The sequence below is a fragment of the Aeromonas intestinalis genome (assembly GCF_054052485.1).
Genome location: NZ_JBSTYK010000002.1, coordinates 402,355 through 444,167 on the forward strand (window position 1 = coordinate 402,355; position 41,813 = coordinate 444,167).

Here is a 41,813-nt window from a genome sequence, read left to right on the forward strand (position 1 = left end):
GCCGTCCTCATTGCCCGAGCGAAGCCCGGGAAGTTGCTGGGTACGGCAAAAGGCGAGGAAGCGGCGCAGGGTGGCGGAGTGATATTTCTGTTTGTGCCAGACGAGGAAGAGCTGGCGCGGGAAGCGGCGGCTGGGGGTGAGGGCCACCAGGCGGCCACTCGCGAGCCTGTCCGCCACCGCCAATCGGGAGATGAAGGAGAGGCCCAGACCCTGTTCCACCGCCAGCATCACCGCCTCCAGGGTGTTGAGTTCAAGCCCCGCCTGCCAACGTGGCAATCTGGGTTGAAGCTGCTGCTCGAACTGCTCCCGGCTGCCGGATTGGGGTTCGCGCAGTACCCAGGTCTCGCCGGCGAGCTGACTGAGGGGCAGCTCGAGACGCCCGGCCAGGGGGTGATCGGGAGGGGCGATGATCAGCATCTCGTCCTCGAGCCAGGGTTCGCTTAACAGCTCGGGATGATGGTTCTCCCCTTCGATGAGGGCGAGATCCAGTTCGAAGTGGGCGAGGGCGTGACACAGCAGATGGGTATTGGCGATGTTGATCCGGGGCGGCTGCCCCAGCTCCTTGACGCTGTGCGCCAGCAGGGTGGGCAGCAGATAGTTGCCTATGGTCTGGCTGGCCCCCAGGCGCAGCTGGCTGCCGGGCTCGGCGTCGGGGCTGAACAGCTGCTCTATCTCCTGCATCCGGGTCAGCAGCTCCTCGGCGGCGGGTTGCAGCAAGAGCCCCTCGCTGTTGAGCTGCAACCTGGGGTGGACCCTGTCAAACAGCGGGGTCGAGAGCTGGCGCTCGAGTTCCTGCAACGACTGGGAGACGGCGCCCTTGCTGAGGCTAAGCTCGTTCGCCGCCGACCCCAGATTGCCGTGGCGGGCGATGGTGGCAAACACCTTGAGTTGTTGCAGGGTGAGCTTCATGTTGTTTAGTTTTCCTTAACGCTTGATTCAATTCATTTAGATATCGTAAACGATACGTCCCCTTTATCCTATGGCCATCGTCATCAAGAAGAGGATGTCCACCATGATCGCACGTACCCGTCGTTCTCTGGCTGCCGCCCCGACCCCCATGGCCGGGCTGGCTCTCGGGATCGCCAGCCTCGGCTGGTGCTGGGAAAATGCCGGTCAATTCGATGGTCGCCTGCAATTGCTGGGGGCTGCCATCGCCGCCGTGCTGCTCCTTATCCTCACCGGCAAGTTCCTGCTGCATCCGCGCCTGCTGTGGCAGGATCTCGCCCACCCCATGGTCGGCAGCGTGGTGCCCACCTATGCCATGGCCACCATGGTGGTCTCCAAGGCCGTCGGCCAGTTGGCGCCGGCCTTGGGGCAGGGGCTCTGGCTGTTCGCCGTGGTGCTGCACCTATTGTTCCTCGCCGCCTTTGTCTGGCACCGGGCCAAGGAGTTCGAGATCCATCACATGGTGCCGAGCTGGTTCGTGCCGCCGGTGGGGATCATCGTCGCCGACGTCGCCTATCCGGGCGGCCCCTTCGCCGCGCTGGCCAACGGCCTGCTCTGGTTCGGCCTGATTTGCTATGGCCTGATGCTGCCGCTGATGCTCTATCGCCTCATCTTCAGCCATGAGGTGCCGGATGCCGCCAAGCCGACCATCGCCATCCTGGCCGCGCCCGCCAGCCTGTCACTGGCCGGTTACCTGACCGTGACCGCCGAGCCCTCCCTGCTGCTGGTGGCCGTGCTGCTCGGGATCGCCGTGCTGATGACGGGGATCATCTATCTCTCCCTGTTCAAGCTGCTGCGTCTGCCGTTCTCTCCGGGCTTTGCCGCCTTCACCTTCCCCCTGGTGATCGGTGCCACCGCCCTGTACAAGGTCAGTCATCTGCTGTCGCAGTGGCCTGAGGCGGCGCACTATGTGGAGCAGCTCCATCTGCTGGCCAATCTGGAGCTCGCCGTGGCAACCCTGGTGGTCACCTATGTGGCCCTGCGCTACCTGATGGCCTGCTTGCCGCTGACACAGAGCCTGACGCAGCGCACGCCCGCTCACCGTTAAGGCGCCACGCCTCTGCACTATGCCCAACACACCCCGCCTCGCGGGGTGTGTTGTTTTGCGTCAGGGGGATGGGATATGCATGAAGCTCATGGCCGGGCAATCCGGCGGCTTTATATTTGTCAATCCGTGAGATGGCTTAAATAGTCGTTGATTCAGCCAAGATTAAGGTGGTGTTCACTGGTATTACCTGTCACGATGACCGCCAATGCTGTTCTCTATCAATTGACCTATCCATGTCCTCCCAAGATCCCGTATTTGATTGCTCGTTTCAGTCCCGTTTGCTACGCCCCCGCTACTGGCCAAGCTGGCTCGCCCTCGGCATGCTCGGCGTGTTCGCCTATGTGCCGCCCCGCTGGCGTGACAAGCTGGCCGATGCACTGGCACCTCTGGTGCTCAGGTTCTCCAAGAAGCAGATCTACATCGCCCGCACCAACCTCGCCATCTGTTTCAAGGACAAGAGCGAGGCTGAGCGGGAAGCCCTGCTGATGACCTCCATCCGGGTCGGCCTCAAGAGCCTGCTGGGGTTTGGGGAGTTCACCTGGCGCAGCCCCGCACACCTGATGAAGCGCATCCAGGTCAGCGGCTGGGAGTATATCGAAGCCGAGCAGGCGGCCGGGCGGCCGGTGATCCTGGTGGTTCCCCACAGCTGGCCCATCGATGCGGCGGGTTACTACTTCTCCCGCCAGGGCCTTAACATGTGCACCATGATGAAGAGCGCCCGCAATCCGGTGTTCGACTGGCACATCAACCGCGAGCGTGCCAAGAACGGCTGCCGTGTCTATGAGCGCAGTGCCGGCATCAAACCGGTGATCAAGGCGGTCAAGTCCGGTCTGAGCTTCTTCTATCTGCCGGATCAGGATCATGGTCGCGAGGCGAGCATCTTCGCCCCCTTCTTCAATTATCCCAAGGCGACCCTGCCGGCCCTGCCGCGTCTGGTGAAGCTGACCGGTGCCAAGGCGGTGCCCGTGCTGGCCTGTTACGATGAGGCGGCCCACGGCTACCGGCTGGAGATCGATGCCCCCTTCGCCGATTACCCGAGCAACGATCTGCTGGCCGATACCTGTGCCATGAACGATAGCGTGGAGCGCCAGCTGACCCGCCACCCGGGTCAATACATGTGGTTCCTCAAGATCTTCGATACCCGTGAAGATCAGGAAGGGGAAGATGGCCTCTATGAGGAGGGGATCAAGCGCATTCGACGGGGCCTTGCGCCCACTCCCTGAACCTTGGCTGAATAGCCTGCTGAAGATGGCCCCATGTGGGCCATTTTTTGTTTCTAACTAGTCGGATCAGTGACTTGGAGAGGGACTCTGGCGGGCTCAGGGTAGAAAAAACTGTCAGGATCACTAAAATAACGGTCTGTTTTGACGATTCGATGGCGACCATGTCCGCACAAGATCCGGTGTTCGACACCTCATTTCATCCCCGTCTGCTGCATCCCAAATGGTGGGGCAGCTGGTTGGCCCTCGGTCTGCTCTCCGGGCTCGCCTGGACACCGGCAAGGCTGCGCGACAGGCTGGCCGACGGCATGGCGCCCCTGCTGCTGCGCTACTCCAGGAAACAGGCCTATATCGCCGAGACCAACATCAAGATCTGCTTCCCCGAGCTCGACGAGGCCGGGCGCGAGGCGCTGCTGCTCAAGTCCATTCGTACCGGTCTCAAGACCTTCATGGGCTTTGGCGAGATGACCTGGCGCAGCAAGGCGTACCTGAAAGGGCGCATGAAGGTGCGTGGCTGGGAACACATCGAAGCCGAACGTGCCGCCGGTCGTCCGATGATCTTCGTGGTGCCCCACACCTGGGCGGTGGACACCATAGGCCGCTTCATCACGGACGAGGGGGTTCCCCTGTGCACCATGATGAAGAGCCCCAAGGATGCGGTGTTCGACTGGTACATCAACCGCGAACGCAGCAAGGGAGGGCGCGTCTATGAGCGTAGCGTCGGCATCAAGCCGGCCATCAAGGCCCTGCGCTCGGGAGACAGCTTCTTCTACCTGCCGGATCAGGATCACGGCCGGGATGCCAGCCTCTTCGTGCCCTTCTTCAACCACCCCAAGGCGACACTGCCGGCCCTGCCCAAGCTGGTGAAGCTGACCGGCGCCAGGGCCGTGCCGGTGCTGGCCTGCTATGACGAGGACGAGCACTGCTACCGGATGGAGATAGAGGCACCGTTCGACCCTTATCCTACCGAGGATCTGATGGCCGACGTCAATGCCATGAACCGCATGGTGGAGCGGCAACTCACCCGCTTCCCGGAGCAGTACATGTGGTTTCTCAAGATCTTCGAGACACAGGAGGATAACGAGGGCAAGGACGGCCTCTACGAAGAGGGGATCAGGCGCATCCGCCAGGGGCTGCCCCCCGACGCCTGACTCATCTTCACGGCCCCTCGCGGGCCGTTTTGCATGATGTGGCCCGGGATTTGCCTCACGTCTAATGGGGGACGCGCCGGGGCCAGGCCCCTGTGGTGTTCACGAAATGAGGTGCGACAAGGTCTGGATGTCAGGCTCTTGATGGGGGATGGCGAGCGGGGTCGGCTCGCGTTATCTTGCCAGAGGAGAATGAGATGCAAACAGGGTGCAAACAAGGTGCAAATAAGGTAAAAGGGCGGTCATGAAAATTCCAAATCGAATCCAACCTCTGGTTGATGACGGCCTGGTCGACGATGTCATCAGCCGGCTGATGAGCGGCAAAGAGGCCGACGTCTATGTGGTGCGCTGCGGCGACGAGATCCGCTGCGCCAAAGTCTATAAAGAGGCGGCCAAGCGCAGCTTCAAGCAGGCTGTGGTCTATCAGGAAGGGCGCAAGGTGCGGGGCAGTCGTGACGCCCGCGCCATGGAGAAGGGCTCAAAATACGGCCGCAAGCAGCACGAAGAGGTGTGGCAGAACACCGAAGTGGACGCCCTGTTCAAGCTGGCAGCCGCCAATGTGCGGGTACCCAGACCCTATGTCTGCCTGGATGGCGTCCTGCTGATGGAACTCATCACCGATGAGGATGGCAATGTGGCGCCGCGGCTCAACGATGTGGCCCTCTCCCCGGAGCAGGCCCTCGTCGATCACGGCAAGGTGATCCGCTACGTGGTGCGCATGCTCTGTGCCGGCCTCATTCACGGGGATCTCTCCGAGTTCAACGTGCTGGTGGATGCAGAGGGGCCCGTCATCATCGACCTGCCCCAGGTGGTGAATGCCGCCGCCAACAATCAGGCCAAGGCCATGCTGGAGCGCGACGTCAACAACATGCGCGCCTATTACGGCATGTATGCGCCCGAGCTGCTCAAAACCCGCTACGCCCGGGAGATGTGGGCGCTGTTCGAAGATGGCAGGCTCGGCCCGGAAACCGAGCTGACCGGCCTGTTCGAGGAGAGCACCGAAGCCATCGATCTCGACGCCGTGCTGCACGAGATCGAGAGCGCCCAGGAAGAGGCCATGGCGCGTCGTGCCCGCCTGCAGGCAGAGCAGGAAGAGGGGTTCTGATCCCGCTGCCACGCTGCTAATCACGCAAAAAACAAAGAGCGCCGAGGGCGCTCTTTTCGTTGGTGTCTGCCATGGCGGCAGTCTCAGATCCCGGTCAGGGGCGGGGCGCTGAGACGGGGGCCAGCGTAGCCCACCACCTCCCCGAAGCGGGGGTGGCCGCTCTCCCAGTCGGCGGCGGCGGTGCGAATGGCCTCCCTGTCAAAGCTCACGAAGTTCCACCAGATCTGCAGCGCCTGGGCCAGGGGCTCGCCTCCTATCACCAGCACCCTGGCCCCCGGGGCCAGGGTCAGCTCGACCCGGGGCGTCCCGGGGGGCAGATAGAGCAGCTCTTCGTGGGCGAAGGACTGGCCCGAGGCGGCGACCTCACCCTGCAGGGGCAGCAGACCATGCTCAAACTGGGGATCCAGGGGGAGGGAGAGGGTTGACTCACTCTGCCCGTCGTTGTGCAGATCCAGCCCGATCAGGGGAGAGAAGTGCAGGGTGGGGGCCTGATGTCCGCCATGCTCGCCGATCAGCAGGGTCAGGGCTATCCCGTCCTCCTGCCAGCGAGGCAGGTCCGGGTAGTGATCGAAGCGGGGCTGGGCATCCTGATGGGCTTCGGGCAGTGCTATCCAGAGCTGGGCGGCGTGCAGGTCGGGGTGGCCCGCCACCGTCTCCTCGGTGTGGGCGATGCCGCGTCCGGCGGTCATCAGATTGACCTGCCCTGGCCGTATGATCTGCTCACTGCCGAGGCTGTCACGGTGCAATATCTCGCCAGCCAGCATCCAGGTGAAGGTTTGCAGGGCAATGTGCGGGTGGGGGCCGACATTCATCCCCCTGGCGCCCGGGGCGAACCGGGTCGGCCCTATGTGGTCGAGAAAACACCAGGGCCCGATGGTGCGCCTCTCCTTGACCGGGATGGCGCGGGCGACCGGGATGCCCCCCACGTCCGTGATGCGGGAGGGGATGCGTTGCCACTGTTGTGTCATGGGGTGCTCCTTGCACTGGGGTGACGTGAAACGTGAAGTGTGGGTGGGTTATCGGCGGCGGATCCCCGGAAAGCTGCGCATGGGAGGCGCCATCCGGTGAGGCATGGCGGGGCGGGCGAGGGGGGGCGCCAGGTTGCTCGGCAGATGGGGTCTGAGTTCACTCTCGGGACGCGTTTGCGCGGGGGCCAGCAAGCCGCCTTCTGTCTGGGGCCGGGTGGTGGGGAGCAGGGCGCCGTGCTCGCCTCCTGCACTGCGATCCAGTCCGGCGCGGGCGGCCCTCTCATCCAGCGGAGAGCGGGGGGCGCGCTCGGGGTTGCTGACGCTCGGGCGCAGCTTGCTGTGTTCGCGCAGCGCCTCTTTTTGCTCCGGGGACATGGCATGCCAGCGGGTGGCGAAATCGCCCCGCAGGGCCGCGAGATCGGCACCCCCGTGGTTGTCCTGCCAGTCGTGGAATTTGTCTTTGATCTCCTGCTGGCGATCCCCATCCAGCCCGCTCCACCACTTCTTGATGAGCTCGTCGAAATCCCCCTGATTGTCGCAGCACCAGGGGTAGTAGTGATCCCAGTAGTAGAAGTAGTCGTCATACCACCAGGGATAGGCGCCGTAGGCGCTGCCGTAATAGCCGGTGCCGACCCCCACGCCGACCGACGAGCTAGAAGAGCTGCAACCGGCGAGACCGGCGGCCAGCAGGGGGATGAGCAGGGAAATACGCATGGGGGCTCCGGCGATGGCTGATGATAACGTTAATATGCACCAATCCGCGGCCAGATGGCAGACGCGGGAGGAAAAGGGGAGCCTGCGCCCCTTGCACGGCATTTGCGGCAAGGTACTGTATGAACGTACAATAGGTCCATCCCAGACCCTGTTCCCTATGCCGTCATGAGTGTGACCCCAGCCCCCAGCCCCCTTCTTGCACCGGACCTGCCTCCCCAGGACGGTTTCATCCTGACCCGTCACGGGCGGGATGTGCGTGGGCGCAACGGGGCGGGCTCGCATACCGAGATCGTGATGTGGCTCTGGAGCGCCCAGGGGCCGGTACGGCTGGTGGTGCCGGGACAGGAGCCGGTGTTCTTCCTGCCCGAGCGCCACATGCAGGAGGCGGCCGAGCTGTTCAAGGGATCCGGCGTGAGCGGCCGGTTTCGCCGGCTGCCCATGCATACCTTCGATGGCCGGGCCGTGGTGGGCTGCTATTTCTCCACCCTGAGCGCCTTTCATCGGGCCATCGAACTGCTGCTCATCCGTGGTCTCGAGCATTTTGAATCGGATATCCGGCTGCCGGAGCGCTACCTGATGGAGCGTTTCATCACCGCCGGCGTGCGCTTCGATGGCCGGGTGCTGAAGAAGGGGGGCAAGCAGGGCTATTGGGAGGTCAACGAGGCACGCTGTGCGCCTCAGGGGGCGACCCCGGTGCTCTCCTGGGTGTCGCTGGACGTGGAGTGTGCCATGGACGGGGCGCTCTTCTCTGTGGGGCTCTATGGCGAGCAGGATGCGCGAGTCATCATGATCGGTGTGCCTGAGGCGGACTCCGATAGCTGGGAGACCCCCATCGAGTGGGTGGCGGATGAGAATGCCCTGCTCGGCGCGCTGGAGGCCTGGTTCACCCGTCACGATCCGGATCTGGTGATCGGCTGGAACGTGGTCAACTTCGACTTTCGCCTGCTGCTGCGCCGGGCCGAGCTCGGCGGGCGGCGACTGCGCCTTGGGCGAGGGCGTGAGCTCTGTTTCTGGCGCTCGTCGCGTAACGATCCCCAGAGCGGCAACGTCATCATCCCGGGTCGCATGGTGCTCGATGGCATCGACACCCTGAAAAGTGCGACCTGGCAGTTTGCGAGCTACAGCCTGGATTCGGTGGCGAGCGAGCTGCTGGGCCGTGGCAAGGACATCGAGGATGTGGCCAATCGGGGGGAGAAGATCACCGAGTTGTTCCACTCGGATAAAGAAGCGCTCGCCCGCTACAACCTGGAAGATTGCAAGCTGGTGTGGGAGATCTTCGATTTTTGCCACCTCATCCCCTTTGCCATCGAGCGGGCCTCCCTCACAGGCCTCGAACTCGACCGGGTAGGGGGCTCGGTGGCCGCCTTCACCAACCTCTATCTGCCGCGCTTGCACCGGGGCGGCTACGTGGCCCCGAATCTGCCTACCGACGGCGGCCTCGCGAGCCCCGGCGGCTATGTGATGGACTCCAAGCCCGGCCTCTACCGCCACGTGCTGGTGCTGGATTTCAAGAGCCTCTATCCCAGCATCATCCGCACCTTCTGCATCGATCCCATGGGGCTGATAGAGGGCCTGCAGCAACCCGATACCGCCGTGCCCGGTTTTCGCGGCGCCCTCTTCTCCCGCACCCGCCATTTTCTGCCCGACCTCATCGCCACCCTGTGGTCGGCGCGGGACAGGGCCAAGGCGGCGAAGAACAAGGCGCTCTCCCAGGCCATCAAGATCATCATGAACTCCTTCTACGGGGTGTTGGGTTCCGGCGGGTGCCGCTTCTACGATCCGCGCCTCGCGTCCTCCATCACCTTGCGCGGTCACGGCATCATGCAGCAGACCCGGGAGTGGATAGAGGGCGAGGGCTTCGAGGTGATCTACGGGGATACCGACTCCACCTTCGTCCATCTGGGGCGGGCAGTCAGTGCCGAGGAGGCGGACGAGATCGGCAAGCGGTTGGCCGCCATGATCAACGCCAACTGGACGACGCTGATCAAGCGTGAGTTCGACCTGCCCTGTTACCTCGAGATCGAATACGAGACTCACTACCGCCGCTTCCTCATGCCCACCATCCGCGGGCTGGATAAGGGCAGCAAGAAGCGTTATGCCGGCCTGGTGGGCGAGGGCGGGGAGGAGCTGCTGGTGTTCAAGGGGCTCGAATCCGTGCGCACCGACTGGACAACCCTGGCCAAGCAGTTCCAGACCCGGCTCTATGAACTGGTATTTCACGATGCGGATCCCAGCGGCTATGTACGCACCATGGTGGACGAAACCCGGGCCGGCCTGCACGACGATCTGCTGGTCTATCGCAAGCGGCTGCGGCAAAAGCTGGAGGAGTACCAGAAGAATGTGCCCCCCCACGTGCGCGCAGCCAGACTCGCGGACGAGGAGAACCTGCGTCGGGGTCGGCCCCAGCGCTACCAGCACAGGGGTACCATCGCCTACCTGGTGACCATGAACGGGCCAGAGCCGCTGGAATATCGGCGCAGTGCCATCGACTACGAACACTACATCGACAAGCAGCTCAAACCCATCGCCGATGCCATCCTGCCCTTCATCGGCGAGTCGTTCGAGCGGATCTGCGGCCAGCAGCTGGATCTCTTCTAGCCCCAAGAGGCAGTAGGAGTAAAAGCTGCTGCTGTGCAAAGAAAAAGAATAAACAGGAAGATGTGGGGAGCGCAGTGGTGATAACGACGTCGGGGGAGGCGAGGTCATGCCGGTACAAACCCGTTTTCCTCTCCAGAGAATTGCCGAAAGCTGAAATGCAAAGAGCCCGCTGTGAAGCGGGCTTTTTAAATCTGGTGCGTCCTAGTGGATTCGAACCACCGACCCCCACCATGTCAAGGTGGTGCTCTAACCAGCTGAGCTAAGGACGCAGGGTGCGCTGTGCGACTTTGATTGCAGGGAAGTGGTGGGTTTAATTGGATTCGAACCAACGACCCCTACCATGTCAAGGTAGTGCTCTAACCAACTGAGCTATAAACCCACATCGTTCCGTGCTGTTATCCCCGTGATGGAGCAGATGTGCTCACTCACGGCAATATGGTGCGTCCTAGTGGATTCGAACCACCGACCCCCACCATGTCAAGGTGGTGCTCTAACCAGCTGAGCTAAGGACGCAAATTCTGTGTTGTATCGTGATGGTGCGTCCTAGTGGATTCGAACCACCGACCCCCACCATGTCAAGGTGGTGCTCTAACCAGCTGAGCTAAGGACGCATCACGAACAAATAAGTGGTGGGTTTAATTGGATTCGAACCAACGACCCCTACCATGTCAAGGTAGTGCTCTAACCAACTGAGCTATAAACCCACTTCAACAACGCCAGCATTGCTGGCGTGGTCGGCATACTACCCATGGCCCCCAAGGCTGTCAACAAGGGACATGCACAAAGGAGACTGTTTGCCCAGTTCTTGCGCAGCCTGTTGATTTTGCAGGCGAGCCGCCTGGAAAGCGCGGCTCGCGATGCTGCTCATCGGCCTCGATCACTGGGCCCGGGAGAGGGCGGTGCAGGCCTCGGGGCTGGCGAAGCGGCCATAGATGATGCGCAGGCGAGCCCCCAGCATCAGGGCGGCGCCGGTCAGGCCGACGATGAAGCCGACCCAGAAGCCTTGCGGGCCCATGCGCGGCACCACCCAGTCGGTCAGTCCCAGGATCATGCCGGTGGGCAGCCCCATGCCCCAGTAGGCGACGATGGTGATGTAGAAGATGGCCTGGGTGTCCTTGTAACCGCGCAGGGCCGCGGCGGCCACCACCTGTACCGAGTCGGAGATCTGGTAGATGGCGGCGAAGAACAACAGGATCGCCGCCAGGGCTATCACCTGCTGGTCATCGGTGTAGATCCCCGCGATATGTTCGCGCAGCAGTACAGTGATGGCGGCGGTGCCGGCGGCGACTGCCATCCCCAGCATCAGGCCGGTGCGGGCGGCGACCCGGGCATGATCCGGCCGGCCTTCGCCGATGTTGTGGCCGACCCGGATGGTGACCCCCACCCCGATGGACAGGGGCAGCATGAACACCAGGCTCGAGAAGTTCAGCGCTATCTGGTGGCTCGCCACCGTCTCTGCGCCAAACGGCGCCAGCATCAGGGCCACCACGGTAAACAGGGTCACCTCACAGAAGATGGCCATGGCGATGGGGAAGCCCAAGCGGAACAGACGCCAGAGCCGGCTGCCGTTGGGGCGGGCGAGCTGGGAGAACAGGTTGATCTTCTTGAAATGGGAGGAGAATTTCACATAGACGATCATCGCCAGCAGCATGGCCCAGAGCACGATGGCGGTGGCCACGCCGCAACCCACGCCACCGAGCTTGGGCATGCCGAAGTGGCCATGGATGAAGATGTAGTTCGCCGGAATATTGACCGCGAGCCCCACGAAGCCGATCACCATGGTGGGCATGGTGTGGGAGAGCCCCTCGCTGAAGTTGCGCAGCACCTGGAACAGCACGAAGGCGGGCAGGCCCCAGAGAATGGCATGCAGATAGCCGGCGGTCTTGGCGGCCATCACGGGATCCACGTCCATGAATTGCAGCGCCAGCGGGCTGAAATAGAGGGCCACCATGGCGATGGGGGTCACCATCAGCGCCAGCCAGAAGCCCTGGTGTACGGCGGGGCGGATCTCGTCCCGTTTACGGGCGCCGTTGAGCTGGGAGACGATGGGGGTGAGGGCCATGATGATGCCTTGTACCAGCAAGATGATCGGCAGCCAGAAACTGGAGGCCACCGACACCGCGGCGAGATCCACGGCGCTGACCTGTCCCGCCATCACGGTATCGACAAAGTTCATGGCGATCTGGGCCACCTGGGCGACCAGAATGGGGCTGGCAAGACGAACGAGCTGTTTCGCCTCGGACCAATAACGTTGCACTGACACCTCCGAGTGGATCAGATAATAGGGAAAGAACGGGTAATTGAGAGGAGCTTTTGCCTCCCCGGAGCCGGGGAGACAAAGAGCGGGGGTGTCATTCTAGCCTGAAAAACCGCCGACGGGAAAGCGCTGACGGGGGGGCCGGGATCAGGCGTCCTCGTGATCGCTGATCAGCAGGTTGGCGGCGGCGTAAGCGGCCTGCTCGCGCAGATCACTGGGCACTCGCTCGTCACCTGCCACGGCGTTGAGCGCGCGAATGGTGGCGGCGATGGCGTTCGGCACATAACCCTGCTCCCCCGAGCCAATCTGGTTATAGGCGATGCGAATGGCTTCACAGCATTGATATACCTGCATATTTACTTCCTTTGATAGCCGAGTCTGACTGCCGTCACTATAGCGATCGCCGCCCGCCTTGTCAGCCGCTGCGCTTGTCTTGCGAAATGGTGGGGGTTAACCTGCCAGCAATTTTTTGGACAAGCAGGAGACGAGACATGTTCACCGGCATAGTACAGGGCACCGCCGAACTGGTGGCCTTCACCGAGCAGCCCAATTTTCGCACCCACGTGATCCGCATGCCGAGCCCGGCCTGGGGCGAGGGGCTGGCGCTCGGCGCCTCCGTTGCCCACAACGGCTGCTGCCTGACCGTGACCCGGATCGAAGGGGAGCTGGTCAGCTTCGATCTGATGCAGGAGACCCTGCGCCTCACCAACCTGGGCGCGCTGAAGATTGGGGACAAGGTGAACGTGGAGCGGGCGGCCCGTTTCGGTGACGAGATAGGCGGCCACGCCATGTCCGGCCACATCATGGGCACGGCGGACGTCATCTCGGTCATCGACACCCCGAACAATCGCCAGGTGTGGTATCGCCTGGCCCCTGAGCTCATGAAATACGTGCTGACCAAGGGTTACATCGGCATCGACGGCATCAGCCTGACTGTCGGCGAGGTGCGGGAGCATGAGTTCTGCGTCAACCTCATTCCCGAGACCCTGGCCCGTACCAACCTGGGCTGGGTCAAGGCGGGCTGGCGCACCAACATCGAGATCGATCCCCAGACCCAGGCCATCGTCGACACGGTGGAGCGGGTGCTGGCGGCCCGCAGTTAATCCGACATCTCGTGATGGATGCCAAAAGGCCAGCAGATTGCTGGCCTTTTTTACATTTTATAGATCGTTTATATCGTCAAATCTAAGTCAGGCAGTTCACGTCACTGCCTTGTGCAGGGTAACAGCAGTGCCCGGCGCCGTTAGAACAGCTGCTCGTCGTCCGCATCCACAAACAGCTGCAGGCAGTCGCGCACCTCGTCCCGGTGCAGCCGCAGGTGGATGGGGTTGCAGCAGGCCATGCAATCCTCGTAGAACTCCTGATCCCCCTGGCTGGCGTCCAGCTCGACTCGGGTGTGGTGGCCGCAGTGGGGGCAGACGATGCGCTTGCTGGTGTACTCGATCATGGTGACCTCCCGGGGCCGACTGGCCGCCTCTTTCCCCTGATTCTAGTCGGGGAGGGCAGAGGCATCCGCGAGCAAGCGCACGTTTAGGGAAAGGGGCCGCGGCGGCGGGCTGAGGGGGCAGACAGGCTTGCGCGGGGTCTCGCAACACTGATTGTCCGTTATTGCTGACGTGGGCCAAATACGTCAGCCCAGCTTATGGGCTGGCGGGAGGAAAATAGAAAGCCCCGCGCAGGCGGGGCTTTTAACCAGGGTCAGCGTTTCAGGCTATCCAGCATTCCAGCATATTGCCATTCAGCTCGGCCAGGGAGCGGAGCTCGTGATCGGCGATGGCGAGACGGGGATCGCCCACCAGGGCGGGATGCATGGGAACGATCAGCGCCTTGCTATCCGGCTGACTCAGGCTACCCAGCGTTCCAGCATGTCGCCATTCAGCTCGGCCAGTGAGCGGAGCTCGTGATCGGCGATGGCGAGACGGGGATCGCCCACCAGGGCGGGATCCGGCACGATGAGTGCTTTCATGGAGGCGGCCTTGGCAGCCAGCAGCCCGGTGAAGCTGTCCTCGATGGCCAGACAGTGCACCGGCAGCACGCCGAGCTTCTCGGCGGCGTGGATGTAGACATCCGGGTGGGGTTTGCCAAAGCGCTCTACCTCGGCGGAGTGCACCGCGAGGAAGCGCTCCTTGATGCCGAGCTTGCCGAGCACCGCCTCCACCATGGAGAAGGGAGAGGAGGTGGCGAGGCCGATCTTGAGGCCGCGGGCCTCCATCATTGCCAGCGCCTCCAGCACGCCCTCTTTGGGCTGGCCTTCACTCAGGATGAGGGCAATCACCTGATCCAGGATGCGTTGTACCACCTCTTCCTGGCTCGGGCCGCTCCAGGGGCGAATGCGATACCAGTGCGCCACCAGCTGATCGATGCGCACGCCGATGGTGGAGTTGCAATCTTCCTCGGTGTGGAAGTGGCCAAGCTCGGAGAATACGGCCATCTGGGCTCGTTGCCAAAAGGGTTCGGAATCGATCAGGACACCGTCCATATCGAAGATCACGGCAGTTAACATCATTGACTCCTGACAAGGTTGAAGGGGGATTATAAGCCGGACGGGCAAATGCAAAAGGGGCATTGCACTGCCCCTTGCGCCCGATCATGCCCAAGGTGGCGTCTGCTTAAAGGATGATCTCGACGCTCGCAGCCACCGCCTTGGCCCGCGCGATGGCCTCCTCGCAGTGCAGACCACGGGCGAGCGCGACCCCGAGGCGACGGCGACCGGCGATCTCCGGCTTGCCAAAGAGCCGCAGCTGGGCGCCTGGCACCAGGGCCAGCGCCTCGCCAATGCCCTGATAGCGGATATCCTGGCTGTAACCGTCCCGCAGTACCACGGCGGAGGCGCTCGGCCCGTACTGGTTGATGGCGCCGATGGGCAGCCCCAGGATGGCGCGCACGTGCAGGGCAAACTCGGAGAGATCCTGGGAGATGAGCGTCACCATGCCGGTGTCGTGGGGACGGGGGGAAACTTCGCTGAACCAGACGTTTTCCCCCTGCACGAACAGCTCGACCCCGAACAGACCGTAGCCGCCGAGGGCCTCGACCACCTTGGCGGCGACCTCCTTGGCGCGGGCCAGGGCCAGCTCGCTCATGGCCTGGGGCTGCCAGGATTCGCGATAGTCGCCATCCTCCTGGCGGTGGCCGATGGGATCGCAGAAGTGGATGCCATCCACCGCCCGCACCGTGAGCAGGGTGATCTCGTAGTCAAAGGGTACGAAGCCCTCGACGATCACCTTGCCACGACCGGCCCGGCCCCCCTCCTGGGCATAGGTCCAGGCGTCGTCCAGCTTGGCAAGATCGCGCAGCAGGCTCTGGCCCTTGCCGGAGGAGCTCATCACCGGTTTGACCACGCAGGGCAGGCCGATGGCCGCCACGGCGGCGTCAAACTCTGCCTTGTTCTGGGCAAAACGATAGGTCGAGGTAGGCAGGTCCAGCTCCTCGGCGGCGAGGCGGCGGATCCCCTCCCGGTTCATGGTGAGCTGGGTGGCACGGGCATTCGGCACCACGTTCACCCCTTCCTGTTCGAGGGCTGCCAGGGTGTCGGTGGCGATGGCTTCAATCTCGGGGATGATGAGGTCGGGTTTGACCTGATTGACCAGGGCGCGCAGGGCGGCGCCATCGAGCATGTCCAGCACATGGGCTTGGTGCGCCACCTGCATGGCGGGGGCGCCTGCGTAGCGATCGGCGGCAATGACCTCGATGCCAAGACGTTGCAGTTCGATGGCGACTTCCTTGCCGAGCTCCCCCGAGCCCAGCAGCAGGGCGCGGGTGGCAGAGGGGCGGGTGGCGGTTCCAAACATTCGATCTCTCCTCAGGTCGATGGCCATAGTACGGCCACCAGTGTGGCCAACGGGCGGACAAAAAAAGAGGCACGCATGGCGTACCTCAGGAAACGGACTTGTGGGCGCGCTGCTCCAGATGGGTCAGCAGCGTGATGGCGCCAATGATGATGGCGGCACCGAGCCACAATCGGCCAGGGGGGGCCCAGCCAAATACCAGCCAGCCGGCCAGCACGTTCATGGGCAGCTTGGCAAAATCGAACGGTTGAACGAAAGAGGCCTCGGCCACGCTGTAGGCGCGAGCGATGGACATCTGGGCCAGCGCCGACAGCACCCCGGAAGCCGCCACCAGCAGCCACTGGGTCTGGGTGGGCCACTGCCATTCCGGCAGGGCCAGCATGGCGTTGAACGGGGTGCTGAAGATGAGCAGGTAGACGACGATGGTGTGGGACGACTCGCTCGCCGCCTGATAGCGCACCAGCAGGGAGTAACCGGCCCAGAACAGGGCGGCCGCCACCGGCAGCAAGGAGGCCCAGCTGAAATCGTCGGTCCAGGGCGCCAGGATCAGCATGGCCCCCACAAAGCCCGCCAGGGTGGCGAGGATGCGGGCCCGGCTCACCTGCTCCTTGAGCAGCAGGGCAGACCCCAGGGTGGCGAACAGCGGCGAGGTCATCAACAAGGCAATCCCCTGCCAGATGGGCACAGGCACCGCCAGCGCCCAGAGCCAGAACTGGATGCCGATGACGGCAAGGGCCACCCGCAGCAGGTGCAGACGCAGCTGATTGGTCATCAGGGATTGGCGCAGGCCGTGGCGGATGAGCCAGGGCAGCAGGCAGACCAGGGCGATCAGGTACTGGTGGAAGGCGACCTGGGTGGAGGCGAGGCCGAGCTTGAAGCTGACATACTGGCTCAGGCTGTTGACGGCGGCGAAACAGAGACCTGCCACCATCATCCAGACTGCACCGGCAAAGGGGGAGTGCCTGCGAGGGAGTGCCATGGGATCCGGAATCATGCAAAAAAGTGCGGCGGATCATAACGGCAATCGTTTGTTCTGCCAAGGGCGGGGGGCTTGGCGCAAGCCTGGGTGGCGAGGAAGTATCCAAACATCAAAAATTTTGAACAAGTTGAGCATCTATTTTCGCTTTCAGGGATGAAAGCCAATCTTTATAGTGGTCTCCATCGACAGTGTGACTGTCTAACTGATAACCAAATGGAGTCTTACCATGGCCAACATCCTCGTACTCAAGTCCAGCATCCTGGGTCAATACTCCCAGTCCAACGCCCTGATCGACGGCTTCCTGGCCGACCACCAGGATGACAACGTCACTGTGCGTGACCTGGCTGCCCTGAACCTGCCGGTGCTGGATGGCGAGCTGGCCTTCGGTCTGCGCGGTGGCGAGAACCTGAGCGAGCGTCAACTGGCCGTGCTGGCACAATCCGACGAACTGGTTGCCGAGCTGAAAGCGAGCGATCTGGTAGTGATTGCGGCTCCCATGTACAACTTCAACATCCCGACCCAGCTGAAAAACTGGATTGATCTGGTGGCTCGTGCTGGCGTGACCTTCCGCTACACCGAAACCGGCCCGGTTGGCCTGGTGGAAAATACCCGCGCCCTGGTGGTCAGCCCCCGCGGTGGCCTGCACGTGGGCAATGCCACCGACCTGGTCACCCCTTACATGCGTACCGTGCTCGGCTTCATCGGCATCCATGATGTGGACTTCATCTACGCCGAAGGCATGGGCATGGGCCCGGAAGCGCAAGCCAAGGGTATCGAGCAGGCAAAAGAGCAGCTGGAAGCCCTGGCTATCTAAATCCGCGTTCTTACGCCAGACGAAACGACAACGCAGCCCTCGGGCTGCGTTGTGTTTTTAAGGATCCGGCCAGGCCGGATGGGGTCAGTCTCGCAGGAAGTGGCGACAACCGCTGCCGACCAGCAGGCAGACGACGACCAGGGATCCCAGCAGCAGGCTGCTGAGCCACTGCTCGGTGCTGTCGGGTAACTGGGGGAAGAAGAGGCTGATCGTGAAGAGGGCGCTGATGATGATCAGGCTGGTCTGTCGGGTCAGGTGCATGGCGTCGTCCTTGGCTAGTGGTGCACGGATACGTTATCCGCTCTGTGTGACAGCCTGATGTATCCATACCTCAGGCAACAGGTCATCCCACCTTAGCAGCTTTTGCCGTCAGAGCCAGCCCGGCTGGGCACTCTGTGATCCGGATCCCTATCTGAACTGCTTTTGCGCCGCCTGATAGTGGAAATCACCGCTGGCGAGACGGGCTTCCAGGGCGGCCTTGTCCAGCTCCTGCGCGCGGCAGAGATCGTCGAGATCATCGTAGTGATCACGCAACTGCATGTTGATTGTGCTCAGCAGGATGTTGATGTCCATGGTGGCGAAGTTCTTGAGATTCATGGTTGCTTCTCCTGATCCAGCAGGTGTAGCTGCTCGATGGCGTCGCTCACGCTCTGCAGATGCAGACGGATGCTCTCCCGCGCCTCGGCGGGCAGATAATCGGTGAGGGTGTGTTGCCAACTGCCGGCCTCGGTTTTGAGCTGCTGGAACAGCACCAGCCCGGCATGGGTGAAGGAGACCAGGCTGATGCGCTTGTCCTGGGGGCTGCTCTCGGTGAACAGGATCCCTTTCTCCACCAGGCGATGGATCTCGCGGGAGATCCGCACCTTGTCCATGCCGCTCGCCTCCACCAGCTCCTTCTGGCTGATGGGATAGTTGGGGCCGAGCACCATCATCAGGCGCCACTGGGGTACCGTCAGCTGATAGCGCTGCTGGTAAAACTGTTCAAAGGTATCGCGCACCATCTCAGCGGCGTGTACCAGCTGATAGGGAGGGTAGTGGGCGAGCAGCTCAATGATTTTTGACATAAGGCATCCTGCTGTAACGGCTGCATCGGGTGCAGTTTCTCTTGATACTTTGACCTTGATGATACGGAACACAAGGGCATTTGTCTGAGAATGCAAAAGAAAAATGTGCGGTGGCGCACGTGTCAGGCCGTGAAAAAAGTTTTAAAGGCGTCAATTGGCCTTTTGGGCCGTACGCTTTCTCAACCAGATCAAGGCATTGTGCCCAAGCCAGGCCTCTTTGCTCTGCAACGCATAGAGTGCCGCTTCGTCGCGGCTGCCCGCTTGCCATGCCTGGGGATCCTGTTTTGGCAGCTTGCGCTGACCCAGCAGACAGGCGGGGACATGGGGATTGATGGCCATGGCCGCCGCCAGATAGGGGGCCGCTGCGGCGTCACCCTCCCGGACAAAGATCATCAGCGCCTGGTTGTAGCGCAGCCAGCAGGAAGCTTCATCAAAGCGCATCAGCAGGGCTTGAAGGGCATCCCACTCTCCCGACCGGGCATAGAGGCTGGATAAGGGGTGACGGCTGTCCGGCTCATCGCTCACGCAGAGCGCGAGCAGGGCCAGATACTCGGCCCGGGCCCCGTCGAGCTCTCCTTGCCGCAACAGGCAGTCGGCCCGCCCGGCCCTGGCCGCCAGCAAGGGGCGCGCCGCCTCGGCGCCCCAACCATGCCCGGCGGTGGCTTGCCAGAAGGCGTCATCGAATTGCGGCTCTGCATCGTGGATTATCTTCTCAAACCAGCCGAGGCGCGCCCCGGGATCGCGACAGGCAGCCGCCTGTTCAAACCATGCTTGCCATTGCCGGCTCTGCTCCGTCTCGGGTGCCTGCTGATCGTCAGAGACAGAGAGCTGCTGATCCAGGATGAGCAACTGGTTGAGGGCCGTTTTCATCTGCTGACGCTGGCGCTTGCAGAAATCGAGGAAGGAGAGCTCGCTGCCTGCGGCCTGGTGCAGCATCCGGGCCATGGGCTCGTCCCGGAACAGACAGAGCTCGGCGGCCAGGCTGTAACGCAGACGGGTGAGGGGGGCATTGAGATCGGTGGGGGCGGGCCAGCAGGCGAGGCCCAGGCTGAACCCATAGCTCCACTGGCCGAGGGGGTGAGTCTTCGCGAAGACCTGCTCAGGGGTCTCGGTGGAGAGACGGCACTGGCTCGGCAAAGCGAGCTGACTCTCATCGGCCAGGGTTTCCAGCTCGGCGATGAGGTGGGAGAGGGCTGCGCCGCTCTGTGCATCCGGCTCGCATGCGTCTTCAAACAATCCACTCAGGGGGACCTGCCAGTCCGGCAGTGCTGGCCCCGTCAGGCGGGCGCAGAGGAAGCCATGCAGGGCCGGGTAGCTCAGCGCCTGCTGGCTATGTTGCTGAATCCATTGATTGAGAAGGCGGGTGCGAGTGGCTGGGTTCATCGAAGCGTCCTGTGGCGTAAACGGCGGCGCAGTCTACCCAAAAATGGGGTTATATGCAGCCAATGGGCGGCTGAATGCTGTTATTATCGCCAGGCGGACGTGCCACGGGCCGGAAAATAGTGGCCCTGAAAGAGCAAGGGGCTAGGTCCCGACACGGCTCTGGGGTAACATGCGCGCCTGCATCGGCAATCGGGCCGGGCCTGCCCATCCTGGGGATGATGGCAGGCAATGCGCCTCCATCAGGGCCGGAAAAGCCGGCTCATCCGGATATTGAAAGAAGAGATCACCATGTTACAGATTGGCAAAATGAACACCCTCACCGTCGTCGAACTCGAAGAGCGGGGCGCCTGGCTGGCGGCCGGCGAAGAGTATGGCGAGCTGCTGCTGCCCAAGCGTCAGTTGCCGGAAGGTGTGGTCGAGGGCGGCGAAGTGTCCGTCTTCCTCTATCTGGATGCTGACTGTGAACCGGTGATCACCACCGACAAACCCTATGCCATGGTGGGGGAGATCGTGGGTCTCAAGGTGGTCAATGCCAACAAGATCGGCGCCTTCCTCGACTGGGGCATGAAAAAGGATCTGTTCGTGCCAAGTCGCGAGCAGAACAAGCCCATGCAGGTGGGTCACGTCTATCTGGTACACCTGATGCTGGACAACGAGGGACGCATGGTGGGCACCAGCCGTCTCGAGCGTTTCCTGCGCATCGACCGCATTCCCCTCAAGGCCGGTGACGAGGTGACGGCCCTGCCGGGCGAGCATACCCCCCTCGGCATCAAGGCCGTGGTCAACGGCCAATACTCCGGCATGCTGTTCAAGAACGAGGTATTCGGCCGGGTGATGACGGGTCGGCCGCTGACCGCCTGGGTCAAGCAGGTGCGCGACGATGGCAAGCTGGACTTGACCCTGCAAAAGCCGGGAGTGACGGCGCGGATGGACGACGCCGGCGAGCGCATTCTGGTGCGGTTGCAGAAGCAGGGCGGCAGCCTGGCGGTGGGGGACAAGAGCGATCCCGACCTCATCTACAAGATGTTCAGCATGAGCAAGGGCACCTTCAAGAAGGCCATCGGCGGCCTCTACAAGCAGGGCAAGATCGTCATCGAAGACAACTGCATCACCCTGGTCGATGCGCCCAAGGCCGATGCTGACGACGTGAGCGGCGAGTAAGTGCCGAGCCCCTGCATCGGTCACTGCAAGGCCAAGGATGGACTCTGCCTTGGCTGCGGTCGTACCCTGACCGAGATTGGCCAGTGGTCAGCCATGGACAGCGAAGCCCAGCTCGCGCGCATGGCGGAGCTGGACGGCACGCGTAGCACCCATGTCTGCCCGGGTTGTGGCGAACCGGCGTTTTGCGCCGTGTCGGCGGGAAGTGCCATTACTGAGTGCTGGTGCAGCCAGTTGCCGGCCCTGCCCATGAGCGAGGCGAGTGCCTGCTGGTGCCGCCGTTGTCTGGCCAAGGCGGTTGCCGCCCGGCCCTGAGCAAACTTACTGGATTGCAGAGACAAGAAAGGCGCCATGGGCGCCTTTCTCATGCCTGCTGCTGGCGGTGCCAGCGAATGTGCACATCGTGCTCGCTGCGATGGCGGGGCAGCAGGAAGGTGGCGTAGATCACCTCGAATTCGTCCTGATGATCCAGCAGCCCGACCCACACCTCGACCCAGCGCTCCATGTCGACGGGCACACCGAGTTCGGTCGACCAGTCCGCATTGGGCAGGGTTGCCTCGACGGCGCCTCGCTGTTCGAATTCGAGGGTAATGTCGACGATTTGTTCGGGGGCCAGCATGTCGGCGGCCTGCTCAAGAAACTGATCATAGGCCCACTCGACCAGTTGATCCGGGCTACGTTGTTCCATGCACTCACTCCAGGTACATCCAGGTGCGCCACTGTATCAATTATTGAAGTTGGGGGCCAGATCGGGGCGCAATGGCCCTGTCCATGGGATGATTCAGGAGATAAGGTTGATAGAGCTGTGCGGGGACAGAGGCAGGATGAGGGCAGCATGAAACGACGACAGTTCAGGCGGCAGATCAAACGGCGGCGAGAGACCTGGTGGTGGCACTACCTGCCCCTGCACAGGGAGACGATCGGCGGTCATCTGGGGCCGGCAGTACAAACTGCCGGCAAAGATTAATCGGCGCCGTGCACCCTGTTCAGCGTCACCTGACCGAGTTGCCCCATCTGGCGGCGGATCCAGGCAGATCGCTGCTGTACATAGGGAGAGGGGGGGCTGACCCGATAGCGCCAGGGGTTGGGCAGGGCCGCGGCGAGCAGGGAAGCCTCGTAGCGGGTGAGGCGGGCCGCCGGCTTGCCGAAGTAATGGCGCGACGCCGCCTCGGCACCATAGATGCCGGGACCGAACTCCACGATATTCAGATAGACCTCAAGGATGCGGGACTTGTCCCAGCCCAGCTCCATCAACAGGGTGAACCAGGCCTCAATTCCCTTGCGCAGGAAGCTGCGATCGCTCCACATGAAGAGATTCTTCGCCGTCTGCTGGCTCAGGGTGCTGGCTCCGCGCACCCGCCGGCTTTGCTGGTTGTGCTTGAGGGCCGAGCTGATGGCATCCATGTCAAAGCCGTTGTGCTCGGGGAAGCGTTGATCCTCGGCGGCGATCACCGCCAGTTGCAGCTCTTTTGAGATCTGCTCGAGCGGCACCCAGTCATGTTTGACCTCGGCCACCTTGGCGGGAGGAAACAGGGCTCGCTCCAGGCGCCAGGTCCACATGGGGGGATCGATGAAGCGCAGCAACGCCACCGAGACGATGGTGCTGAGCACGGCCGCCAGCAGCAACTTGACGAACCCGCCCAGCAGGCGGCGCATCAGCGGCGGCCGCACGGGGGCGGGCTCCCAGTCGTAGTGGCCAGGATCATCGGGATCCGGAATTACTGGGGTAGCCATTCGATGTGGCAGAACTTCTCGTCGACACGACGGGAGAGCAGCATGCGGGCGAACAGGTGCTCATACTCTTCTTCGGCGTTGCCAAGGCCGACCCAGATCTCGGCATACTCCTCGTCGCTCACGGCAAAACCCACGTCCGCTTCCCAATCATCGGCGGGATCGCTCTCGGCCAGCAGGCCGCGGCTGTTGAACTCCTGGTTGAACAGGGCGATCTCCTGCTCCGGCAGGTTGTCGGAGGCCAGCTCCATGAAGAGTGCGAGGGCGGTGTCGAGCAGTTCCTCGACGCTGTGCATTTCGTCATTCAAAGACATAAGCAAGTCGGTTCCAGATAGGGGGAAGAAGCCTGAGCGGCTTGGCCGCACGGCGGCGGGCGATATTCTAGCTGGCCCCCGGGCCCTTGGCGAGATGCGCTGTTACCCGATGCGCATGTCGGGGTAATAAAAAACCGGATCCTGGCAACGGATCCGGTCTTCATTGGGGGAAGGGGTCACGCATGGGGCGTCAGCTCATCCCTTCTTGTCATCGGCGAAGGTGATGTTGAGCTCAAGGACTGACAGCTCATCACTCTTCTGATCCAGCTGGACGGTGATCTTGTCCGGATCGATCTGCACATATTTACGGATCACGTCGAGGATATCCTGCTTGAGCTGGGGCAGGTAATCCGGCCCCCCTCTGGATGAGCGCTCGTGAGCGACGATGATCTGCAACCGCTCTTTGGCCAGTTGTGCGGTGCTTTGTTTCTTGTTGGAACGAAAATAATCCAATAATGACATGCTTAACTCCCGAACAGTCGGCTAAAGAAGCCCTTCTTCTCTTCTTCCAGAAAACGAAAATCCTTGGTGTCGCCGAGCAGACGCGCCACGGCGTCTTCATAGGCTTGACCGGCGTCTGACTCCTTGTCCAGAATGACCGGCTCCCCCGAGTTGGAGGCGCGCAGCACCGCCTGGGACTCCGGGATCACCCCGAGCAGTTTGATGGCCAGGATCTCCTGCACATCCTGCACGCTCAGCATGTCGCCGCGGTTGACGCGGGTCGGGCAGTAGCGGGTGAGCAGCAGGTGCTCCTTGATGGGGTCTTCGCCACGCTCGGCGCGACGGGACTTGGAGGCCAGGATGCCGAGGATGCGATCGGAATCGCGCACGGACGAAACTTCCGGGTTGGTGGTGACGATGGCCTCATCGGCGAAGTAGAGCGCCATTAGAGCACCGGACTCGATCCCCGCGGGGGAATCGCAGACGATGTAGTCGAACTGCATCTCCGCCAGCTGATCCAGGATTTTTTCCACCCCTTCACGGGTCAGGGCATCCTTGTCACGGGTCTGGGAGGCGGGCAGGATGAACAGTTTTTCGCAGCGTTTGTCCTTGATCAGCGCCTGATTGAGGTTGGCCTCACCGTTGATCACGTTGACGAAGTCGTACACCACGCGCCGCTCGCAGCCCATGATGAGATCCAGATTTCTCAGGCCAATGTCAAAATCGATGACCACCGTCTTGTGGCCACGCTGGGCCAGGCCGGTGCTTAAAGCCGCGCTGGTCGTGGTTTTGCCAACGCCGCCTTTGCCCGATGTAACGACTATGATTCGCGCCATTCTCGCTTCCTTGTAACTCTATTTGATACGGTCTATACGGAGTTGTTCGTTGTCCAGCCGGATATGGACTGGCTCTTGGATAAGGCCTGCCGGCAGCGCATCGCTCAGCTGGAATGTGCCAGCGACGGAGAGCAGCTCGGCCTGTAATTGCTGACAATAGATGCGGGCCCGGGCATTGCCCTTGGCCCCGGCGATGGCTCGGCCACGCAGGGCGCCATAAATATGAATGCTGTCATCGGCGATGACCTCGGCCCCCGGGCTCACCGAACCCAGCACCACCAGCGAGGTGCCGGCGGCGTAGATCTGCTGGCCCGAGCGTACCGGCCCCACATGCACCTTGCTCGCCTGCAGCGGCGCGGGTTCAGGTACTGGCGGGGCGGCGACGACGGGGTCGGCCGGTTTGGGCTGGGGGGCCGCTTCGGGGACCGGCTCGGCCTTGCGGCTCTTGCCGGAGACCATGACCGCCAGCCCTGCCGCCTTGGCCGCCGTCTTCATCGCCTCGTCTCTTGCCCCCGTGATCCCGACCAGCACGAAATCTTCCGACTCGACCAGCTCCCTGAGCTGTTCAAAATCCGGAATGGCCGCGAGCCGTTCCACGTTGATGACGAGGGGGGCACAATTAAAAAACTGGGGGGCAAGGGCAACCTTGGCCGCCAACAATTGACGGATCCGCGTGGGATTGCCATCGCTGAGATGCAACACAGAAATAGTGAAGGTAGTCCCTTTCAATTCGTTATCGCGCTCAACCATGAATCTTCCCCGAACCGAGACGGTAATCCGTTATTGTTATTCATTTTCCGATGTTATAGTTTGCCACCATCAGAGGCAATAAACCGATTGGATTATATCAATTTCCATGTTGTGTGCAGTCTATAAAAGTCGCAAAAAAGCCGAGACCTATCTTTTTATTGAAAGAAGAGAGGACTTTTCCCGGGTGCCCGAGGCACTGATGAGTACCTTCGGTCGTCCCGAACTGGTCCTGATGACCAAGCTGGACCCGGCCAAGCCCCTGGGGCTGGCCTCCACCGAACGGGTGATGGAGGCGCTCAAGGCGCAGGGATTCTACCTGCAGGTGCCGCCACCTCCTGAGAATTTGCTGGAGCAGCACAAAGCGCAATTAAAGGTCTCATCCTGATGCGGGGTCGGCTGGCGCTGTTATTGCTAAGCGGTGTATTGAGCATGCCGCTGCAGGCCAGACCCGACTTCGATGCCTATGTCACCACCCTCAAACAGGACGCCGTGGCCGCCGGTATTTCGGCTGCCACGGTGCAGGCCGCCTTTGCCGATATCCGGCTTATCGAGGTGGCCATCAAGCACGACAAAAACCAGCCGGAATTCAAACTGACGCTGGATAGCTATATTCCCCGCGCCGTACCCCAATGGAAAGTCAATCAGGCCAGAGCCTTATATCGCCAGCATTTGCCGTTGCTCACGAAAATAGGGCGGGAATATGGGGTGCAACCCCGTTTTATTGTCGCGCTTTGGGGCATCGAAACCAATTTCGGTAAATTGACCGGTCATTTTCCCCTGATATCTTCCCTGACCACCCTGGCCTGGGAGGGGCGCCGCGAAGCCTTCTTCAAGGAGCAACTGTTCGATGCCCTGCGGATCATCGAGCAGGGCCACGTGACCCCGGAGGCCTTCAAGGGCTCCTGGGCCGGCGCCATGGGGCAGGTGCAGTTCATGCCCTCTTCCTTCTTGCGCTATGCGGTGGATCAGGACGGAGATGGCAGGAAGGATCTGTGGGGAAACCTTGCGGATGTATTTGGTTCTGCTGCCAATTATCTGCAGCAGAATGGCTGGCGCGAGGATGAGACCTGGGGGCGTCGGGTACGGGTGCCGGACGCCCTCGACCCGAGTCTGTTCGGGCTTGAAGTCCGCAAGCCGCTGTCGGCCTGGCAGGCCCTCGGGGTGCGACAACAGGATGGCGCTTCCTTGCCGAAGGCCGGGATGCAGGCCTCCCTCATCCGGCCCGATGACGTTCATGGCCGCAGCTATCTCGCTTATGACAATTACCGGGTATTGCGCCACTGGAATCGCTCCCCCTATTTCGTGGTGGCGGTGGGCACCCTGGCCGATCGCATCGTGAAATAGTGAACGTGGCCCGGCATCCATGGCTTGCATGGCATGAGCAGAAGGCGGCGCCTTGCCATCATCCAATAACGGCGATGAATACCGTTCTGCCCATGGCGATATGCGCGTGCAGGGAAGGAGGGGGGATCGCCATATTCGGTGATAGCCGGCGACATGGGCGGGAAATAACAGGCAATAAAAAAGGCGGGTATTTCCCGCCTTTTTCTATGTGGTGCGTGTTTACGCAGCAGACTCAGTCACAGGCAACCTGCATCACCTTGATGGCCAGGCCACCGCGGGAGGTCTCGCGGTACTTGGAGTCCATGTCCTTGCCGGTGATGTACATGGTCTCGATGACCTTGTCCAGCGACACCCGGGGCTTGGAGGTGCGACGCAGGGCCATGCGGGATGCGTTGACCGCTTTCATGGCGGCGATGGCGTTGCGCTCGATGCAGGGGACCTGCACCTGGCCCGCAACCGGATCACAGGTCAGACCCAGGTTGTGCTCCATGCCGATCTCGGCGGCTTCACAGACGTGCTCCGGGCTGCCACCCATCAGTTCGGTCAGGCCGGCGGCGGCCATGGAGCAGGAGACGCCCACTTCCCCCTGGCAACCCACTTCGGCGCCGGAGATGGAGGCGTTCATCTTGTAGAGCATGCCGACGGCAGCGGCGGCCAGGTAGAAGCGGGTGTACTCGTCGCGACCTACCGGCTGGATGAACTTGTCGTAGTAGGCGAGCACGGCAGGGATGATGCCGGCGGCGCCGTTGGTCGGGGCGGTGACCACGCGGCCACCGGCGGCGTTCTCCTCACTCACCGCCAGGGCGAACATGTTGACCCAGTCGACGATGTTCATGGGATCGTTGGAGAGGTTCTCGTTGGTGGTGAGCTGACGGTAGAGCGGCGCGGCACGGCGCGGCACCCGCAGCGGACCGGACAGGACACCCTCGGTGCGGCAACCGCGTTCGATCCCCTCACGCATGGTGGTCCAGATCTTGCCGAGCTTCTTGTAGATCTCTTCCGGGGTGTTGAAGCACTTCTCGTTTTCCAGCATCAGGGCAGAAATGGACAGGCCGGTCTGACCGCAGTGAGCCAGCAACTCGGCGGCGCTCTTGAAGGGGTAGCGCACGGCCATGGCGCCGCTGTCGGCCTTGCCGAAGCTCTCTTCGTCGACGATGAAGCCACCGCCGATGGAGTAGTAGGTCTTGCTGTAGGCGATGGCGTCTTCGATGAAGGCGGTCAGCTTCATGCCGTTTTCGTGCAGCGGCAGGGCCTCGTCATGGAACACCATGGCATCGCGGGGGAAGCTGACGGTATGGCAGTGCAGGCCGATGGGCAGACGACCGGTCTGCTCCACGCGGGAGATGAATTCGGGGATGCCGTCGATATCGACATTTTCCGGCAGGTTGCCAGCCAGACCCATGATGATGGCGGTGTCGGTATGGTGGCCTTTGCCGGTCCAGGAGAGAGAGCCGTAGACGTCGACCTGGATCCGGGTGATGTCACGGATCTTGCCGCCAGCACGCAGTTCATCCACGAACTGTTTGGCCGCCTTCATGGGGCCGACAGTGTGGGAAGAGGAGGGGCCAACACCGATTTTGAAGATATCAAAAACGCTGATCATGTAACAATTACCTCAGGGTAGAAGGGGGCGCCATGCCCGCTCGCAGAAATTGGGGTGATCCATGGGACGGGTCTGTCGTCACAAAAGGCCAATGAACCAGCTGGCGGTAGTCTAACGGCTCATTGCCTAAAAAAAGTTGAAACAGATCTATTTTTGTTGAATTGACGGCGCGAGTATAAAATTAATTTTGATGGTTATCCAATTTGTTAAGCATCTTGCAAACGTTTTGCAAAAAAATACCCGGACGAGCCGGGTATCTTAGCGCCAAACGTAGCCCTGTTACCTTGTCTTAACATTCGGTGATGTTGACGGCGAGGCCGCCACGGGCGGTCTCCTTGTACTTGGTCTTCATGTCGTTGCCGGTTTCCCACATGGTCTTGATCACCTTGTCCAGCGACACCTTGTGCTCGCCGGTGCCGCGCAGGGCGAGGCGGGCGGCGTTGATCGCCTTGACCGCCCCCATGGCGTTGCGCTCGATGCAGGGCACCTGCACCAGGCCACCGATGGGATCGCAGGTCAATCCCAGGTTGTGTTCCATCCCGATCTCGGCCGCATTCTCGACGATGGCCGCACTGCCCCCCAGCAACTCGGCCAGGGCGCCGGCCGCCATGGAGCAGGCCACCCCGACCTCCCCCTGGCAGCCCACCTCGGCCCCTGACAGGGAGGCGTTCTTCTTGTAGAGAATGCCGATGGCGGCGGCGGTGAGGAAGTAGTGCATCAAGAGCTCGTCATCCACCTTTCTCACGAAGCGATCGTAATAGTGCAGCACGGCGGGGATGATGCCGGCGGCGCCATTGGTCGGCGCCGTCACCACCCGGCCTCCGGCGGCGTTCTCCTCGTTGACGGCCAGGGCAAAGAGATCCACCCACTCCATCACCATCAGGGGATCCTTGTTGAAGTTGGTCTCCCCGTTGAGCTGACGATAGAGGATGGGGGCGCGCCGCTTCACCTTGAGGCCGCCGGGCAGCACCCCCTCACTGCGGCAGCCGCGCTCCACGCAGCCCTGCATCGCCTGCCAGATCTTGCGAAGACCGGCTTTGATGTCGCTTTCGCTGCGAAACATCCGCTCGTTGGCCAGCATCACCCCGGAGATGGAGAGACCGCTCTCCTGGCAGTGGGCCAGCAACTGGGCGCCGCTCTCGAAGGGGTAGGGAACCGGGTGCGCCGCATCGAAGCGGGCGGCCTCTTCTTTCGCGTTGGCGAAGTGGCTCTCCTCGATGATGAAGCCGCCGCCGATGGAGTAATAGGTCTGCTCAAACAGCAGGGTGTCCCCCTCGAAGGCACGCAGGGTCATGCCGTTGGAGTGGGCGGGCAGGGTCTTGCGCCGGTTGAAGATAATGGCGCCGACCCGGGGGAACTGGCTGGGCTGCTCGCCGCCAAGGCGCAGGCTCTGGCTATGCTCCACCTGGCTTAGAAAATCCGGAATGGCTTCGATGTCGACGGACTCGGGATCGAAGCCCGCGAGCCCCAGGATGATGGCCTTGCCGGTACCGTGGCCCTTGCCGGTCTGACCCAAAGAGCCGTAGCACTCGGTGACGACCCGTTCGGTGCGGGAGAGGAGGCTGGCCTGCCGGAGTGCGTTGATGAAGGCACAGGCGGCGCGCATGGGCCCCACCGTGTGGGATGAGGAGGGGCCAATCCCGATGGAAAACAGGTCGAAGACACTGATCATGACGTACTCCGATTATGGATTTTGTCTAAACATTGTAAATTTTTTGTAGTCGATGGAAAGAGGGGAAATGATGGCTTGTGATGAGGATGCACAAATGGATGAACAAGGGGAGGGGAGAAGAGAAGAACCATGAGGGCCGGGGGGCTCCTCATGGCAGGCGTCTGGCGGGTCTGGTCGCGGCTTAGTCGAGGAACTCGCACAGATAGGCGGTGGGGGTTTTCACCTCCAGCTTGAAGGAGGAGTGGCCGGGCACGTCGAAGGACTGACCCTGCTGATAGGTGGTCCAGCCATCTTCATCGGCCAGCTGGATGGTGAGGGCGCCCTTGACCACCGTCATCCGCTCGGGGGCGGCGGTGTTGAACAGGTAGTCACCTGTTGCCATCACACCGACCGTGGCTTTCTCGCTTTTTTGCTCGAAACCGATAGATTTAACATTTCCATCGAAATACTCGTTAACTTTCAGCATCTTTTCTTCCCTGTATGCATGATTGACATGCCAACGTAGCACACCTTTTTGCCCATTGTCATGATGAAATAGGGAAAAATCAGGATGAACCTTATGAGTCTGCATTTTATCAATAAGATATTAAATGCACGGCGTTCAGGAAACGGGATGTAAAACGGATGAAAAATATGAGATAACACGCGGCCTCAGGGTAATGGCGAGCTTTTCACCGCCCTGGGCAGTCAATTGCACTGGGATAGTGTCAATAGTCGCTCAATAAAGGAACATTCTGTGTTAACAAAAGGATTAATCAAAAACATCGGCTTCCAGGTAGTGGTCGCCATGATACTGGGGGCCTTGGCCGGTGCGCTCATGGGTGAGCAAGCCACCGTCTTTGCGCCGCTCGGGACGCTTTTCATCCAGCTCATCAAGATGCTGGTGATCCCACTGGTGGCGGTGGCCATCCTGTCCGGGGCCGCCAACCTGGGGGCCAGCCCGGCAGCGGGCAAGATAGGGGCGAGCACGCTGGCCTTCTTCCTCGTTACCTCCGCCCTGGCCGTGCTGCTGGCGCTGGTGATGGGGCAGGTCTTCCAACCCGGGGTCGGGGTCGATTTCGGCTCAACGGCGGCCATGTTCTCCGGTGACTACGCCGACAAGGGCGCGCTGCCGGATGCGGTCTCCACCCTGCTCGGCATGATCCCCACGAATGTGTTCAGCTCCCTGAACGAGGCGAACATCCTGCAGATCCTGGTGTTCTGCATGTTCCTCGGCATCGCCCTGGCCAAGCAGCCCCGTGAACGCTCCAAGCCGCTCATCGATGGCCTCAACACCCTGGTGGATGCCTTCGTCTGGATGATCAACAAGGTGATGCTGATTGCTCCTCTGGGGGTCTTCGGTCTGATGGCTGACGCCATCGGCACCTATGGCTTCGATGTGCTGACCCTGGTGCTCAAGCTGTTCGTGGTCTATGTCGCCGCCATCCTGATCTTCGGCTTCGTGGTCTATCCGCTCCTGGTATCACTGCTCTCCAACACCCCGGTGCGCAAATACTTCTCGGCGATGAAGAAGCCGCAGATCGTCGCCTTCTCCACCGCCTCTTCCATGGCGACCCTGCCGGTCAACATGGAGACCTGTGAGAAAGAGCTGAAGGTGACCAACGCCACCGCTTCCTTCGTGCTGCCCCTTGGCGCCACCATCAACATGAGCGGCAACGCCATCTATTACGGTCTGGTGGCCATCTTCTTCGCCCAGGTCTACAACATCGACCTCTCCGCCGGTGCCTGGGCGGCCATCATCCTCACCTCGACCCTGGGTGCCATCGGTCAGGCCGGTGTGCCGGGTCCGAGCTTCCTGGTTGTGGCCGTGCTGCTGGCGGCGGGGATCCCCATCGAGGGCCTGCCGTTGCTGTTCGCCCTGGATCGCCTGTTCGACATGATCCGTACCGCGCTGAACATCAGCGGGGATGCGGCCTGCGCCGTCATCGTCGACCGTTACAGCCCGGATTACGATCCCAACCGCTGGAGCAAGGACGCCTGACCCGTGGCTTGATACCATCGTGAATGAAAAAGAGGGAAGCATGGGCTTCCCTTTTTTTTATGGGCGCCGTTCGCGATGGAAGGCGCGAGCGCTGAAGACTAGAGCTGGGCCAGGGCCTGCTGGCAGCGCTGCTCGGCGGCGTCCAGCTCCAGCAGCACCATCTTGATGTCTTCCAGCTGTTGTTGCAGGGTTTCCCGCTTGTCGGCCACCAACCCCAGCATGGTCTGCAACTGGGTGCGGCTGCTCTTGTCCGCATCGTAGAGATCGAACAGATCGCGAATGTCCGCGAGGCTGAAACCCAGACGCTTGCCGCGCAGGGTCAGTTTGAGGCGCACCCTGTCCTGGCGGCTGTAGATCCGGGTCTGGCCCTGGCGGGCGGGGTTCAGCAGCCCCTGATCCTCGTAGAAGCGGATACTGCGGGTGGTTACATCAAATTCACGGGCCAGCTCGCTGATACTGAAGGTCCGCACGTCATCCCTGGATTGAGTCATGGCATCGTCATCTGGTTGTCAAGGCTGGCTGGCACCTTACCCAAACGTCAACTTCCCCGCAAGTCTTGTTCCGATTCCCCCGGCAGCATATGTTATCTCCATGTAACAAAAGGAGAAGCAGACGCATGGACATAGTGATAGTGGCGGCCAAACGCACCCCCATGGGCGCCTTTCAGGGGGCATTGAGCGGCCAGAGCGCTCCCGAACTTGGCGCCTGCGCCATCGCGGCAGCCATGGCATCGGCCGGCCTGCAAGGGGAGCAGATCGACGAGGTCTACATGGGCAATGTGCTGAGTGCAGGGGTGGGGCAGGCCCCCGCCCGTCAGGCGGCCCTCAAGGCGGGTCTGCCGAACAGCGTGCCCTGCACCACCCTCAACAAGGTGTGCGGTTCGGGCATGAAGGCGGTGATGCTAGCGGCAGACAGCCTGCGCCTCGGCGATACCCGGGTGGTGGTCGCCGGCGGCATGGAGAGCATGAGCCGGGCCCCTTACTTGCTGGACAAGGCGCGCACAGGCTATCGCATGGGCCACCAAAGCGTACTGGATCACATGTTCCTCGATGGCCTGCAGGATGCCTATGAGGGGCAGTTGATGGGGCATTATGCCCAGGCCAGTGCCGACAAGGCGGGGCTGGCCCGCGCCGACATGGATGCCTTTGCCATCAGCTCGCTCCAGCGGGCCCTGGCGGCCCAGCAGAGCGGCGCCTTCGAGGCTGAACTGACCCCAGTGCTGGCAGGGGAGCAGATGCTGCTGGCCGACGACGAGCAGCCAGGCAAGGCCAGGCCCGACAAGATCCCCGCTCTCAAGCCCGCCTTCAGCAAGACGGGGACCATCACGGCGGCCAACTCCAGCTCCATCTCGGATGGGGCCGCGGCGCTCATCTTGATGCGCGCCGACACGGCGGCCGAGTGGGAGCTGCCCGTATTGGCGCGGATTGTCGGCTACCAGAGCCACGCCGCCTTGCCGGCGGAGTTCACCAGCGCCCCCGTCGGCGCCATCCAGATATTGCTGACCCGAGTGGGTTGGTCGGTGGAGGAGGTGGATCTGTTCGAGGTGAACGAGGCCTTCGCCATGGTGAGCATGCTGGCCATGGCGGGCTGCCAGATCCCCCATCAGAAGCTGAACGTGAACGGCGGCGCTTGCGCCTTGGGTCACCCTCTCGGGGCCAGCGGTGCCCGCATCCTGGTGACCCTGATCCACGCCTTGCGGGCCCGTGACCTCAAGCGGGGAGTGGCGAGCCTGTGCATCGGAGGCGGCGAGGCGACCGCCATGGCCATCGAGCTCCCCTGATAGAGACGCCGTGGCGAGATGATTGACTGCTAATGTGCATATTTATGATGTTTTCATCTAGCTGAATGGGGTTTCGTGAGGCAACTGGTTTCAATATGGCATGCTGGCAGCGCGCTATATCGACGCCGCATTGTCCCGCCAGTCCGCTGACCATGGCGCAATAAAAAACCCTCCTGTGGAGGGTTTTTTTACAACGACCCGGTTCAGCCGGCTGGGCTTAGAACAGGGTGGTGGAGAGATCGTACAGCTCCTGATTGAACGGGCGCTTGAGGTTCTCGATGCAGTCGATGATGTCGTGATGCACCATCTCGTTGCCCTGGATCCCGACGCAGCGACCACCCTGGCCGGCCAGCAGCTGCTCGACGGCGAAGGCGCCCATGCGGCTGGACATGATGCGATCGCGGGCAGTGGGGGAGCCACCGCGCTGGATGTGGCCCAGGATGGTGGCGCGGGTTTCGCGGCCCGTCATGGACTCGATGTCTTTGGCCAGGGCGTTCACATCGGTGACGTGTTCACAGATGGTGATGATGGCGTGGCGCTTGCCCTTGGCTTCCCCTTCCTTGATCTGTTGCAGCAGCTTCTCTTTGTCAAAAGCCACTTCCGGCACGATCACGTACTCGGCGCCACCGGCGACCGCGGCAGACATGGCCAGATCACCGCAGTGACGACCCATGATCTCGACCACGGAGATGCGGTGGTGGGAGCTGCAGGTGTCGCGCAGGCGGTCGATGGCATCCACCACCACGTTCAGGGCGGTGTCGAAACCGATGGTGAAGTCGGTGCCGGCGATGTCGTTGTCGATGGTGCCCGGCAGGCCGATGCAGGGGAAACCCTCTTCGGTCAGCTTCTTGGCGCCCATGTAGGAGCCGTCACCGCCGATCACCACCAGGGCGTCGATACCGTGTTTTTTCAGGTTCTCGATGGCTTCCGCACGGACTTTCGGATCTTTGAACGCGGGGAAACGAGCGGAGCCCAGGAAGGTACCGCCACGGTTGACCACGTCGGAGACGCTGTGGCGCTCGAGTTTGACGATCCTGTCCTGGTGCAGGCCGAGGTAGCCATCATAGATGCCGTAGACTTCCAGGCCATGGTGCAGACTGGCGCGCACCACGGCGCGGATGGCTGCGTTCATACCCGGTGCGTCACCACCACTGGTCAAAACACCAATACGTTTGATTTGTTTGGTCATGAGTGCCTCTGGATCCAAGTTGACGAAAATCAGTATCTGAAAATGCAGTCAGCCATCTGCTTACTATATCGGCTTTCCTATGAAAATGAGGGACTCGGTTTCATAGGAAAGGGGATAAGACGAAGAGGGGACGGGCCCCTCTTCGTGCGAGCCTTACTTGGCGGCGCCAGCGATGATCTGGGAGAAGTCGTCCACTTTCAGGGACGCACCACCCACCAGGCCACCGTCGATGTCCGGCTGACCGAACAGGTCGGCTGCGGTCGCGCCAGTGACGGAACCACCGTACAGGATCTGCACCTTGGCGGCGACGGCTGCGTCGAAACCGGCCAGGTACTGACGGATATGGGCGTGCACGGCCTGGGCGATTTCCGGGGTGGCGGTCTTGCCGGTACCGATGGCCCATACCGGCTCGTAGGCGACGACGGCGTTGGCGAAGGAGGCGATGCCACAACGGTCGATCACGGCTTTGAGCTGGGTTTCAACCACGGTGTTGGTGGTGCCGGCTTCAAACTGAGCCAGGGTCTCGCCGATGCACAGTACGGGGATCAGGCCACCTTTCTGGATGGCTTCGTACTTGGCGGCAACCACGTCGTCGGTCTCTGCGTGCAGGGTACGACGCTCGCTGTGACCGACCAGGGAGTAGGTGCAACCGAAGGCCTTGAGCATGGAGGGGGCGTTCTCGCCGGTGAAGGCGCCAGACTCGTGAACGTCGGCGTTCTGGGCACCATAAGCAATCTTGCTGCCAGCGGTCAGTTGCTCAACCAGACCCAAAAAGATAACCGGCGGGCAGACGGCGACTTGTACCGAAGGATGAGCGGCCGCAGCCGGGGTCAGTCCTTTGATCAGGGCTTCGACAGAAGCCTTGGTGCCGTTCAGTTTCCAGTTACCCATTACCAGGTGCTGTCTCATCTTCTATATCTCCTAGGCATTTGATTGCGCGACATTATATGAATTGAACCGAGCCCAAGATAGCTGACCCGGCGGCAAATGACGTAATTTTTTTTCGCTTTCCTGATCCAAATCAGGAATGGAATCGTCAAACGCTCATTCGTTGACCTGGCCCCGCAGACGGGCCCACCATACCCCAATCCACTCGTGAATGGCAGCCTCGGAATACATCAGATAACGCCCCTTCGGCAGGTAGGTGTACAGAGGTTGTGGCTGCTGACTCTGCTTGGCGGTGTAATCCGTAGGGGCTGGCACCGCATCGAGTCCCTGGGCGCGATAGAGCGCCATGGCTCTGGGCAGATGGGTGGCCGAGCTCACCAGCGCCACCCGCTTGCCCTTGAGGTGGCGGGCGATGCTGACCGCTTCATCATGGGTGTCTTTGTTGTTTTCAAACAACGTCATGCGTTCGCGCGGGATGCCGAGGCTCGTCGCCATGCGGGCGTTGACCTCGGCGTTCGACAAAGGATCCCCCGCCACGGCGCCTGAGAAGATGAGCTCCGCCTTCGGATAGGCCTCGGCGAGGCGTACCCCCTCCAGGGTGCGGGCCAGTGCGATGTTGTTCTGCCAGGCGCGCTCTGGGATGGCCGGATCGCTCACATGGCCGTTGCCGAGCACCACGATGGCCTCGATATCCGGATGCTGGCTGGTCTCGAAGGGGGGATATGTCTGCTCCAGATTGCGAGCCAGCTCGTAGCTGACCGGTCGCATTCCCATCAGAGCGATGAGCATGAGAGCGCAACTTGCCAGCAGCTTGCCGCTCTTCTGGAAGCGGGTGAACCAGAGCAGCAGCAAGGCCAGCAGCAGCAAGGAAAGGGAGAAGGGGAGTGGCATCAGCAACTGGCCAAGCCATTTCTTGAGTTCGAACAAACAAGGCTCCAGGGGTTCTCAATCACACATCATCGTGTCGTTTTTGCGGGTGGCCGCGACCTCACACCGCAGCGGCGTACTTCGCCAAAGAGGTGCCATGTCGGCGTTTCGCCAATCGAGCATCACTGTACCTTATCCACTTCTGTTTATCTTGCAACCCAAGGGGGGCGATGAGGGAGCATCCCCTGTTGTTGGACACTGGGTGGTGAGGGGATGATGAAAAAGCCCTGCCAGATCTGGCAGGGCTTTGGGTTTCGCGTCAAGCGATGGCGTGTGATTGTTTTTGTGTGACGATGCGCCAGGCTGGTGGCGTCTAACGTGGGTTATTCATGGCTCGCATGCGATGTGAGGTAGCCGACATCATTGGTTATCGCCCTTATCGCCAGCTTGATTGACCGCCAAGGGCGTAACGGCCTGCCCCCATAAAGGCCACCGCCAGTGCCCCGACAAAGAAATAGACCAGGCTCTCGATACCCCAGGCTCCAACCGCCGTCAGTTGCCAGGTTTCACCGATCCCCACCATCAACCAGGCGACGACCATGGTGAAGGCAAGCCCGAGGGCGGAGAGGCGGGTGAGGATGCCGAGGATGATCAGCAGCGGTGCGACCACTTCCCCCAGCAAGACCCCGTAGGCGATAAAGCCGGGCAATCCCTTGGCGACCAGCATGGCATAAATGCCGTCCACGCCGTCGATCAGCTTGTGCAGACCGTGAAACAACATCAAGCCCCCGACCGCCAGTCGCAGCAGCAATTTGCCAAGATCTTCGTGATGCAGCAGGCGATTGACGTTGTTCAATAATGTCTCAACCATTTGAAAGTATTCCCTTTACGATCATTTTAATGCCAGCTTCCACTGGGTTTTCTGGTGAGCAGCCATATGGAAGATGGTTTCTCACCAGACTTGATACCTTACTCTGCCAATGACGCCGTAAAGTTGAGTGGAATCAATAAATGGAATCGAAATAACAAGCATTTGCATTTTATGCCTGTATGAAGACATGACAGCAGGTATGTTCTGATTGCAGAAAATGTTCTGACCTTTAGTTATTGCTGAATATGTCAGCAAGATATCTACCAATCCTCTGGTTTTCGAGACAAACGTATTTCATGCCTGATGACGAGACCGAGCTCACAGGAAGGGTGACAAAAGGTGTCGCATCCGAGCTTGCATCTGTATGATTTGCTCCATTCAGGTCTTCCACGTTTCTGAAGCAACCACTTCGAGTTGTTGAGCGCGGCAAGGTAATACAAAAACAACCAGAAGAATGACTACAACATGGGTTGCTACATCTCACGCATTTGCACGGGCGCAGTTGCGTTGTTTTTATTATTCGCTCAGGGCGTCGATGCTGCTGGGCCTTTGTCGTCTCCGTTGGACCAGAATGATGTTGAACGGCGCCAACGGGCACAGCTCGAGGATGCGGCTCGGCAGCGTGATGAGGTGGCGCGTCAGTTGCCCTTACCGGCCCCGGCAACGCCGGGTGAGGCCGAGGCGAGTGGCCCTTGCTTCCAGGTGATCGAGATCCGCCTAGAGGGGAACACGGTGCTGGATGCCAAGGCCCGCGCCAGTCTCACCGACTCTTATTTGAATACCTGCATGGGCCTCCCCCATATCAACGGTCTGATCCGTGCCGTCAGTCAGTGGTATCTGGCCAAGGGCTACATCACCAGTCGGGCTTTTTTGCCGGAACAGGATCTTGCCGCTGGCGTTCTGACGCTGGGGGTATTGGAGGGGCGCATCGAGGCCATAGTGGTGGATGGCCAACCCGACCCCATGACCCGAACCCTGTTCCCCGGTTTGGTAGGCGAGATCCTCAATCTGAGGGATCTCGAGCAGGGGGTGGATCAGCTCTCCCGATTACGTTCACTCTCCTATCGCCTCGATATTCAACCCGGTCACCAGGCTGGGCTCTCCATCGTCAACCTCAAAGGAGGGCGATCTTTCCCCGTGCAGGGGAGCCTGGATCTGGATAACAGTGGTCAGCAGAGTACGGGAGAAGAGCAGGGGCGCCTGTCGTTGAGCGCCGATGATCTGCTGTCATTGGCCGATCAATGGACTCTGGGGGCTTCCAGCAGCACGGATGGGCGTGATGCCCATGATGCGGCGACCTGGCAAGCTGGCGTGACTCTTCCCTATGGCTATTGGTTGCTGGATGCGGGTTATCAGTACAGCGAATACCGCAACGACGTGCAATCCCGTGGATTTGTGTTCGAGAGTCGAGGAGACACGCGCACTGTCACCGGCAACCTCACCCGAACCCTCTATCGGGATGGAGAAAGCAAGATATCGGCGGTAGCCGGGATAACCCATCGTCAGAGCCGCAACCTCATCATGGATCAGTTGCTGGAAAGTAGCAGCTATGAACTTTCCTCCCTTCGCCTTGGACTCAACTTGGCGACGCGGATCGACCGCCACTTCTTTACCCTGAGCCCGGCCCTGACCCTGGGTACCGACTGGTTCGGTGCTGACAGCGATCATGGCCGCTCTCCCCTGTTGCCCCAGGCACAGTTTGAAAAATGGGGGCTGTTTGGCAGTTACAGCACGGCGGGAGAGCATCTGGGCTGGTTGTCGACCGGTTCGTTGCAGTGGTCACCGGATGTGCTCTACAGCGTGGATCGCCTTTCCCTGGGGGGAGAAGCTTCGGTGCGCGGTTTCAAGGAACAGAGTATCAGTGGGGATACGGGTGGCTACCTTCGTAACGAAGTGAGCTGGCAGGGACAGTCACCTGCCTGGCTCGGCCAGTGGCGGACCTGGCTTGCTCTGGACATGGGCCGGGTCGATCTGGGAAATCAGCAAGATAGCTGGCGCAACTTGGTGGGTACTGCCGCCGGTTGGGAGCAACGCTATCAACACTTCACCGCCAACATCAGCATAGGGTTCCCCATCAGTGCTCCCGGCTGGCTCAATCCCGATCCCTGGGTGCTCTACTACCGCGCCAGCGTCACGTTTTAAGGAATAACTCGATGACTACCATGACTGCTCGTCAGCCCCAACTCTCCCTGGTGTGCCGCGCCGTAGTGTACCAAATGTGTCTGATGATGGCGCTGCAACCCGCTCACCCCGCCTTTGCCGAAGGGATCGCGGTGGCGACTGGCAATACCACCCTCAACCAGGCGGGGAACGGTGTGCCCATAGTGGACATTGCCACGCCAAATGGCGCCGGGATTTCTCACAACCTCTACACCGATTTCAACGTCGGTCAGGGGGGGGCCATTCTCAACAATGCCACCGGGCAGTTGGCCCAGACACAGCTGGGCGGGCTCATCCAGAATAATCCTCATCTTGGGGGACAGGCCGCCAGCGCCATCATCAATGAAGTCATCGGGGTCAATCCGTCCCAGTTGCAAGGCTATCTCGAAGTCGCAGGCCAGCAGGCGGGTGTGGTGGTGGCCAACCCCAATGGGTTGACCTGTGATGGTTGCGGTTTCATCAATACGCCGACCGTGACCCTGTCGACCGGCAAACCGGTGCTGGATGCCCAAGGGCAGTTGCAGATGCTGGATGTCAAACGAGGCACGCTGACGGTGGGGGGCAAGGGGTTGGATGCCAGTCGTCAGGCTTCCGTTGATCTGGTCGCGCGAGCAGTACAGCTCAATGGCGTCTTGCACGGTAAAGAGGTCAACGTGATAGCCGGGGCCAATCAGGTCAACCGTCAGACCGGGGAGATCCGGGCCCAAGCTGGGGAAGGCCCGGCACCGGAAGTCGCCATCGATACTGCGGCCCTAGGTGGCATGTACGCAGGGAAGATCCGTCTGGTCTCAACCGAGCAGGGGGTAGGGGTCAATCTTGCCAATGCGGTGGCGAATCAAGGGGATCTGACTCTGGAGGCCAGCGGCAAGATCCGACTGAGAGATTCATCTTCCACAGGCGCATTGCGGGTTGAGGGACGTGATGATGTTGCCCTGACCGGCAGGGTGCAGGCCGGCGGCTCGGCCCAGATTGGCGCTTCGGGGACGCTGAGTGCGCAGAATGCCGATATTCAGGCCGCGCAAGACGCTCGTCTTGCGGGCAAGTCGCTGCGGCTCGATCAGAGTAACCTCACCAGTGGTGGAGCCCTGGCACTGCAAGCCAATGAGGGATTGACCCTCACGGGGAGCAAGCTGCAAGCCGATGATATCGGCGCCAACGCCCGGAATATGAATACGCATGCCGAGATGACGGCCAAACGGATTGCCCTGACGGCAGATGAGCTCGTTCAAGCGGGGGATCTGCAGGGGGACACCGTCAGCCTCGTCGGAAAAAATGTGCACAACCATGGGAAGATCCAGGCAGGACAGACCCTGAATGTTCAGGGCCAACACCTTGAGAATAAAGGTCTCCTCAAGAGTGGGCAGATGTTGGAGGTAGCGCTGAGTGACAACGGTCGCAACGATGGCGTGCTGAGTTCGGCAGGTTCGTTGGATATCAAGGCTGGTAACCAGTGGGAGCAAGGCTCACAAGGAAAAAGCGAATCGGGTACCAAGACCACTCTGCAAGCTGGACAAGCGACCTTGGAGGGGGAGGTGGCTGCACAGCAGCTTGCGGTGAATGCCGAAGCCCTGACCGTCGGCGGCAAGGTGCGGGGAGAAGAGGTTAAGTTGACGGCAGGCAAGCTCCATAACCAGGGAGAAGTGCAGGCCGGTGAGACCCTGAGCTGGCAAGGCAGTGAGCTGGACAACAGTGGCAGTCTGCAGGGTGACATGCACCTGGTGCTCAAGGGGGAGTCTCTGAGCAATCAGGGCTCCCTGGCAGGTGGTGACACCTTGGCAATTGAGTCCGGGAAGTTGAGCAATGGAGGGCGTATCGCCAGCCAGGATGTGGCGATTGACGCCCATCAGCTCAGCAGTACAGGTACCCTGCTCGGGGTATCACGGCTTGCCCTCGACGGGGATGAGTTGGTGCTGACGGGTCAACAGCTGACTGATGGTGAGCTGCAACTGGGCAGCCGACTGTTGCAACTGAGTGGCCAGACGCTGGTGGGAGGCAAAGCTCAGGTCACGGCTGAGGAAGGTGAGTTCGACGGGCTGCTCAAGGCCCAGTCGCTGGTACTGGCCGTGAACGAGGCCAAGAGTGACGGCAAACTGCACAGCCGGGAAGGGCTGCAGTGGCTGGGTCAGTATCTGACCACGGGTCAAAACAGTGAACTGATTGCGAACCAGGAGGTCACGCTCGCAGGTGAGCAACTGACGCT

General features: G+C 61.3%; 43 protein-coding genes and 5 tRNA genes (1 of these 48 running past the window's edge). 16 read left to right on the plus strand and 32 right to left on the minus strand.

Features of this window, described 5'->3' with window-relative positions; genetic code table 11:
- Positions 1 to 909, minus strand: the 5' portion of a protein-coding gene (locus tag ACW5W7_RS04070) for a LysR substrate-binding domain-containing protein (RefSeq protein ID WP_456500848.1). 15 nt of this gene lie to the left of the window's left edge; only the first 909 of its 924 coding nucleotides appear in the window; the start codon lies at positions 907 to 909; the stop codon falls past the left edge of the window.
- A gap of 103 nt (positions 910 to 1,012) precedes the next feature.
- Between ACW5W7_RS04070 and ACW5W7_RS04075 the strand changes: the two genes are divergently transcribed.
- From ACW5W7_RS04075 to ACW5W7_RS04090, 4 genes are all read left to right on the plus strand, one after another.
- The gene (locus ACW5W7_RS04075) at positions 1,013 to 1,993 is read left to right on the plus strand and encodes a TDT family transporter (RefSeq protein ID WP_456500849.1); all 981 of its coding nucleotides are present in this window, start codon (positions 1,013 to 1,015) and stop codon (positions 1,991 to 1,993) included.
- A 233-nt stretch (positions 1,994 to 2,226) separates the two neighbouring features.
- Complete coding sequence (locus ACW5W7_RS04080; protein WP_456500850.1) at positions 2,227 to 3,216, plus strand: lipid A biosynthesis (KDO)2-(lauroyl)-lipid IVA acyltransferase; 990 nt, start codon at positions 2,227 to 2,229, stop codon at positions 3,214 to 3,216.
- A 152-nt stretch (positions 3,217 to 3,368) separates the two neighbouring features.
- Positions 3,369 to 4,364, plus strand: a complete 996-nt coding sequence (locus tag ACW5W7_RS04085) for an LpxL/LpxP family acyltransferase (RefSeq protein ID WP_456500851.1) — start codon at positions 3,369 to 3,371, stop codon at positions 4,362 to 4,364.
- A 241-nt stretch (positions 4,365 to 4,605) separates the two neighbouring features.
- Complete coding sequence (locus ACW5W7_RS04090; RefSeq protein ID WP_456500852.1) at positions 4,606 to 5,466, plus strand: PA4780 family RIO1-like protein kinase; 861 nt, start codon at positions 4,606 to 4,608, stop codon at positions 5,464 to 5,466.
- Positions 5,467 to 5,549: 83 nt separating this feature from the next.
- Here the strand turns inward: ACW5W7_RS04090 and ACW5W7_RS04095 are convergent, their stop codons facing one another.
- Both ACW5W7_RS04095 and ACW5W7_RS04100 read right to left on the minus strand, forming a co-directional pair.
- Entirely contained in the window at positions 5,550 to 6,434 is an 885-nt protein-coding gene (locus ACW5W7_RS04095; RefSeq protein WP_456500853.1) for a pirin family protein, read from the minus strand.
- Between the two features lie 48 nt (positions 6,435 to 6,482).
- Complete coding sequence (locus ACW5W7_RS04100; RefSeq protein ID WP_456500854.1) at positions 6,483 to 7,148, minus strand: hypothetical protein; 666 nt, start codon at positions 7,146 to 7,148, stop codon at positions 6,483 to 6,485.
- Between the two features lie 165 nt (positions 7,149 to 7,313).
- On the opposite strand from ACW5W7_RS04100, the gene ACW5W7_RS04105 reads away from it, so the two are divergent.
- On the plus strand, positions 7,314 to 9,746 hold the full coding sequence (locus tag ACW5W7_RS04105) for a DNA polymerase II (protein ID WP_456500855.1): 2,433 nt from the start codon (positions 7,314 to 7,316) through the stop codon (positions 9,744 to 9,746).
- A 192-nt stretch (positions 9,747 to 9,938) separates the two neighbouring features.
- Here the strand turns inward: ACW5W7_RS04105 and ACW5W7_RS04110 are convergent.
- The 7 genes from ACW5W7_RS04110 to ACW5W7_RS04140 form a co-directional block, all read right to left on the minus strand.
- Positions 9,939 to 10,015 (minus strand) — tRNA-Val (locus ACW5W7_RS04110).
- 33 nt (positions 10,016 to 10,048) lie between these two features.
- Positions 10,049 to 10,125 (minus strand) — tRNA-Val (locus ACW5W7_RS04115).
- A 57-nt stretch (positions 10,126 to 10,182) separates the two neighbouring features.
- Positions 10,183 to 10,259 (minus strand) — tRNA-Val (locus ACW5W7_RS04120).
- Positions 10,260 to 10,280: 21 nt separating this feature from the next.
- Positions 10,281 to 10,357, minus strand: a tRNA-Val gene (locus ACW5W7_RS04125).
- A gap of 16 nt (positions 10,358 to 10,373) precedes the next feature.
- Positions 10,374 to 10,450 (minus strand) — tRNA-Val (locus ACW5W7_RS04130).
- A 173-nt stretch (positions 10,451 to 10,623) separates the two neighbouring features.
- The gene (locus ACW5W7_RS04135) at positions 10,624 to 12,003 is read right to left on the minus strand and encodes an MATE family efflux transporter (protein ID WP_434667989.1); all 1,380 of its coding nucleotides are present in this window, start codon (positions 12,001 to 12,003) and stop codon (positions 10,624 to 10,626) included.
- Between the two features lie 147 nt (positions 12,004 to 12,150).
- On the minus strand, positions 12,151 to 12,357 hold the full coding sequence (locus tag ACW5W7_RS04140) for a YaeP family protein (RefSeq protein WP_349922157.1): 207 nt from the start codon (positions 12,355 to 12,357) through the stop codon (positions 12,151 to 12,153).
- 137 nt (positions 12,358 to 12,494) lie between these two features.
- On the opposite strand from ACW5W7_RS04140, the gene ACW5W7_RS04145 reads away from it, so the two are divergent.
- The gene (locus ACW5W7_RS04145) at positions 12,495 to 13,106 is read left to right on the plus strand and encodes a riboflavin synthase subunit alpha (protein WP_456500856.1); all 612 of its coding nucleotides are present in this window, start codon (positions 12,495 to 12,497) and stop codon (positions 13,104 to 13,106) included.
- A gap of 140 nt (positions 13,107 to 13,246) precedes the next feature.
- Here the strand turns inward: ACW5W7_RS04145 and ACW5W7_RS04150 are convergent, their stop codons facing one another.
- The 4 genes from ACW5W7_RS04150 to ACW5W7_RS04165 all read right to left on the minus strand — a co-directional run bounded on the left by ACW5W7_RS04150 (position 13,247) and on the right by ACW5W7_RS04165 (position 16,767).
- The gene (locus ACW5W7_RS04150) at positions 13,247 to 13,450 is read right to left on the minus strand and encodes a CPXCG motif-containing cysteine-rich protein (protein WP_042023780.1); all 204 of its coding nucleotides are present in this window, start codon (positions 13,448 to 13,450) and stop codon (positions 13,247 to 13,249) included.
- Between the two features lie 396 nt (positions 13,451 to 13,846).
- Positions 13,847 to 14,506, minus strand: coding sequence for a hexitol phosphatase HxpB (hxpB, locus tag ACW5W7_RS04155; protein WP_456500857.1), 660 nt, complete (start codon positions 14,504 to 14,506; stop codon positions 13,847 to 13,849).
- 106 nt (positions 14,507 to 14,612) lie between these two features.
- The gene (gene purT / locus ACW5W7_RS04160; protein WP_456500858.1) at positions 14,613 to 15,791 is read right to left on the minus strand and encodes a formate-dependent phosphoribosylglycinamide formyltransferase; all 1,179 of its coding nucleotides are present in this window, start codon (positions 15,789 to 15,791) and stop codon (positions 14,613 to 14,615) included.
- An 85-nt stretch (positions 15,792 to 15,876) separates the two neighbouring features.
- The gene (locus ACW5W7_RS04165) at positions 15,877 to 16,767 is read right to left on the minus strand and encodes a DMT family transporter (RefSeq protein ID WP_349922161.1); all 891 of its coding nucleotides are present in this window, start codon (positions 16,765 to 16,767) and stop codon (positions 15,877 to 15,879) included.
- A gap of 226 nt (positions 16,768 to 16,993) precedes the next feature.
- On the opposite strand from ACW5W7_RS04165, the gene ACW5W7_RS04170 reads away from it, so the two are divergent.
- The gene (locus ACW5W7_RS04170) at positions 16,994 to 17,581 is read left to right on the plus strand and encodes an FMN-dependent NADH-azoreductase (protein ID WP_349922162.1); all 588 of its coding nucleotides are present in this window, start codon (positions 16,994 to 16,996) and stop codon (positions 17,579 to 17,581) included.
- Positions 17,582 to 17,665: 84 nt separating this feature from the next.
- On the opposite strand, the gene ACW5W7_RS04175 is transcribed toward ACW5W7_RS04170, so the two are convergent.
- From ACW5W7_RS04175 to ACW5W7_RS04190, 4 genes are all read right to left on the minus strand, one after another.
- A complete protein-coding gene (locus tag ACW5W7_RS04175) occupies positions 17,666 to 17,842 on the minus strand; it encodes a hypothetical protein (RefSeq protein WP_349922163.1) in 177 nt (58 codons plus the stop codon).
- Between the two features lie 147 nt (positions 17,843 to 17,989).
- Positions 17,990 to 18,178: a DUF4250 domain-containing protein gene (locus tag ACW5W7_RS04180; RefSeq protein ID WP_434668006.1), complete on the minus strand. Its 189-nt coding sequence runs from the start codon at positions 18,176 to 18,178 to the stop codon at positions 17,990 to 17,992.
- Complete coding sequence (locus ACW5W7_RS04185) at positions 18,175 to 18,645, minus strand: MarR family winged helix-turn-helix transcriptional regulator (protein ID WP_349922165.1); 471 nt, start codon at positions 18,643 to 18,645, stop codon at positions 18,175 to 18,177. Before ACW5W7_RS04185 ends, ACW5W7_RS04180 begins: the two co-directional genes overlap by 4 nt.
- A 150-nt stretch (positions 18,646 to 18,795) precedes the next feature.
- Positions 18,796 to 20,028: a UPF0149 family protein gene (locus tag ACW5W7_RS04190; RefSeq protein WP_456500859.1), complete on the minus strand. Its 1,233-nt coding sequence runs from the start codon at positions 20,026 to 20,028 to the stop codon at positions 18,796 to 18,798.
- Between the two features lie 270 nt (positions 20,029 to 20,298).
- Between ACW5W7_RS04190 and ACW5W7_RS04195 the strand changes: the two genes are divergently transcribed.
- Together ACW5W7_RS04195 and ACW5W7_RS04200 are read left to right on the plus strand one after the other, a co-directional pair.
- Positions 20,299 to 21,189 carry a CvfB family protein gene (locus tag ACW5W7_RS04195; RefSeq protein ID WP_349922452.1) on the plus strand — a complete coding sequence of 297 codons (891 nt, stop codon included), beginning with the start codon at positions 20,299 to 20,301 and terminating at the stop codon, positions 21,187 to 21,189.
- Complete coding sequence (locus ACW5W7_RS04200) at positions 21,190 to 21,501, plus strand: DUF1289 domain-containing protein (protein WP_456500860.1); 312 nt, start codon at positions 21,190 to 21,192, stop codon at positions 21,499 to 21,501.
- 49 nt (positions 21,502 to 21,550) lie between these two features.
- Here ACW5W7_RS04200 and ACW5W7_RS04205 read toward each other — a convergent pair whose 3' ends face one another.
- Complete coding sequence (locus tag ACW5W7_RS04205) at positions 21,551 to 21,874, minus strand: HI1450 family dsDNA-mimic protein (protein ID WP_349922168.1); 324 nt, start codon at positions 21,872 to 21,874, stop codon at positions 21,551 to 21,553.
- A gap of 147 nt (positions 21,875 to 22,021) precedes the next feature.
- Here ACW5W7_RS04205 and ACW5W7_RS04210 point away from each other — a divergent pair, with 147 nt between their 5' ends.
- A complete protein-coding gene (locus ACW5W7_RS04210; protein WP_456500861.1) occupies positions 22,022 to 22,153 on the plus strand; it encodes a hypothetical protein in 132 nt (43 codons plus the stop codon).
- Here the strand turns inward: ACW5W7_RS04210 and mtgA are convergent.
- The 5 genes from mtgA to minC form a co-directional block, all read right to left on the minus strand.
- Positions 22,150 to 22,857: a monofunctional biosynthetic peptidoglycan transglycosylase gene (gene mtgA / locus ACW5W7_RS04215; RefSeq protein WP_456500875.1), complete on the minus strand. Its 708-nt coding sequence runs from the start codon at positions 22,855 to 22,857 to the stop codon at positions 22,150 to 22,152. The genes ACW5W7_RS04210 and mtgA overlap by 4 nt on opposite strands.
- 47 nt (positions 22,858 to 22,904) lie before the next feature.
- Positions 22,905 to 23,231 (minus strand): HI1450 family dsDNA-mimic protein, encoded by a 327-nt coding sequence (locus ACW5W7_RS04220; protein ID WP_349922170.1) that lies wholly within the window; start codon positions 23,229 to 23,231, stop codon positions 22,905 to 22,907.
- A 195-nt stretch (positions 23,232 to 23,426) separates the two neighbouring features.
- Positions 23,427 to 23,693: a cell division topological specificity factor MinE gene (gene minE / locus ACW5W7_RS04225; protein WP_349922171.1), complete on the minus strand. Its 267-nt coding sequence runs from the start codon at positions 23,691 to 23,693 to the stop codon at positions 23,427 to 23,429.
- A gap of 2 nt (positions 23,694 to 23,695) precedes the next feature.
- Positions 23,696 to 24,508: a septum site-determining protein MinD gene (gene minD / locus ACW5W7_RS04230; RefSeq protein ID WP_456500862.1), complete on the minus strand. Its 813-nt coding sequence runs from the start codon at positions 24,506 to 24,508 to the stop codon at positions 23,696 to 23,698.
- Between the two features lie 18 nt (positions 24,509 to 24,526).
- Positions 24,527 to 25,258 carry a septum site-determining protein MinC gene (gene minC, locus ACW5W7_RS04235; RefSeq protein WP_349922172.1) on the minus strand — a complete coding sequence of 244 codons (732 nt, stop codon included), beginning with the start codon at positions 25,256 to 25,258 and terminating at the stop codon, positions 24,527 to 24,529.
- Between the two features lie 106 nt (positions 25,259 to 25,364).
- Here minC and ACW5W7_RS04240 point away from each other — a divergent pair, with 106 nt between their 5' ends.
- Positions 25,365 to 25,643 (plus strand): YcgL domain-containing protein, encoded by a 279-nt coding sequence (locus ACW5W7_RS04240; protein ID WP_349922173.1) that lies wholly within the window; start codon positions 25,365 to 25,367, stop codon positions 25,641 to 25,643.
- A complete protein-coding gene (locus ACW5W7_RS04245; RefSeq protein ID WP_456500863.1) occupies positions 25,643 to 26,602 on the plus strand; it encodes a lytic murein transglycosylase in 960 nt (319 codons plus the stop codon). The genes ACW5W7_RS04240 and ACW5W7_RS04245 overlap by 1 nt, the downstream gene beginning before the upstream one ends.
- Before the next feature lie 232 nt (positions 26,603 to 26,834).
- Here ACW5W7_RS04245 and ACW5W7_RS04250 read toward each other — a convergent pair whose 3' ends face one another.
- From ACW5W7_RS04250 to ppnP, 3 genes are all read right to left on the minus strand, one after another.
- Entirely contained in the window at positions 26,835 to 28,205 is a 1,371-nt protein-coding gene (locus ACW5W7_RS04250) for an L-serine ammonia-lyase (protein WP_349922175.1), read from the minus strand.
- 289 nt (positions 28,206 to 28,494) lie between these two features.
- A complete protein-coding gene (locus ACW5W7_RS04255; RefSeq protein ID WP_456500864.1) occupies positions 28,495 to 29,877 on the minus strand; it encodes an L-serine ammonia-lyase in 1,383 nt (460 codons plus the stop codon).
- Positions 29,878 to 30,058: 181 nt separating this feature from the next.
- On the minus strand, positions 30,059 to 30,343 hold the full coding sequence (ppnP, locus tag ACW5W7_RS04260) for a pyrimidine/purine nucleoside phosphorylase (protein WP_434668031.1): 285 nt from the start codon (positions 30,341 to 30,343) through the stop codon (positions 30,059 to 30,061).
- A gap of 270 nt (positions 30,344 to 30,613) precedes the next feature.
- Here ppnP and ACW5W7_RS04265 point away from each other — a divergent pair, with 270 nt between their 5' ends.
- Positions 30,614 to 31,858 carry a cation:dicarboxylate symporter family transporter gene (locus tag ACW5W7_RS04265; protein WP_434668034.1) on the plus strand — a complete coding sequence of 415 codons (1,245 nt, stop codon included), beginning with the start codon at positions 30,614 to 30,616 and terminating at the stop codon, positions 31,856 to 31,858.
- A gap of 98 nt (positions 31,859 to 31,956) precedes the next feature.
- On the opposite strand, the gene ACW5W7_RS04270 is transcribed toward ACW5W7_RS04265, so the two are convergent.
- Positions 31,957 to 32,349 (minus strand): MerR family transcriptional regulator, encoded by a 393-nt coding sequence (locus ACW5W7_RS04270; RefSeq protein WP_349922179.1) that lies wholly within the window; start codon positions 32,347 to 32,349, stop codon positions 31,957 to 31,959.
- A gap of 125 nt (positions 32,350 to 32,474) precedes the next feature.
- Between ACW5W7_RS04270 and ACW5W7_RS04275 the strand changes: the two genes are divergently transcribed.
- On the plus strand, positions 32,475 to 33,638 hold the full coding sequence (locus ACW5W7_RS04275; RefSeq protein ID WP_456500865.1) for a thiolase family protein: 1,164 nt from the start codon (positions 32,475 to 32,477) through the stop codon (positions 33,636 to 33,638).
- A 217-nt stretch (positions 33,639 to 33,855) separates the two neighbouring features.
- On the opposite strand, the gene pfkA is transcribed toward ACW5W7_RS04275, so the two are convergent.
- The 4 genes from pfkA to ACW5W7_RS04295 all read right to left on the minus strand — a co-directional run bounded on the left by pfkA (position 33,856) and on the right by ACW5W7_RS04295 (position 37,453).
- Entirely contained in the window at positions 33,856 to 34,827 is a 972-nt protein-coding gene (gene pfkA / locus ACW5W7_RS04280; RefSeq protein WP_349922181.1) for a 6-phosphofructokinase, read from the minus strand.
- Between the two features lie 153 nt (positions 34,828 to 34,980).
- Positions 34,981 to 35,736: a triose-phosphate isomerase gene (gene tpiA / locus ACW5W7_RS04285; RefSeq protein ID WP_349922182.1), complete on the minus strand. Its 756-nt coding sequence runs from the start codon at positions 35,734 to 35,736 to the stop codon at positions 34,981 to 34,983.
- A gap of 135 nt (positions 35,737 to 35,871) precedes the next feature.
- Positions 35,872 to 36,642, minus strand: a complete 771-nt coding sequence (gene elyC / locus ACW5W7_RS04290) for an envelope biogenesis factor ElyC (protein ID WP_456500866.1) — start codon at positions 36,640 to 36,642, stop codon at positions 35,872 to 35,874.
- 376 nt (positions 36,643 to 37,018) lie between these two features.
- Entirely contained in the window at positions 37,019 to 37,453 is a 435-nt protein-coding gene (locus ACW5W7_RS04295) for a DoxX family protein (RefSeq protein ID WP_349922184.1), read from the minus strand.
- A 642-nt stretch (positions 37,454 to 38,095) separates the two neighbouring features.
- On the opposite strand from ACW5W7_RS04295, the gene ACW5W7_RS04300 reads away from it, so the two are divergent.
- Together ACW5W7_RS04300 and ACW5W7_RS04305 are read left to right on the plus strand one after the other, a co-directional pair.
- Positions 38,096 to 39,595 carry a ShlB/FhaC/HecB family hemolysin secretion/activation protein gene (locus tag ACW5W7_RS04300; RefSeq protein WP_456500867.1) on the plus strand — a complete coding sequence of 500 codons (1,500 nt, stop codon included), beginning with the start codon at positions 38,096 to 38,098 and terminating at the stop codon, positions 39,593 to 39,595.
- An 11-nt stretch (positions 39,596 to 39,606) separates the two neighbouring features.
- Positions 39,607 to 41,813 (plus strand): filamentous hemagglutinin N-terminal domain-containing protein (locus ACW5W7_RS04305; protein WP_456500868.1); only part of this gene is annotated, 2,207 nt, incomplete at its 3' end.

What these genes read in the sequence shown, in the direction of transcription:
- ACW5W7_RS04075 (WP_456500849.1), top strand. Translation starts at nt 1,013, where the DNA reads ATGATCGCACGTACCCGTCGTTCTCTGGCTGCCGCCCCGACCCCCATG.
- ACW5W7_RS04080 (WP_456500850.1), top strand. Translation starts at nt 2,227, where the DNA reads ATGTCCTCCCAAGATCCCGTATTTGATTGCTCGTTTCAGTCCCGTTTG.
- ACW5W7_RS04085 (WP_456500851.1), top strand. Translation starts at nt 3,369, where the DNA reads ATGGCGACCATGTCCGCACAAGATCCGGTGTTCGACACCTCATTTCAT.
- ACW5W7_RS04090 (WP_456500852.1), top strand. Translation starts at nt 4,606, where the DNA reads ATGAAAATTCCAAATCGAATCCAACCTCTGGTTGATGACGGCCTGGTC.
- ACW5W7_RS04095 (WP_456500853.1), bottom strand. Translation starts at nt 6,434, where the DNA reads ATGACACAACAGTGGCAACGCATCCCCTCCCGCATCACGGACGTGGGG.
- ACW5W7_RS04100 (WP_456500854.1), bottom strand. Translation starts at nt 7,148, where the DNA reads ATGCGTATTTCCCTGCTCATCCCCCTGCTGGCCGCCGGTCTCGCCGGT.
- ACW5W7_RS04105 (WP_456500855.1), top strand. Translation starts at nt 7,314, where the DNA reads ATGAGTGTGACCCCAGCCCCCAGCCCCCTTCTTGCACCGGACCTGCCT.
- ACW5W7_RS04140 (WP_349922157.1), bottom strand. Translation starts at nt 12,357, where the DNA reads ATGCAGGTATATCAATGCTGTGAAGCCATTCGCATCGCCTATAACCAG.
- ACW5W7_RS04145 (WP_456500856.1), top strand. Translation starts at nt 12,495, where the DNA reads ATGTTCACCGGCATAGTACAGGGCACCGCCGAACTGGTGGCCTTCACC.
- ACW5W7_RS04150 (WP_042023780.1), bottom strand. Translation starts at nt 13,450, where the DNA reads ATGATCGAGTACACCAGCAAGCGCATCGTCTGCCCCCACTGCGGCCAC.
- hxpB (WP_456500857.1), bottom strand. Translation starts at nt 14,506, where the DNA reads ATGTTAACTGCCGTGATCTTCGATATGGACGGTGTCCTGATCGATTCC.
- purT (WP_456500858.1), bottom strand. Translation starts at nt 15,791, where the DNA reads ATGTTTGGAACCGCCACCCGCCCCTCTGCCACCCGCGCCCTGCTGCTG.
- ACW5W7_RS04165 (WP_349922161.1), bottom strand. Translation starts at nt 16,767, where the DNA reads ATGGCACTCCCTCGCAGGCACTCCCCCTTTGCCGGTGCAGTCTGGATG.
- ACW5W7_RS04170 (WP_349922162.1), top strand. Translation starts at nt 16,994, where the DNA reads ATGGCCAACATCCTCGTACTCAAGTCCAGCATCCTGGGTCAATACTCC.
- ACW5W7_RS04175 (WP_349922163.1), bottom strand. Translation starts at nt 17,842, where the DNA reads ATGCACCTGACCCGACAGACCAGCCTGATCATCATCAGCGCCCTCTTC.
- ACW5W7_RS04180 (WP_434668006.1), bottom strand. Translation starts at nt 18,178, where the DNA reads ATGAATCTCAAGAACTTCGCCACCATGGACATCAACATCCTGCTGAGC.
- ACW5W7_RS04185 (WP_349922165.1), bottom strand. Translation starts at nt 18,645, where the DNA reads ATGTCAAAAATCATTGAGCTGCTCGCCCACTACCCTCCCTATCAGCTG.
- ACW5W7_RS04190 (WP_456500859.1), bottom strand. Translation starts at nt 20,028, where the DNA reads ATGAACCCAGCCACTCGCACCCGCCTTCTCAATCAATGGATTCAGCAA.
- ACW5W7_RS04205 (WP_349922168.1), bottom strand. Translation starts at nt 21,874, where the DNA reads ATGGAACAACGTAGCCCGGATCAACTGGTCGAGTGGGCCTATGATCAG.
- ACW5W7_RS04210 (WP_456500861.1), top strand. Translation starts at nt 22,022, where the DNA reads ATGAAACGACGACAGTTCAGGCGGCAGATCAAACGGCGGCGAGAGACC.
- ACW5W7_RS04220 (WP_349922170.1), bottom strand. Translation starts at nt 23,231, where the DNA reads ATGTCTTTGAATGACGAAATGCACAGCGTCGAGGAACTGCTCGACACC.
- minE (WP_349922171.1), bottom strand. Translation starts at nt 23,693, where the DNA reads ATGTCATTATTGGATTATTTTCGTTCCAACAAGAAACAAAGCACCGCA.
- minD (WP_456500862.1), bottom strand. Translation starts at nt 24,508, where the DNA reads ATGGCGCGAATCATAGTCGTTACATCGGGCAAAGGCGGCGTTGGCAAA.
- minC (WP_349922172.1), bottom strand. Translation starts at nt 25,258, where the DNA reads ATGGTTGAGCGCGATAACGAATTGAAAGGGACTACCTTCACTATTTCT.
- ACW5W7_RS04240 (WP_349922173.1), top strand. Translation starts at nt 25,365, where the DNA reads ATGTTGTGTGCAGTCTATAAAAGTCGCAAAAAAGCCGAGACCTATCTT.
- ACW5W7_RS04245 (WP_456500863.1), top strand. Translation starts at nt 25,643, where the DNA reads ATGCGGGGTCGGCTGGCGCTGTTATTGCTAAGCGGTGTATTGAGCATG.
- ACW5W7_RS04250 (WP_349922175.1), bottom strand. Translation starts at nt 28,205, where the DNA reads ATGATCAGCGTTTTTGATATCTTCAAAATCGGTGTTGGCCCCTCCTCT.
- ACW5W7_RS04255 (WP_456500864.1), bottom strand. Translation starts at nt 29,877, where the DNA reads ATGATCAGTGTCTTCGACCTGTTTTCCATCGGGATTGGCCCCTCCTCA.
- ppnP (WP_434668031.1), bottom strand. Translation starts at nt 30,343, where the DNA reads ATGCTGAAAGTTAACGAGTATTTCGATGGAAATGTTAAATCTATCGGT.
- ACW5W7_RS04270 (WP_349922179.1), bottom strand. Translation starts at nt 32,349, where the DNA reads ATGACTCAATCCAGGGATGACGTGCGGACCTTCAGTATCAGCGAGCTG.
- ACW5W7_RS04275 (WP_456500865.1), top strand. Translation starts at nt 32,475, where the DNA reads ATGGACATAGTGATAGTGGCGGCCAAACGCACCCCCATGGGCGCCTTT.
- pfkA (WP_349922181.1), bottom strand. Translation starts at nt 34,827, where the DNA reads ATGACCAAACAAATCAAACGTATTGGTGTTTTGACCAGTGGTGGTGAC.
- tpiA (WP_349922182.1), bottom strand. Translation starts at nt 35,736, where the DNA reads ATGAGACAGCACCTGGTAATGGGTAACTGGAAACTGAACGGCACCAAG.
- ACW5W7_RS04295 (WP_349922184.1), bottom strand. Translation starts at nt 37,453, where the DNA reads ATGGTTGAGACATTATTGAACAACGTCAATCGCCTGCTGCATCACGAA.